Origin of the sequence: Streptomyces sp. NPDC017890 (assembly GCF_044328675.1) — a bacterium.
In the GTDB taxonomy this organism is placed as follows: Bacteria; Actinomycetota; Actinomycetes; order Streptomycetales; family Streptomycetaceae; genus Streptomyces.
In genome coordinates, this window is record NZ_JBIRHU010000007.1 from 112,621 (window position 1) to 167,708 (window position 55,088).

Genomic DNA, 55,088 nt, shown 5'->3' on the forward strand with positions numbered 1-55,088 from the left:
TCTGGTCCTGGGCGGCCGGCTGCACCCGGGCCCGACCGGCAACGCCGGGCACATCGGCCACATCAGCGTGGACCTGGACGGTGATCCGTGCCCGTGCGGCGCACGCGGCTGCGTGGAGCGCATAGCGAGCGGCCCCAACATCGCTCGGCGTGCCCTCGACGCCGGCTGGCGACCCGGCCCCGACGGTGACACGTCCGCCGCCGCGGTCGCCGCCGCCGCCCGCCTGGGCGACCCCGTCGCCGTGGCGTCGTTCGAACGGGCCGCGCAGGCACTGGCCGCCGGCATCGCCGCCACCGCGACCCTCGTCGAGATCGACATCGCCGTGGTCGGAGGGGGAGTCGGCAAGGCGGGCGACGTGCTCTTCGCCCCCCTGCGCAAGGCCCTGACCGACTACGCGACGCTGTCCTTCGTGCAGCGCCTGGCGGTCGTCCCCGCCCAGATGGGAACCGACGCGGGGCTGGTCGGCGCGGCCGCGGCGGCGCTCACGAGGACGGCGGGCGCGGCCCCGGCGCGAGTCTGAGCACACGCGGGACGTTCCCGGCGGCCGCGATACCCTGCGGGCGTTTCAGCAGGTCAGCCGGTCCTCCACTCAGTCGGGCGTGGTCCGGGTCGGCGTCGAGCCCCCGTCGCCGCTGATCTCGTCGGCGGTCAGCCACAGGCGCCCGAGACCGCCCGCCCCATCGCCAGGGACTGTTCCCACCCACTCGCGGATGCCGTGGACGATCGGCCGGCCGGTCGCCCGGGAGGCGCGTCGGGTCCGCCGCGGCCCTGCCGGGCGATCACGGGCCTGCCCGGGTGATGGTGATCCGGCACCCGGGGACGCCGCATGAACGGCCGGCCGTGACCACCACCCGGTTACGCAGTTGAACCAGGCATGAAGAAGCGCAGCATGCTCGCCCTCGCGACCCTGGCCACCGGTTTCGTCGTCGCGGCCGTCACGCCCTCCCACGCCGCTCCGGGCGAACTCCCGCTCGGCCTCGGCATGGAGGGCACCATCGGCACCATCGAGGACACGGTCGCCCCCGACAGCCCGGCCCCGGACGACGACGCCCGCGGGCAGTCGGGCTGACGTACGCCGCCGGCGAGCAACCACCCGGACCACACGGCGCCGGTGCCCCCTCCAGGGGCGCCGGCGCCGCTGTCGTACGCCCTCAACTGCGCCTGGTTTCCGTGGCAGGGTGAAGCGGGCAAGCCTCAGGGGGCCAACGGAAGAGGGGGACCTGTGACCGTCGTCTGGATCAACGGCGCGTTCGGTGCGGGGAAGACCACCACCGCACGGGAACTGATCGATCTGATCCCGAACTGCACACTCTTCGACCCCGAGGTCATCGGCGGAGCGCTCGCGCACCTGTTGCCGCCCAAACGCCTCGCTGAGGTCGGCGACTTCCAGGACCTGCCGATCTGGCGCCGCCTGGTCATCGACACGGCGGCCGCGATGCTCGCCGAGCTCGGCGGAACCCTCGTGGTCCCCATGACGCTGTTGCGCCAGGAGTACCGGGATGAGATCTTCGGTGGTCTCGCCGCCCGCCGGATCGCGGTCCGGCACATCCTCCTAGCCCCGGCTGAAACGATCCTGCGCGAGCGGATGGCGGGCCGTGAGATACCGGAGGGGCTGCCCGACGGCCAGATACGCGTGCGGCAGTGGTCGTACGACCACATCAAGCCGTACCGGGCCGCCCTCGCCTCCTGGCTGACCGCCGACGCCCATCCGGTCGACACCGGCGCCCTCACGCCCTGCGAGGCCGCCGCCCGAATCGCCGAAGCCGTGGGTACCGGCTCCGTGCCCGCCTGCGACATCGTGCAGACGCCCGAACCCACCGCCGAGACCCTGGCGGCCGGCGTCCTGCTCTTCGACGAACAGGACCGCTTCCTGCTCGTCGACCCCACCTACAAGCCCGGCTGGGAGTTCCCCGGCGGCGTCGTCGAACCCGGCGAGGCGCCCGCCCGGGCGGGGATGCGCGAGGTCGCCGAGGAGACCGGCATCCACCTCGACGACGTACCCGCCCTGCTGGTCGTCGACTGGGAACGCCCAGTGCCCCCCGGCTACGGCGGTCTGCGCCTGCTCTTCGACGGCGGCCGGCTCGACTCCGCGGACGCCGGCCGGGTCCTGCTGCCCGGCCCCGAACTGCGCGGCTGGCGCTTCGTCACCGAGGACGAGGCCGCCGGACTGCTGCCCCCGGTCCGCTACGAGCGGCTGCGCTGGGCCCTGCGGGCCCGGGAACGAGGGAGGGCCCTGTACCTGGAGGCGGGCACCCCGGTCGGCTGACCTCAGCCGACCGCTCCGCAGGCGCGCACCGATACCCGCAGCGCCTGGGCCGCCCCGCCGGTCACGGGATCTCCGTGCCCGAAACAGGCCACCTCCGCGTCGAGGTCCGCCAGCCGCCGGAAGGAATCGACGGCCCGGTCCCGTTCGACGTTGAACACGCCGAGCATCACACTGCCGTCGGCCGGTGACGCGGCAACGGCGTCCCCCGTGAACAGCACGCCGTGCCGGGGGAGGTGGAGCGCGATGCTGCCGTCCGTGTGGCCGGGGACGTGGACGACGCGCGCCCCGCCGCCGAAGTCGAGGACGTCGCCGTCGGACACCTCGGTCACCCGGGCCGGCCGGTCGAAGCCGCCCTGCGGAAGCCGCCGGACGGCGTCGGCGTGCAGAGGGCGCTCCCACTCCTCGAACACGGGCGGCGGCCCCTGGACTTCGCCCCGCACCACCGGCGCCTCCAGGGTGTGGGCCACCACCTCCGCCCCCGTGAGCGCGGCGACCTCGCCCGCCCCACCCACATGGTCCTCGTGGAAGTGGGTGAGGACGACACGCCGTACGCGTCCGGCGGCGCCCGCCAGCGCGGCGATGCGCGCCCCGGACCCGGCCGGTCCGGCGTCGATCAGCGTCAGGTCGTCCCCGTCGCGCCACAGGTAGGCCTGGCCGACCGGGAAACGCAGGAGGTGGAGGCGGGGGAGGAGCTCGATCACGTCCATGGCACGACCGTAGGCAGGGCCCCGCCCGGTGGCGAGGCCCCTCTGCCGACGGCAGAACCCGGGTCGGCCGGGCTCAGCTCGCCGCGTAGTTGCGCAGGAACAGCGCCTCCGCGACCGAAAGCCGCTCCAGCTCCTCGGGGGAGACGCTCTCGTTCACGGCGTGGATCTGGGCCTCCGGCTCGCTCAGGCCGATCAGCAGGATCTCCGCCTGCGGGTAGAGCGCCGCCAGGGTGTTGCACAGCGGGATGGAGCCGCCCTGACCGGCGTACTGCATCTCCTGCCCCGGGTACGCCACCGCCATCGCGTCCGCCATGGCCTGGTACGCCGGGCTGGTGGTGTCGGCGCGGAACGCCTGGCCCTGGCCGATCTGCTCGACGGAGACCCGGGCGCCCCACGGCGTACGCGCCTCCAGGTGGGCCTGGAGCAGCTTGGTCGCCTCGGCGGCGTCCACGCCCGGCGGCACCCGCAGGCTCACCAGCGCGCGGGCACCCGCCTGCACCGACGGGGTGGCGCCGACGACCGGCGGGCAGTCGATGCCGAGCACCGTGACGGCCGGCCGCGCCCAGATCCGGTCGGCGATCGACCCGGACCCGATCAGCTCCACGCCGTCCAGCACCCGGGCGTCCCGGCGGAACTGCTCCTCCTCGTACGCCAGACCCTCCCACTCGCTGTCCGCGGCCAGTCCGTCGACGGTCGTCGAACCGTCCTCGGCGCGCAGCGAGTCCAGTACGCGGATCAGGGCGGCCAGCGCGTCGGGCGCCGCGCCGCCGAACTGGCCGGAGTGCAGGTTGCCTTCGAGCGTGTCGACCCGGACACGGACGAGGGTCATGCCGCGCAGCGTCGAGGTGACCGTCGGCAGACCGACCCGGAAGTTGCCCGCGTCGCCGATGACGATGGTGTCGGCGGCCAGCAGTTCGGGGTGCTGCTCGGCGTACCGCTCCAGACCGCCCGTGCCCTGCTCCTCCGAACCTTCGGCGATCACCTTGACGTGCACCGGCACGCCGCCGTTCGCCTTCAGCGCGCGCAGCGCGAGCAGGTGCATGAGCACGCCGCCCTTGCAGTCGGCGGCGCCGCGCCCGTACCAGCGGCCGTCCCGCTCGGTCAGCTCGAACGGCGGGGTGGCCCAGCCGGCCTCGTCCAGCGGCGGCTGCACGTCGTAATGGGCGTAGAGCAGCACGGTCCTGGCGCCCTCGGGCCCGGGGAGGTACCCGTACACCGATTGCGTGCCGTCCGGCGTGTCGAGCAGGTCCACGTCCTGGAAGCCCTCGGCGCGCAGCGCCGCCGCGATCCAGTTGGCGGCGCCCACGCTCTCGCTGCGCGGGAACTGGTCGAAGTCCGCCACCGATTTGAAGGCCACCAGTGCGGTGAGTTCCTCCTTCGCCCTGGGCATCAGGGAGGAGACGGTCTCGGCGACCGGATTCGACGACATGGGCACGCTCCTTGTGGGTGCGACGTTGTACCGGTGAGTACCGGGATTGGCAGGCCGATCCTCCCACAGTGGCCTGCGGCGATGGCCGCCGTAGGATGCGGGGGTCAGGTGCGGCATGCGGTTTGTTGGGAGCGGTAGACCATCGTGAGCAGCGAGAACTCTTCGGCGGACGACGCGCGTCAGGTCTGGGACGTGGTCGTGGTGGGCGCGGGACCCGCGGGGGCCTCGGCCGCCTATGCGGCGGCGGTCGCGGGGCGGCGCGTGCTGTTGCTGGAGAAGGCGGAACTGCCCCGCTACAAAACGTGCGGCGGCGGCATCATCGGCCCCTCGCGCGACACCCTCCCGCCCGGCTTCGAGCTGCCCTTCCGGGACCGCGTGCACGCGGTGACGTTCTCGAACAACGGGCGGTTCACCCGGACCCGGCGCTCCCGGCAGATGCTGTTCGGGCTGATCAACCGGCCCGAGTTCGACCAGCAGCTCGTCGAGCACGCGCAGAAGGCGGGTGCCGAACTGCGCACCGGGGCGACGGTGACACGGGTGGAGCAGCACGGGTCGGCGGTGCCGGACCGGCGCACGGTCGCCGTCGTCCTGCAGGGCGGCGAGACCGTGCTGGCCCGCGCGGTCGTCGGCGCGGACGGCAGCGCCAGCCGCATAGGGGCGCACGTCGGAGTGAAGCTCGACCAGGTCGACCTCGGTCTGGAGGCGGAGATCCCGGTACCGCAGACGGTCGCCGAGGACTGGAAGGGACGGGTCCTCATCGACTGGGGGCCGCTGCCCGGCAGTTACGGCTGGGTCTTCCCCAAGGGCGACACGCTCACCGTCGGTGTGATCTCGGCGCGCGGCGAGGGCGCGGCGACCAAGCGATACCTGGAGGACTTCGTCGGCCGGCTCGGCCTCGCCGGTTTCGAACCGACCATCTCCTCCGGCCATCTGACGCGCTGCCGTGCCGACGACTCGCCGCTGTCCCGCGGCCGGGTCCTGGTCTGCGGGGACGCGGCGGGGCTCCTGGAACCGTGGACGCGCGAGGGGATCTCCTTCGCACTGCGGTCCGGACGGCTCGCGGGCGAGTGGGCGGTGCGGATCTCCGAGGCGCACGACGCGGTGGACGCGCGCAGGCAGGCCCTGAACTACGCCTTCGCCATCAAGGCCGGACTCGGCGTCGAGATGAGTGTCGGCAAGCGGATGCTGGCGGTGTTCGAGCGCCGGCCGGGCCTCTTCCATGCGGCCCTGACCGGTTTCCGCCCCGCGTGGAAGGCGTTCAAGGACATCACGCAGGGCGCGACGTCGCTGGGTGAGCTGGTCCGCGGCCACCCGCTGGCACAGCGGGCGCTGGCGGCGATCGACCGCCGGCCCACGGGTGGGACGGGAGCGGCGGGCGCCGCAGGCGCTTCGGAGAGCCCGGACAGCGCGGATGCGGCGGGCACGCGGGGTACCACGGGCACCGCGGGCGACGGGGTCAGTTCCTGAACTCGATCCGGAAGACCGGGTGGTCGGGCGCGATGCGGCGCAGCTCCGTGTCCGACGAGCCGGGGCCCACGCCGTTGAAGAAGATCCCGACCTCCGCCTTCCAGCGCTTGAGGTAGGCGCGCAGGAGCGGCGGCTTGTCGTCGTCGGCGACCTCCGTGGCCGCGAACACGTCCACGTGCTTGCCGAGGCGCAGTTCGCCGCCGCCCGCCGCGCGCATGTTGTGGGTCCACTGGACGTGGCCGCGAGGGGCGATCAGGTACTGCTGTCCGTCGACGGTCAGCAGGTTGACCGGGGTGGTCCGCCACTGGCCGCTCTTACGACCGCGCACGGCCAGGACGCGGGAGCCCCAGACACTGAGGCCGCGACGGGTCAGCCAGGCAACGGTGCGGTTGAAGACGTTGACGGTGAGCCAGCCGGGCTTCTGGACGTGTGTGTGCGTGGACATGGGGCCCCCAGGGCTGCTTGAGCCAGACAAGATTGGGGAGCAGTGCTCGCTTACGTGAGCACTGCTCTCGCTTTCGCTTGCTCGACAGTCTGCAGGAGAGTGGCACTTGAAAGCAAGAGCAGTGCTCACACTTGCGGGCATCGCTCACGCTTGCGAGCAGTGCTCTCGTTCGGGTGTGGCGCGCTTGTTCGCGTCCACTGCACTCGCTGTGCGTAGGCCGCTCTCGACCCGCGCGCGCCCCTCCAAGCTGTGAGCAGGATCTGTCCTGTGCGGACCGCTCCGTTCTGCGTGCACTGCTCCGATTTGCGTGCACCGCTCTCCTTCGCGTGCCACACTGATCGCATGAGCACCGCACAAGGAGCCATGGGTGCCCGCGCCCGCGCCCGGATCGAGGTCACCGCCGCCATCAAGGACGAGGCGCGCGGGCAGCTCGCGGCGGAAGGCGCCGCCAAGCTCTCGCTGCGGGCCGTGGCCCGCGAGCTGGGCATGACATCCTCCGCCCTCTACCGCTACTTCCCCAGCCGCGACGACCTCCTGACCGCCCTCATCATCGACGCCTACAACTCGCTCGGTCACGCCGCCGAGGTGGCGTACGAGGCGGCGGCCGACACCGGGCCCGCCCGCCGCTGGACCGTGGTGTGCGAGGCGGTACGCGACTGGGCGCTGGCGCATCCCCATGAGTACGCGCTGATCTACGGATCGCCGGTGCCCGGCTACACCGCGCCCCAGGACACCGTTCCCGCCGCCGCCCGGGTGGCCTACGTGTTCGTCGGCATCCTGCGCGACGCGCACCGGGGCGCGGGCCTCGCCAAGCCGGCGCTGCCCGCCGACCTGCGGCCCGAGGCGCACCGGATGGCCGCGGACCTCGCGCCCGACCTGCCGCCGGAGGCGGTGACGGCGCTCGTGGCCGCCTGGGCCGAGCTGTTCGGGCTGGTCGGGTTCGAGGTGTTCGGGCAGTTCAACCGGGTCGTGGAGGACCGTGAGGCGTTCTTCCGGCACGCGGCGGAACGGCTCGCCCATGCGGCGGGCCTGGTCTTTTCGTAGGGGGTGAGGTCCCCGAAGTCTGCGAGCCGCGAAGCGCCCGAGCCTCGGAGACACCACCCGCTCGTGGACGTGACCTCCGCGGCGCCCCTCACCTCGCCGGAACCCTGGGTGGAGGCGGCAGCGCCGGGTCCTGCCGCAGGATGCGCGTGTGCAGGGAGCGTACTCAGGGTCCCGGGTCGGAGCCCAGTGCCTCGGCGAGCCGCTGCCGTACCGCGTCGTAGGCGGTGAGCGCGTCGGCCGGGCGGCCCGCGCGGTACAGCGCGAGCATCAGAAGCTCGCACAGGCGCTCCCGCAAGGGGTGCGCCACGACGAGCCGGACGAGTTCGTGGACGTACTCGAAGAAATGCCCGAGGTCGATCTGGCCGGCCAGCCGGCCTTCCAGGACGGTGAGCCGTTTCTCGGCCCAGCGCAGCAGTTGCGCAGCCAGGCAGGGGGCATGAAGGCCCTCGGCGAACTCGCCGCGCCACAGTTCCTCAGCCTGCCGGGCCAGTTCAGTGGCCCGGCGCAACTCGCCGGTGGCGCGGGCGGCCAGCGCCTGCGCCACCAGTTGCCGACGCTGCCGCAGATTGTCGGCGTGGACCCCCGCGCGCGGGGTGACGCCGCCGCGGCGGCGCCCAAGGTTCAGCAGTCCCCGAACCGACCGGAGCCCCGACCGCAGAAGCCGGCGTCGGGTCACTCGCCTTCGGCGTTCGCACGGGTCTCCTGCTCGTGTCACCAGCCGTGGACCGCTGGTGCGACGCCCGGCCGCCCGCGCCTACGGGTGCGTGTCCGTGATCGCGATGACCTCGTCGAGGCGGTCCAGGGCAGCCTGCAGGTCGTCGACCTTGGCCTGGATCCGGTCGCGTTCGGCGCGCAGCATGGCTCGTTGCTCGGCGTCGGTGTGCCCGGAGTCCCAGCACGGAAGGAGTTCCGTGATCCTTCGGCTGGTCAGACCGGCGGCGAACATCTGCTGGAAGAAGCGGACCAGGGCGATGGCGTCCCGCCGGTAGAGGCGCTGGCCGGATGGGCTGCGCTCCGCGACGAGCAGCCCCTGCTGCTCGTAGTAGCGCACGGCGCGTACCGAGACGCCAGCGCCCCGTGCCACCTCGCCGATGCGGATCGGCCGCTCGGCCGCGGCCTCTGTGACGGTCATGGCGAATCCTCTCCCCCCGGTCCTGATGACCAATGCTTGCCTCTGACGTCAACGTCAGGTTTTAGCGTACCGGGCATGGACATCAACAACTCAGTTGCCCTTGTCACCGGAGCCAACCGCGGCCTGGGCCGCGCCTTCGCCCAGCGCCTGCTCGAACGGGGTGCCCGCAAGGTCTACGCGACGGCCCGCCGGCCGGAGACCGTGGACCTGCCGGGGGTCGAGGTGCTGCCCCTCGACATCGCCGATCCCGCGTCCGTGAGGGCCGCAGCCGAGGCCGCCCCGGACGTCTCGCTGCTCATCAACAACGCGGGGATCCAGACGGGGACCGACCTGGTGACCGGTTCGCTGGACGCGGTACGGCGCGAACTGGAGACGAACCTGTTCGGCCACCTGGGAATGGTCCGGGAGTTCGCGCCGGCGCTCGGCGGGAACGGCGGGGGCGCGATCGTCAACGTCCTCTCCGCCATGTCATGGTTCGGGGGCAAGGGCGCCAACGCCTACCACCTGACCAAGGCCGCCGCCTGGGCCATGACCAACGGCGTCCGCCTGGAACTCGCCGAGCAGGGCACGCTCGTGACGGCGGTGCACCTCGGTCTGGCCGACACCGACATGGCCGCGGGCTGGCCCGTGGACAAGATCGCGCCGTCGGACCTGGCCGACGCGGCGCTCGACGGTGTCGAGGCGGGCTCCGCCGAGGTCCTCGCCGACCAGTGGAGCCGGGACGTCAAGTCCCGGCTGCCGCTGACGCCGGAAGAGTTCAACGCCGCGATGGACCGCGCTCTGGCGGCGCTGACGGCGGCCTGAGGGGCATCTCGGGACGCAGCGACTTCGGCCGGTTGCTCCTGAGGTCAGTCAATCAGTACTCCGTCCGCAGTTGCGGAGCTTCATGTTGTGGCCTCGCGTCGGCGGCAGTGGCAGTGGCAGTGGCAGTGGCAGTGGCAGTGGCAGTCGCGGACGCGGGCCTGGTGCAGACGACGCCATGGGGACCAGCGCAGGCGATGGCCACGTTGGCCGTTCGGGGACGCGGCGGACAGGGCGAACAGTCGCGGCGCGGCCCCACCGGCCCACTCCGCAGCGGGCCGAGCCTTGGCCCCCCGGCACACGGTCGCGGGCGAGACGCCGAACAGTGGGGTCCGCGTCCGGGCCCCACTGGTGTCCCTGGCCTACGAGCCGGGGCCGGTGCGGCCGGACCGGCTGGGCTGATCGCCGCGCGCGAACCGGACCAGCACGCTCACCACGCGGACGAAGAACACCACGGCGGCCAGCACCGCACCCGAGCCGACGAGCACGTCCCGTACACCGCCCGGCAGCCCGAAGAGGTACGCCGGTCCCGCCAGGGCCCCGAACAGCACGGCCGCCGCGAACGCCGCGCTGCACAGCGCGTACCCGATCTCGACGGTGATCGCGTCCCGCTCGCCCTGCGTACGCCGTCCCCCGTAGGTGTTCATGCCGACAAGTCTTCCAGACCTGCGCCGGTTCGGCGGCGCGGTGTCCGCCGCGGCCGCTCTGCTACGGTGCGCCCATGGCGGCGAAGAAGGCCGAACAGGCGCTCGTGACCCGGTGGCGCGGCATCCTGGCCCTGCACGCTCGCACCCAGTGTGAACTCGACCGTGCGCTGCACCGACACGGCCTGTGCGGAAGCGACTTCGAGGTGCTCGACGTCCTGGCAGGCACGCTGGACGAGGACGGTTCCGGCTCCTGCGGATACCGCGTCCAGCAGATCTCCGAGCGGGTCCACCTGAGCCAGAGCGCGTTGTCGCGGCTGGTCGCCAGGCTGGAGGAGGACGGCCTCGTCGAACGCTCCATGTGCCCGGAGGACCGGCGGGGCGTGCGGGTGGCTCTCACCTCGAAGGGGCGGGTCATGTACGGCCAGGTGCTTCCGGTGCAGCGGGCAGTGCTGCACCGGATGCTGGCCGACTGACCGACGACACCGCCCGGTGCGGCTCAGTTCCAGGTGACGCCCGACTTCTCACGCCACAGCGCGGCGAGCGATGCGTCGCCGGTCACCTCCGGGAACGGCCGGCGGTTCCACAGCGCCGGATAGAGCTGTGCGGCGGGTCCGTTCAGCTCGCAGTCGGCGTCCCCGGCATCGTCCCGCTCGGTCACGGGAGGCTGTGCGGACAGCCGTACGGTCCACACGGCGCCCGGTACGTCCGTGGCACGCACCCGCAGCGTGCGGGGCTCCGCGGTGCGCACCGCGCTCTTCGGGCGGGCATGGAAGGCGCACAGCAACTCGTCGATGCCGTCCACCGCGAAGTCCGCGCCGATGCCGGTGGGGTCGCCGCCCCGGGCCGACTCGGCGTCGATCCGGTGCATGGTCGTCTCGTGCGCCTGCCGTCGGGCCCAGAAGGCCAGGGGCGACGGCGCGGGCAGGAAGTGCCAGCAGCGCACGCCGGGCGAGGCGCCGGCGAGGGTGTCGACGAGCTGCCCGTGTCCTTCCCGGAACCAGGCCAGCAGCGCGGCGCCGTCGAGGTCGGGCAGGCCGCCGTCGGGCCGGGGGCCGGTGTGCCCCTCGGCGACGAACGCAGCCGCCCAGCGGTGCACCATCCCCGTGTGACGCAGCAGGTCCCGGACCTGCCACCCGGGGCAAGTGGGCACCTCGGCGTCGGTGCCCGCCGCTTCGGCGGCCGCGGTCAGCAACGCACCCTCACGGTGCAGGGTTTCGACGAACGTGGCGCTCTCCATGGCGGTGAGTGTGCCGCATGGAGAGGGCTTCAGGCGAAGCCTCCGAAGGTCCGGCGCTTCCCCTGGAGCAGGCTTCCCGTCGCCCGGGCGGTCCGCCGCCGGGCACGGCAGTCGGCCGGCGTGAGGACGGGGCTGCGCGGTCATGGTCGGCCGGTCGTTCCCAACTGGACTGTTAACGTTGCCCGTTGCCCGTTGCCCGTCGAGCGGGGGAGGGAAGGAAGCACGTGACATCGACTGAGTTCTGTATCAGCGGCGATCTGAGAGTGCGGCGGTTGGGGTTCGGTGCCATGCACTTGCCCACGGAACCGGGTCCGGCCCGCGAGACCTCTCTCGCGGTCGCCCGGCGGGCCGTCGAGCTGGGCGTCACGCTGATCGACACCGCCTACATGTATGGCGGTGGGGCCAACGAGGAACTCCTGGCCGAGGCCCTGCACCCTTATGCGGACGGACTGCTGATCACCACCAAGGTCGGCGTCGCCCGATCGGGCCCCTCCGGCGAGTGGAAGCTCGACGGGCGGCCGGCCGTGCTGCGCGATCAGGTCGAGCAGGCCCTGCGCCGACTGCGCGTCGAGCGGATCGAGCTGCTTCAGCTGCATCGCATCGACCCCGACACACCGCTCGCCGACCAGGTGGGCACGCTGCGGGACCTGCGGGCGGAGGGCAAGATCGGTCGGATCGGGCTGTCCGAGGTCAGCGTCGACGAACTCGACCAGGCACGAGAGATCGTCGACGTCGCGAGCGTGCAGAACCGGTACAACCTCCTCGACCGCGAGCACGAGCCCGTGCTCGCGGCCTGCGAAGCGGCAGGGATCGCGTTCCTGCCGTGGCGCCCGGTCGCCTGGGGCAAGTCGGGGGCGGAGGCCGAGATCGCCTCCGTGGCGGCCGAGCTCGACGCCACCCCCACGCAGATCGCGCTCGCCTGGCTCCTCGGCCATTCACCTGTCGTCCTCCCGATTCCCGGCACCGGCCGGATCGGTCACCTGGAGGAGAACCTCGCCGCGGGACGTCTCGGAATGACCCCCGCGCACCGTGTCCGTCTCGACCGGCTCACCGAGGTGGCGCCAGGTCCGTCTCCTCGGGCATGACCGAGGAGACGGACAGACGGACCAGGAGCGGGGGCGAGGTGACGGTGCCTCTGGAAGACGTGTCCGCGCTTGCCGTGACGGGTTGCCGGGGCACTGCCGGCGTGGGCCGCCGGACAGCGCCCCGAGGTTCAGCCCGCCACTCCCGCGCGCCGGGTCGCGACCGCGACGAGCACCGCGACCGCCGCCAGTAGCGCCACGCTGGTGAGCGCGGCCGGCAGGGAGAACCAGTCGGCCATGAAGCCGATCGCGGGCGGCCCGAGCAGCATGCCGCCGTAGCCCAGGGTGGACGCCGCCGCGACGCCGCTGGGACCGCCCAGCGCCCCGGCCCGTTCGACCGCGACCGGGAAGATGTTGGCGAGCCCGAGCCCGGTGATCGCGAAGCCGAACAACGCCGCCCACACGGACGGGGCGAGCGAGCCGAGCAGCATGCCCGCCACGGCGATCGTGCCGCCGGCCACCACCGTGGTCGTCCGGCCGAGGCGTTCCAGCAACGTCGTGCCGGTCAGGCGGCCGACGGTCATGGCGAGAGCGAAGCAGGAGTATCCCGCGGCCGCCAGGCCCGGCGAGGCGTCGAGGTCCTGCTCCAGGTGCAGGGCGCCCCAGTCGGCCATGGCGCCCTCGCCGTACGCCGTGCACAGGGCGATCAGACCGAAGGTGATGACGAGGCGGCGGGTACGGCGGTCGGGTGGCCGCGGTGCGCTGTCGCCCCGGTCGGGACGGTCGCCCCGGTCGGGTCGGTCGCCCTGGTCGGGACGGGCGGTACGGTCCGGCGGCGCGGCGGGTTCGCAGCGCAGCAGGGCCCGGCCCGCGACCAGGGTGACAAGGAGGCCGATCACGGTGAGGCCGAGCAGGTGCCGCACCGGCGACAGCGACCCTGCGACGAGCCCGCCGAGTCCGGCGCCGATCATGCCGCCCAGGCTGAACGCCGCGTGGAAGCTGGGCATGATCGGGCGCCGCAGGACGGCCACCAGGTCGACGGCGGCGCTGTTGAAGGCGACGTTGATCCCGCCGTAGGCGCTGCCGAAGACCAGCAGTACGGCGCCGAGGGCGAGCGCGGAGTGGGTGAGCGGGGGCAGGGCGATGCTGAGGCAGAGCAGGACCGCGCAGGCGACGGTGACGGGGTGGCTGCCGTAGCGGCGGACCAGCCGTCCGGTGAGCGTCATGGTGACGACGGCGCCCGCGGAGACCCCGAGCAGCGCCAGCCCCAGGTCGCTGGCGGAGGCGCCGGTCTGCTCCTTGATGGCGGGGATCCGTACGACCCAGCCGGCGAATATGAAGCCGTCGAGGGCGAAGAAGGCGGTCAGGGCGATGCGGAGGCGGACGAGGTCGGTACTGGGGCCCGGCACGGCGTTGTGCGATCGGGCTTTGTTTATTTGCGGCACAAAATCAGGCTAGGGGTGACGCAGGGGAGGGGCAAGGGCGTCCCGGCCTGCCCCGGGGGCGGGGGTGGCGCCCCCGGCGTCGCATACGCTCGACACCACCATGAAGAACAACCTCACCCCCCTGGGGCCGAAGGCCGACAAGGCCACGGTCAGACGGCACAACCTCAGCCTGGTCCTGAGGGCCGTGCACGACGCGGGGGAGTCGACCAGGGCGGGTATCGCCACTCACGTCGGACTGACCCGCGCCGCGGTGTCGTCCCTCGTCGAGCAGTTGCTGGAGTACGGCTTCGTCTCAGAATGGGGAAAGACCAGCAGCGGTCAGGCGGGGCGGCCCGGCACCGTCCTGAAGGTCTCCCGGTCGGGCCCGGCGGGCCTCGGGGTCGAGATCAACATCGACTACGTCACCGTGTGCGTCGTCGACCTCGCCGGCACCGACCGGGTCCGGCTCGTGGAGCACTTCGACAACCGCAGGGTCCAGCCCTCCGAGGTACTGGCGCGCGCGGCGCGGCTGGCGGCGCGCGCCATCGGTTCGGCGGCCGAACAGGACCTCGTTCCGGCCGGCGTCCATGTCGCGCTGCCGGGCCTGGTGACCGGCGGCACCGTGCGCCAGGCCCCCAACCTGGGCTGGCAGCGCGTCGCGGTCGAAGGGCTGTTCGCGCAGGCGCTCCTCGCCCTGCGCCCGGCCCACCGCCCCCTGCCGGTCAGCTCCGACAACGAGGCCAACGCCGCCGCCCTCGCCGAGCTGTGGTTCGGCGCGGGCACCGAGGGCGTGCGCAGCTTCCTGTACCTGACCGGCGAGATCGGCATCGGTGGCGCCCTGGTGCTGGGAGGCGAGCTGCTGCGCGGTGCGCACGGCTTCGCCGGGGAGATCGGGCACATGGTCGTCGATCCGGACGGACCGCTGTGCCGGTGCGGGGCCCGCGGCTGCCTGGAGCAGTACGCCGGACAGGCCGCGCTGCTGAAGGCCGCCGGCATCGACGCGGACGCGGGCGTGCAGGGCGTCGCCGAACTCGAACGCCGCGCCCGGCGGGGTGACGCGGCCGCCCTGTCGGCGATCGAGCGCGCCGGACGGCAGCTGGGCGTCGTCGTGTCGGGCGCGGTGAACCTCTTCGACCCGGACGCGGTGATGCTCGGCGGTGTCTACCGCGAGCTGATGGACTGGCTGGCCCCCGCCGTCGACCGCGAGCTCGCCCTCCGCGTCGTCTCCGGGCTGTGGAGCGAGGACGGGAAGCGGCTGCGGCCCGCGTCCTCCCTCGGGGACGCGGGCCGGGGCGCGGCCGGCGTGATCGTCCGCGAGGTGCTCGCCGACCCGGCGGCGTATGCCGAGCGGGAGCAGAGCTGACGCGGGGGCCGCCCGGCCGAGGCCTGCCAGGCGTCCCGCGCTCCAGGCCCCCGCGCTCCAGGCCCCCGCGCTCCAGGCGTCCCGCGCCCCAGGCCCCGCCCCCAGGCGTCCCGCGCCCCAGGACGCCCCCGCGCCCCAGGTCCCACCCGCCCCAAGCCGGCCCCGCGCCCCCGGGTCAGCCCCGGTTCGCGGCGATCATCTCCCGGTACCAGCGGTAGCTGTCCTTCGGTGTGCGCTCCTGCGTGTCGTAGTCGACCCGGACGATGCCGAACCGCTTGTCGTAGCCGTACGCCCACTCGAAGTTGTCCAGCAGCGACCACACGTAGTACCCGCGTACGTCCACTCCCGCGTCCATCGCCGCCCGCAGCGCCGTGAGGTGGTCGCGCAGGTAGGCGACGCGGTCGGCGTCGTGCACCGTGCCGTCGGGGGCGGGCGTGTCGTCCTCCGCCGAGCCGTTCTCGGTGATGTGGACCGGAGGCAGCGCGTCACCGTACTGCTTCTTCAGCTGGACGAGCAGGTCGGTGAAGCCGGCCGGGACGACCGGCCAGTTCATCGCGGTGTGCCGGACTCCCGGGTGCCGGACCTCCTCGTAGCGGTTGTCCGTGGCCACCCGCCGCGCCGGGTCGCTCTCGCGGTGCGGGGCGTCGGCGACCACGATCGGCCGGTAGTAGTTGACGCCGAGGAAGTCCAGCGGCTGGGAGATCAGCTCCAGGTCGCCGTCCCGCCGGAAGTCCTCCCCGGTGATCAGCTCGCCCCAGGTCTCCTCCTCGGTGGCCGGGTAGCGGCCCGCGAGGATGGGCTCGGTCCACACCAGGTTGTGCTGGGTGTCGGCGCGGACCACGGCCGCGAGGTCGGCGGGGGAGTCGGTGGCGGGCAGGTTGCGGTCCAGGTTGAGCGTGATACCGGCCTCGCGCACCCCGGCCGCGCGCAGCGCCGACATCGCCAGACCATGGCCGACCAGCAGGTGGTGGGCGGCGGCCAGCGCGCCCCGGCCCTCCTTGGCGCCGGGAGCGTGCCGGCCGATGGAGTAGCCCAGGAAGGAGCTGCACCACGGCTCGTTGAGCGTGATCCAGCGCGGTACCCGGTCGCCCAGGTGCTCCGCGACCACGGCCGTGTACTCGGCGAACCGCTCGGCCGTCTCCCGCACTCGCCAGCCGCCCCGGTCTTCCAGGGCTTGCGGCAGGTCCCAGTGGTAGAGGGTGGCGGCCGGCTCGATGCCCGCCGCGAGCAGCTCGTCGACCAGGCGGGAGTAGAAGTCCAGCCCCTTCCGGTTCACCGCGCCCGAGCCTTCCGGCACGATGCGCGGCCAGGCGATCGAGAAGCGGTACGAGTCCACACCCAGGTCGCGCAGCAGCGCCACGTCCTCGGGGTAGCGATGGTAGTGGTCGCAGGCCACGTCACCGGTGTCGCCGTTCACCACCAGGCCGGGGGTGTGGCTGTACGTGTCCCAGATCGACGGACCGCGGCCGTCCTCCCGTGCCGCGCCCTCGATCTGGTACGAGGCGGTCGCGGCGCCGAACACGAAGCCGGGCGGAAAACCGGGGAAGTCACTCATGCTGTGCAGCTCATCTCCATGCTCACGGGGGTGCGTACGGCTTGCGGGAGCGCGTACGGGGGTCACTTGACGGAGCCGCCGGTGATCCCGGCGGCGATGTACTTCTGGGCGAGGACGAGCAGGATCGCCGCCGGCACCGCGGAGAGCACGGAGGCGGCCATCACCGAGCCCCAGTCGCCGACGTGCGCGCCGATGTACTGGTAGATACCCAGGGTGATGGGCTTGACGTCGTCGGTCGTGTTCAGGGTGAGCGCGAACATGAAGTCGCTCCACGAGAACAGGAACGCGAACAGCCCGGAGGTGATCAGCGAGTTGCGGCTCATCGGCAGCACGACCCGCACGAACGTCCGCACCGGTCCGGCGCCGTCGATCTGGGCGGCCTCGAGCACCTCGCCCGGGATCGACACCATGAAGGAGCGCATCAGCACGATGGAGAACGGGATGCCCAGGGAGGCGTCCGCGAGCATCAGGCCGAAGTAGGAGTTGACCAGGCCCAGGTCGACGTACGAGTTGTAGAGCGCGTTGGCGATGACGATGCCCGGCACCATCTGGGTGATCAGCGTGCCGAACACGATCGTGCGGGAGCCGCGCAGGCCGAACCGTGCGAGGCCGTACGCGGCCGGCGCGGAGATCAGCAGGCAGATGACGACCGCGCCGAGCGAGACGGCCAGCGAGGTCAGCAGGTGCCCGCCCTGGTCGCTGATCGCCTTGGAGAAGCCGGACAGGTCCAGGCTGCCCGGCACCGGGTCGACCTGGAGGAGCCCGGACTCGGGCTGGAGCGCGGTGTTGAGCATCCAGTACAGCGGGAACAGCATCACGCCGAGGACGAGAACGCCGGCGACGGTGGAACCCCAGCGGCGCCGGGAGGCTGTGGGCGTGTGGGAGGCCATGGACGTCACTTCCCCTCGGTGCGGTTGGCCCGCAGGTAGAACACCGCGAACACGGCGGAGATCAGGATGAGTACGTTGCCGACGACGGCACCCGCGCCGAAGTCCAGCTGGACGAACGAGTTCTGGTAGGTGAGCGTGCCCAGCGTCTGGGTGGCGTCGGCCGGACCGCCGTCGGTGAGGGCGAGGATCAGGTCGAGGATCTTGACCGTCGACATGAAACCGAGCACCAGAACGACGGTGATGACGGGCTTGAGGACCGGCAGGGTGACGGAGCGGAAGGTCCGCCACGCCGAGGCGCCGTCCAGGGCGGCCGCCTCGTGGAGTTCCTTCGGGATCTCCTGGAGACCGCCGTACAGGATGACCATGTTGAACGGGATGCCGATCCAGATGTTGACCAGGATGACCGACACGAGGGCCATCTCCGGGCTGGTCAGCCAGGGCGTGCTGCCGCCGATCCCGACGGTGTCCAGGAACGAGTTCAGGACGCCCGTGTCCTGGTCGAGGATGCGCCGCCAGACGATGCCGGACACCACCATGGGCACCAGCCAGGGCAGCAGGATCAGCGAGCGGAGCACCCCGTTCAGCGGGAACCGGCGGCTGAAGAACACCGCGAGCGCCATGCCGATGCAGAACTGCCCGAGGAGCGAGCCCGCGGTGAAGACGAGGGTGTGCCACAGAGCCTTGCCGAACAGGGCGTCCTGGAACACGTTGGACCAGTTGTCGGCGCCGTTGAAGGGCGCCTCACCGGTGAAGAAGGTCTTCGGCGTGTAGTGCTGGAAACTCATCACGACGTTGCGGACGAGCGGGTAGCCGAAGAACAGCAGCATGAAGACGACGGCGGGGGCGACGAACCCCCACTGGGCGAGCCGGCGCCGGCGCCTGAGCCGGTCCGGGTCCGGCGCGGTGGCCGTCTTGGACGCCTTGTCGGGCGTCTGTGCGGTGACGGTGGACGTGGTCATGGGCGCGTTTCCTCAGTTCCCGCTCGTGGCCCGCTGCTGGGCGCGCTTCAGGGCGGCCTCGCTGGACTGGCCGGTCAGGGCGGACTGGAAGGCGCTCTGCAGGGCGAGCGAGACGCTCGACCAGCCGGCGCCGAGCTTCGCCGTCCGGGACCGGGCGACGGCCACCTGGTCGGCGAGGGAGTCCAGCTCGGGCACCCGTTCGCGCCAGACGGCGGCGGCCTTCGCGTTGGCCGGGACCATCCAGCTGTTGAGCGCGTAGGTCAGCTGCTCCTTCTCGCTCGCCAGACAGGCCACGATCTTCGCGGCGGTCTTCTCCCGCGCGTCGTCACCGGTGTTGGGCACGGTGAGCACGGCGCCGCCGAGCGGACCGACCGAGTCGTCGCCGGCCTCGGGCACGGGGATCGGCGCGATGCCCCAGTTCAGCGACTTGTCGGTGTTCAGGGTCTCCACCTGCCACGGCCCGTTGATCATCATCGCCGCGTTGCCGGCCATGAACTGGTCGTTGACGTCGGCCTGCGTCCAGTTGACCGTGGACTTCGACAGCGAGCCGTCCTGCAGCAGGCCCTTCCAGTAGTCGAGCGCCTCGACGACCTGCGGGCCGGCCAGGTCGGTCTCGTCACCGCCGTTGGACCACATGAAGGGCGTGAACTGGAAGACGCCGTCCTCCGCGCCGCCCGCGCTGAGCGCCAGCCCGTACTGCTTGCCCTGGGTGAGCTTCTTCGCGCTCTCCCGCAGCTGCTCCCACGTGGTGGGCACCTCGACGCCCGCCTTGTCGAGGACGTCCTTGTTGTAGAAGAGCGCGAGCGTGTTCACGGAGCGGGCCGCGCCGTAGTACGTCCCCTCGTACGAGCCGAAGTCGACGATGCCCTCGGGGATGCCGTCGGTGCTCAGCCCGAGGGATTCGAGGTCGACCAGTCCACCCGCGTCGGCGAACGTCGGCATCTCGGACGCGTCGAACTGCACGATGTCGGGCAGCGACTTGGACGACGCCATGCGCAGTGCCTTCGTCATCACCTGTGCGGCCGGGACGCTCTGCTGCTCGATGGTGACGCCCAGCTGCTTGCCGCAGCGGGCCATCGCCTCCGCGTCCCAGCGGTGGTACGACTCGTCGGTCGAGGAGTTCATCACGGTGTACACGTCGGCGTCGCGCTGTTGTCCGCAGCCTGCGAGCGCCGCCCCGGCGACCAGGACGGAGACGGCGGCGAACGGGGCGACGGATCGGCGTGAGCGTCCTCGCCCGCGGTGCGTGGCAGCCGGAGGGTGTGCTGTCAAGGCGAGCGAGGTGAAGCGCTTCGACATGGTGCGGGGCCCTTGCTGTCGTACCGTCCGGCTTCATTGCCGGACCGTTTTGTTTGATGTGATGACTAATACGTCAAGGACATGCCGTCGCGCTAGAGCAAAGTGGCCTCGGTCTCGCCACTTCGTGGGGTGAGTGGCCTGTTGTGATGGGTAATCACGCCTGTTCAGCGCGGTGAAGTCGCAGTGAAGGCCTCTGCGGCCGGATTTGTTTTGTGTACGATCAAAACGCTGTGAGACGGCCCCCGTGCTCCCATCCGACCAGCTCCCGCCGCACCCAAGGAAGATCATGAAGTTCACCGACGGCTTCTGGCTCATCCGTGACGGCGTGCATCTCTCGTACGCCACCGAGGTACGCGATGTGCGCCCCGAATCGAAGCGCTTCACCGCGCATGCCGCCGTGAAGAAGGTGACGCGGAGGGGAGACACGCTCAACGCGCCGCTCCTCACGGTCGAATGCTTCTCTCCCGCCGAGGGCGTCATCGGCGTCCGTGTCACCCACCACGCCGGCAAGCGCCGGCCGGGCCCCGACTTCGCCCTCGCGGGCGCGGCGGACGGCGCCGGCACGGTGCACCAGGACGGCACGGTCACCGAGCTGACCAGCGGCCCGCTGACCCTCCGCCTGGACCGCGAGGGGCCCTGGGGCCTCAGCTTCCACGACGCGGACGGACGCGAGCTCACGCAGGCGGGCGCGAAGAGCACCGCGTTCGCCACCACGGGCGACGGCGCGCACCACATGCTGAGCCGGCTCGCCCTCGGCGTCGGCGAGCAGATCTACGGCCTCGGCGAGCGCTTCACCCCGTTCGTCAAGAACGGCCAGGTCGTCGACATGTGGCAGGCCGACGGCGGCACCAGCAGCGAGCAGGCCTACAAGAACATCCCGTTCTACCTCTCCTCCCGCGGCTACGGCGTCTTCGTCAACCACCCCGGCGCCGTATCCTTCGAGGTCGGCTCCGAGTCCGTCGGCCAGGTGCAGTTCAGCGTCGAGGACCAGACGCTGGAGTACTACGTCGTCGCCGGCCCCACCCCCAAGGACGTCCTCACCCGCTACACCGCCCTCACCGGCCGCCCCGCCCTGCCGCCCGCCTGGTCCTTCGGCCTGTGGCTCACCACGTCCTTCACCACCTCCTACGACGAGGAGACGGTGACGAGGTTCGTGGACGGCATGGCCGAGCGGGGCATCCCGCTGACCGTGTTCCACTTCGACTGCTTCTGGATGCGCGAGTACCAGTGGTGCGACTTCCAGTGGGACCCCGACGTCTTCCCCGACCCGGACGGCATGCTCGCCCGCCTCAAGGCCAAGGGGCTGAGGGTCAGCGCCTGGATCAACCCCTACATCGCCCAGAAGTCCCCCCTCTTCGACGAGGCCGCCGCCCTCGGGCACCTGGTGCGCAGGCCGGACGGCGACATCTGGCAGTGGGACCTGTGGCAGGCGGGCATGGGCCTGGTCGACTTCACCAGCCCCGCCGCCCGCGACTGGTTCGCCGGGAAGCTCAAGCCGCTGCTCGACCAGGGCGTGGACTGCTTCAAGACCGACTTCGGCGAGCGCGTCCCCACCGACGTCGTCTGGCACGACGGCTCCGACCCGGAGCGGATGCACAACTACTACACCCACCTCTTCAACCGGACCGTCTTCGAACTCCTCGAGAAGGAGCGCGGCCAGGGCGAGGCCGTCCTCTTCGCCCGCTCCGCGACCGCGGGCGGCCAGCAGTACCCGGTCCACTGGGGCGGCGACTGCTGGTCGTCCTTCGAGGCGATGGCCGAGTCGCTCCGGGGCGGCCTGTCCCTGTCCCTGAGCGGCTTCGGCTTCTGGAGCCACGACATCGGCGGCTTCGAGGGCACGCCCGACCCCGCGGTCTTCAAGCGCTGGCTGGCCTTCGGCCTGCTCTCCTCGCACAGCCGGCTGCACGGCTCCTCGTCGTACCGGGTGCCGTGGGAGTTCGGCGAGGAGGCGGTCGACGTCGCCCGGCGCTTCACCCTCCTCAAGCACCGTCTGATGCCCTACCTGTACGGCGTCGCCGCTGAGGCCCACCGCACCGGCGTGCCGATGATGCGTCCGATGCTGCTGGAGTACCCGCACGACCCGGGCTGCCGCCCACTGGACCGCCAGTACATGCTCGGCCCGGACCTCCTGGTCGCCCCGGTCTTCACCGAGGACGGCGAGGTCGAGGTCTATCTCCCCGAGGGCACCTGGACGCACCTCCTGACCGGCGAGCGCGTCACCGGTCCCGCCTGGCGCACCGAACGGCACGGCTACGACAGCCTGCCGCTGTACGTCCGTGAGGGCGCCGTCCTGCCGCTGGCCTCCGACGACCAGCGCCCCGACGGCGACTGGCTGGACGCCCCGACCCTGCTGGTCCACCCGACCGCCGCACCCGACTACGCCGCCGAGGTCACCGTGCCCGACCTGCTGGGCATGCCCGCCGCGACGTTCGGCGTGCGGCGTGACGGGGACGTCCTGCGGGTCACCGCGAGCGGCAGTGACCGTCCGTTCACCGTGCGGGTCGCGGGCGGGGCGAGCGCGGAGGGCGTCGGGGAGGTGAGCGTTCCGCTGGGGTGAGGCCCGCCGGCCCGTGCCCGTCAGCGGTCGAGGCCGGCCAGCGCCGTCAGCAGCCGGTCCACGTCGTCCGCGCTGCTGTACGGCGCGAGCCCGACCCGCACGCCGCCCTCGTCGCCGAGCCCCAGCCGGCGTGAGGCCTCCACGGCGTAGAAGGAGCCGGCGGGCGCGTCCACCGCCCGCTCGGCCAGTCGCCGGTAGACGTCGGCCGGGCGCAGGCCCGCCACGGTGAACAGCAGGGTCGGCGTGCGCCGGGCGGCCCGCGAGTACACGGTGATCCCGCCGAGGTCCGCCAGCCCTCGCTCGATCCGCTCGCGCAGCGTGTCCTCATGGGCCTCCAGGGCCGCGAAGGAGGCGACGAGCCGGTCCCGGCGGCTGCCCCGCGCGTCCGGCTCCAGACCCGCGAGGAAGTCGACCGCGGCACGGGCGCCGGCCAGCAGCTCGTACGGCAGCGTCCCCAGCTCGAAACGCTCGGGGACGGCGTCGCTGGAGGGCAGCAGTTTGTCCGGGCGCAGCGTCTCCAGGAACTCGGGCCGGGCCGCCAGCACCCCCAGATGCGGACCGAGGAACTTGTACGGCGAGCACACCAGAGTGTCCGCGCCGAGCGCGGCCGGGTCGACGACGGCGTGCGAGGCGTAGTGCACGGCGTCGACGTGGAGCAGTGCGCCCACGCCGTGCACCAGGCGAGCGATGGCCGCAAGGTCGGGCATGGTGCCGATGAGGTTGGACGCGGCCGTCACCGCGACCAGCCGGGTGCGCGGCGAGAGCACCGCCTCGATGTGCTCGGGAAGCAGTTCCCCGGTGGCCGGGTCGAAGTCCGCCCAGCGCACGCTCGCGCCGGCCGCGTCCGCCGCCTGCGTCCAGGGCCGGATGTTGGAGTCGTGGTCGAGGCGGGTGACGACCACCTCGTCACCCGGCCCCCACGTCTTGGCGAGTGTCCGGGACAGGTCGTAGGCGAGCTGTGTGGCGCTGCGGCCGAGGACCACGCCCCGCGGCTCGGCGCCCAGCAGGTCGGCCAGCGCGCCCCTGGCGTCCGCGACGATGCCGTCCGCGTTGCGCTCGCCCTCCGTTGTCCGGCCCCGGTTGGCCAGCGGGCCGGCCAGCGCCTCGCCGATGGCGTCGATGACGGGCTGCGGGGTCTGGGTGCCGCCCGGCGCGTCGAAGCGGGCGGAGCCGGATTTCAGGGCGGGTATCTGCGCGCGGATCGCGTCGACGTCGAGGGCCATGTGCACTCCAACCGAAGGCGGGGACTCCCGCCTCATGATCTCAGCAGGGCGGCGATCGGAACAGCCGCGGGGGACGGACGGGTTCGGACCGCACGCGCGTGACGGACGGGTTTTGGAACGTACGCGTGACGTACGGCTTCGGACGTACGAGCGTCATGTACGGCTTCGCACCGCACGCGAGTGACGCAACGGCTTCGCACCGCACGCGCGTGACGGACGGGTCAGGAGTCCGCGGCGTGCGCCGGCTGCTTCTCGCGGCCGCCGGGATGGCGGTGCCGCCAGATCCAGAAGACCGCGCAGGACAGCAGCGCCCACCCGCCGAGCACCAGGAACGGGAAAGCGTGCTGGTGGCCCTGGAAGTACACCGCCGTGTGCTGCGCGTTGACCGAGGCCCCGGGCGGCAGCCACTGGCCGATCGCCCCCAGCGGGGACGGCAGCAGCGGCCAGGACACCGCACCGCCGGACGAGGGGTTGCCGAGGAGCACCATCAGCCCCCACGTCGGCAGCATCGCCCACCGTCCGAACAGGGTGTTGAACATGGTGAAGACCATGCCGGACGCGAACATGGTGAGCGCCAGGATCAGCCACGACTCGACGAACGGCAGGTCGAGCGCCCCCAGCAGCCAGTCCACCGTCGCGGCGATCGCGAACCCGCCGAGCAGCGCGTAGGCAGCCGTGAAGAGGATGCGTTCGAACGGGGTCAGGGAGCGCGCGTGCACACTCAGCTGGATCGCCCCCACGAAGCCGATGATCACCGCGGCCAGGGAGATGTAGAAGATCGCCAGACCGCGCGGGTCGCCCTCCTGCAAGGGGTTGATGTCCCGGACGGTGACCTCGACGCCGGTCTTCTTCCCCACGACCGGTGCCGTGTCGGCCAGTACCTGCGCGACCGAGGCGCCCGACGCGCTGGACAGGTCGAGCACGGCGGTCCGGCCGTCGTCGCGCAGCTCGAAGATCGCGAAGACCTCCTGGTCCTGCATCGCCCGACGGGCCTCGGCCTCGCTGCCGTAGGGATGCACCTTGACCGAGGCGTTCAGCGCCTTCTCCAGGCCGTCCAGAAAGGCCCGGCCACGGGCCTCTTCGTACGAGCCGACCACAGCGGTGGGGATCGAGTGCGGCGTCGGGTCCGCCATCGAGTAGGTGTACGAACCCGCGAAGAGACCCGCGGCCGCCGCGAGGATCAGCACCAGCACGGTGGCCGGCCAGAACGGCGACTGCCGGAACGCGGACCACCGCTGTCCGCGCGTCGGAGGCTGGGCGTGGGCGCCGTGGGACATGTGGGCCATGTCCCGGACGCTTTCACGGCCGGGGCGAAAGGGCATCAAGAGCGCCGTCGCCCGGGGGAGCACGGAGCGTGACGGCGGCCCCCGGCGAGGCCGCGGAGGTCGCGTCGTACGGGATCAGGCGTGCACCAGCGGTGTGTCCACCAGGTGCTCCGCCACGAACCACGCCTGCAGTTCGTTGGTGCGCACGACCTCGGAGACGAGCAGGTCGTTGGTGCCGTCGTCACCGAGGTCCTGGGTGCGGCCGGCGGCGTCGTGGCAGTCGGTCAGGATCAGCTCGTGCGCCTCCAGCAGCCGTGACAGCATGGACGGGACCTCCTCCACCCCGTCCGGCGGGCGCGGCACGGTGGTGATCTCGGCGACGTGCCGGGGATCGCCGATCGCGACGCCGCCGAGCGTCTGGACGCGCTCGGCGATGGTGTCGATCAGCTCCAGCTGCTCGCCCGCGTGCTTGTCCAGCAGCAGGTGCAGTTGGTAGAACGTCGCCCCGCGCATGAGCCAGTGGTACTTCTTGTACAGGTCGTGCAGGATCCGGGTGTCCGCCAGGACCTTGTTGAGCCGCTGGCAGGAGTAGAGGCGGGTCTCCATGGTCAGCGCCACGGGGAACTGCTTGACGGTGCCGAACTCCTGGATGATCCGGCCCTTCTGGTGCAGCCAGGGCTGGCTGCCGTCGGACCGGTGCTCCACGGACGACGACTTCGGGTTGCTCACGCCTGGACTCCTTCGGGACGAGGACGGAAGACTGCGCCGGCGCGGTACGACCGGCTCCGGTCCCCCCGGGCGACAGTCGACCAGCCGCGTGCCGAGCCCGCAAACGCTGGGGGGTTGTCCAGACATTCACTCCCCGCCTATGGTCTGCCGGAGTGAAAGCGCTTTCTAGCGGTGCGCGTGACTGCCGTGCGCCGGCGTCCGAGGAGGACCGCATGTCCCCACGCCCAGCCCGCCGCCGGGTCGCCGTGGTCGGTACCGGTGCCATCGTCACCGGCGGCCACCTGCCCGCCCTCCGGGCCCACGCCGACCGGACGGAACTGGTCGCCGCCGTCGACGTGGACCAGGACCGGCTCGACGCCTTCCGGGCCGAGGCGGGCGGGGACGTCGCCGGGTACACGTCGATGGGTGCCATGCTGGACGCCGTACGCCCCGACCTCGTCCTGATCGGCACGCCGCCGTCCCTGCACCGGGAGCAGACGGTGGCCGCCCTCAAGGCCGGCGCCTGGGTGCTGTGCGAGAAGCCGCTGTGCCTCTCCCTCGCCGAGTACGACGACATCGCGGCGGCCGAGGAGGCCTCCGGGGCGCACGCGTCCGTGATCTTCCAGCACCGGTACGGCTCGGGCGCAGCGCACGCCCGTGACCTGATCGCGAGCGGTGAGCTGGGTGCCCCGCTGGTCGCGCACTGCCAGACGACCTGGCACCGCGACGCCGGCTACTACGCGGTGCCCTGGCGCGGACGCTGGGCCACCGAGGGCGGCGGTCCGACCATGGGCCACGGCATCCACCAGTACGACCTGCTGCTGCATCTGCTGGGCCCCTGGGCGGAGGTGCGGGCCATGGCGTCACGGCTGGTCCACCACACCGAGAGCGAGGACGTCTCCACCGCCCTGGTGCGGTTCGAGAACGGCGCCCTGGCCACCGTCGTCAACAGCGTGCTCTCGCCGGACGAGGTGAGCCGCGTCCGCGTCGACTGCGCCGACGCGACGGTCGAGTTGACCCACCTGTACGGGCACCGCAACGACGACTGGACCTACACCCCGGCCCGGCACGTCGCCCCCGAACGCGCCGCCGCCTGGCGCACCCCGGCGGCGGACGTGCCCAGTTCGCACACCGCGCAGCTCGGCGCCGTGCTGGACGCCTGGGACGCCGGCGCGAGGCCGCCGGGCAGCGGTGCGGACGCCCGCGCCACGCTGGAGTTCGCCGCCGCCCTGTACAAGGCGGCGTTCACCGGACAGCCGGTCCTCGCGGGCGAGATCGCACCCGGCGACCCCTTCCACTCGGCCATGCACGGCGGCCACCCCGACTGGGCCCCCGAGGAGCACGCGTGAGTACCCTGAGCGTCAGCCACACCCACGGCGACCACCTCGCGGTCACCGCGGCGAACGGCACGGAGATCCTCCGCTACGTCTACCGCCCCGACCCGGAGCCCTTCGAGTCCCGCAAGCCCTACGCCCACCCGGTGCGCACCCTCACCGGACGCACGGTGACCGGCTACCGGCCGAACGACCACCGCTGGCACAAGGGCCTGCAGATGACGGCCAGTCATCTCTCCGGCCAGAACTTCTGGGGCGGCAACTCCTACGTCCACGGCGAGGGTTACCTGCCCCTGCCCGAGCGCATCGGTTCGATGCGGCACGACGGCTTCCCCGGCTGCACCGTCGAGGACGACCGGTTCGCGATCACCGAGAGCCTCACCTGGATCGAGAACGGCGGCGCCGAGTGGGCCCGGGAGGAGCGCGGCCTGACCGTCCACTCGGTCGACGAGGAGGCCGGTGCGTGGGCCCTGGACTGGTCGATCCGGCTCACCAACATCCGTGCGCAACCACTGGTGTTCGGCTCCCCGACCACGGCGGGCCGCGAGATGGCCGGTTACACCGGCCTCCAGTGGCGCGGCCCCCGCGACTTCACCGGCGGTACCGCCTTCGCCCCGGACGGTGCGGCGGGCGCCGGCACACTGATGGGTACCCAGGGGCCGTGGCTCGCGTTCACCGCCGAGCACGACGACGTCGACGTCCACTCCACACTCGTCTTCGCGCACGCGCCCGAGAACCTCGACGAGAAGACCGCCATCCACCCCTCCCACTGGTTCGTGCGCGCCGAACCGATCCCGACCGTGGCGTTCTCCTGGGCGTTCTTCGAGGAGTTCGAGCTGCCACCGGGCGAGTCCTTCGCCTACCGCTACCGCGTGGTGGTCGCCGACGGCGCCTGGGACGGCGACCGGATCGGGGCGTACCTGGAGAGCCTGCCGTGGTGAGCGACTCCGGGCCCCTGCTGTCCCACCCCCTGCCCGGCGCGGTCGGCCTGTCCCACCTGAGCGCCTACGACTGGGCGGCCGCCGACGGCGTCCGCGGTGGCAGCCCGCACCTGCACCTGGTGTGCACGGAGGCGTACGTCGTCACCGGCGGGCGCGGCGCGGTGCAGACGCTGAGCCCCGACGGCTACCGGGACATCCCGCTGGAGCCCGGCACCGTCGCCTGGTTCACGCCGGGCACGGTGCACCGCATGGTGCAGGGCGGCGACCTGCGCATCACCGTGCTGATGCAGAACAGCGGCCTGCCCGAGGCCGGGGACGCCGTCTTCACCTTCCCACCCGAGGTGCTGGCCGACCCGGAGGCGTACGCCGCCGCGGCCACGCTGCCACCCGGTGGCGGCCCGGAGACGGAGGCGGCGGCCCGGCGCCGCAGGGACCTCGCCGTCGTGGGCTACCTGGCCCTGCGCGAGGCACTCGTCGCCGGGGACGCCGGCCCGTACCGGGAGTTCCAGCGGGCCGCCGCCCGCCTGGTGCGCGACAGGGTGCCCGGCTGGCGTGAGCTGTGGCGGTCCGGGGCGCTGGCCACCGCCGAGCGCACCGGCGCCCAACTCGACGCGCTCACCGACGGCGACCCGGCGTACCTCGCCGCGGCCACCGCGTACGAGGCGGCGCCCACCCGGCTCGGCGGCTACGGCATGTGCGGCCGCCGCGACGAGTACGCGCTGGCGGGCACCACGCTGCCGTACCAGGGGGAGCAGCCCGTGGGCCAGGCACTGCCCGCGGTGGCCGACGTGCCGCGGGCGCCCGGAAGTTGACGGCCGCTCAGGTCGGGACGGGCGGTGTTCAGGTTCTGATCTCCTGCCGGGCCGAAGAGTTAATGGGTCATTAGGGCGGCAGATGTGTGAAGGGATGGCCGAGATGCGCATCATCTTGACATGAACCTGCGACCCGAGGGGCGGGTCGCACCCTCATGGAGGTGTGGAATGCACCGCAGACTCGCCACCGGACTCGCCGCCTCGGCCCTGGCCATGACCACCGTCCTCGCCACCGCCGCGACCGCCGACGCCGCTCCCGCCGACAAACCGCAGGTACTCGCGAGCTGGACCCAGACCAGCGCGTCCAGCCACAACGCCTGGACCGCCGCGCGCGCGAACCAGTCCGCCTGGGCCGCCTACGGGTTCGACTGGACCACCGACTACTGCTCCTCCTCGCCGGACAACCCGTTCGGCTTCCCGTTCAGCACCTCCTGCGCACGACACGACTTCGGATACCGCAACTACAAGGACGCGGGCTCCTTCAGCGCCAACAAGTCCCGCCTCGACAGCGCCTTCTACGAGGACCTCAAGCGAGTCTGCGCCCGCTACGGCGGCGCCACCAAGACCGCCTGCGACGGCACGGCGTGGACGTACTACCAAGCCGTGAAGGCTTTCGGCTGACGGCCCGCGCCGCGTCCGTCTACCCGGGCCCGGGCGGCGTCGCCGAGTAGACCGACCGCAGGCCCGGCACCGGAGCGGCCGCCGCCATCGCCAGCGCGGCGGCCGCACTGGCGATGCCCAGGACGGCGCCGGCGGCCACGTCACCCGGATAGTGCACGCCGGTGTGCACCCGGGAGTAGCCGACGGCACTCGCCAGCGCGCCGAGCGGGACGGCGGCGGCGGGCAGCACGACGCCGACCGCCGTGGCGAACGCGACCGCCGAGGCCGTGTGCCCGGACGGGAACGAGGCCGACGCGGGCATGGGCACATAGCGGTCCACCGTCACCCGCGCCGCCTCCCGGTCCGGCCGCGCCCTGCGCACCAGCCGCTTGCCCAGCAGATTCGAGGACGCCGACGCCACGGCGACCGCCCCCACCCCGACGAGGGCCGCCCGGCGCGGACGCGCACCGCTCACCGCGAGCGCGGCGGCGATCCCGAGCGAGACCTTCGAGTGGTCGGCGGCGTGGGACAGCCGGCGCAGCGCCCGGTCGAGCACGGGCGTGGACGTGGCGGCCACCGCCGCGTACAAGGCGCCGTCCACGGCACGCAGATCACCGAGTACGGCGGTGAGGGCGGCCCGCCTGCGCGGACGCGCCGGGCCGGGGTCCGGCGCGAGCGGGCCGCTGGTGTCCCCGTCGGCATCGGTCGGTTCGGTCATGGGGCTCCTGCTCCGCGGGCGATGGGACCGGGCGGCACCCGGGGGCGCCGTGGGCCCGCCGGCGCACCGAGTGCGGTCGTCGCCGCACCAGCCTGGTCCGTCTCAGGGCGCGCGGCGCGCCGGCGGGGCCCGTCCGGGGGACGACGCTGCGGACCTCGCCCCCGGCGACTCACCCGGAGGCCGACACCAGGCCCGTCTCGTAGGCGAGGATGACCAGCTGGACCCGGTCCCGGGCATCCAGCTTCGCCAGCAGACGGGTCAGATAGGTCTTGGCGGTGGCGATGCTGAGGCAGAGGGTGTCGGCGATCTCGGCGTTGGACAGACCCCGGCCGACCAGGGTGAGCACCTCGCGCTCGCGGTCGGTGATGCGGCCCAGCTCGGCACGCCGGGGCGGGGTTGCCCGGGAGCGGCCGGTGACCTCCTTGATCAGGCGCCGGGTGACACTCGGCGCGATCAGCGCGTCCCCGGCGGCGACGATCCGTACGGCGGCGAGGATGTCGTCCAGCGCCATGTCCTTGACGAGGAACCCGGACGCGCCGGCGTGCAGCGCTCCGTAGACGTCCTCGTCGTCGTCGAAGGTCGTCAGGACCAGGACGCGTGCGGCGTCGGGGCCGGAGGTGATCTGCCGGGTGGCCTCGATACCGTCCGTGCCGGGCATCCGCAGGTCCATCACGACGACGTCGGGGGCGAGCTCGCCGGTCAGCCGCACCGCCTCGGCGCCGTCCGCCGCCTCGCCCACGACCTCCAGGTCGGTGGTCTCGGCGATGACCAGCTGCAAGGCGGTGCGGATCAGGGGCTGGTCGTCCGCGAGTACTACACGAATGGTCATCCGGCCGTCGCCCTCGTTTCCGTTTCGGTGTGCGCGTCCACCGGCAGAGGCAGCCGGGCCGTCACCAGGAATCCGCCGCCGGGGCACGGGCCGGCCCGGAAGTCGCCGCCCAGCAGTGCGGCCCGCTCCCGCATGCCGGCCAGTCCGTAGCCCGTCTCCGTGCCCGCCGCGCCGCCGCTGCCGCGGTCACGGACCTCGACGGCGAGTTCGTCCTCGCGGTGCTCGACGCTCACCCGGCAGGAGCCGGCCCCGGAGTGGCGTACGACATTGGTCACCGCCTCCTGCACGATCCGGAACGCCGCCAGGTCGATCTCCGCGGGCAGTGGGCGGGGCGTGCCCCGCCACCGCACCTCCACGCTCACACCGGCGGCCGTCGTGGTGGCGGCGAGCCGGTCCAGGTCCGCGAGGCCCGCCGCCGGCCGCAGGGCGGACCAGCCCGGGCCGGGCTGCCGCGCACGGTCCCGTTCCTGGCCCGGGTCCCGGTCCTGGTCGGCCTGGCGCAGCGCGCCGAGCAGCCGCCGCAGTCCGGACAGCGTTTCACGGCCCGTCCGCTCGACCGTGCGCATCGCCTCCTTGGCCGCTTCCGGCCGGGAGTCGACGATCCGGGCGGCGGCACCGGCCTGCAGCGCGATGATGCCGATGCTGTGGGCGACCGTGTCGTGCATCTCCCGGGCGATGCGCAGCCGTTCGGCCGTGACGGCCTGCGCGGCGGCCCGCGCGTAGAGCTCCTCCGTGTGGGCGCGGGCCTGGTGCACGGAGTGGCCGACGAGCCAGGCGACGGCGAGTGTCAGAGCCACGAACGGCTCGGGCGCGGTACCGGAGTCCGGCCCCGGGACCCACCGCAGGACCGGGTAGCAGGCCAGCACGGCCAGCGTGCCGCCGGCCGCCGCGAGCGAGGTGCGCCGGGGCCGGCCGGCCGCCACATGACCGAGGGCGACGGACACGCCGAGGAACTGGAGCGGCGGAATCTCGTCCTGCCGCCAGGCCAGCGTCGACACGACCGTCCCCGCGACCACCAGCGCGTACGCCAGGGTCGTCCGGCGCCGCAGCAGCGCACAGCCGGCCAGCACGAGGCCGAAGGCCAGGAGCAGCAGCAGCCTGGCCCCCAGCGGCTCCAGGCCGTCGCGCGGATAGCTGAGGGAGTAGCCGGCCCGGGGCGGCATGAGGACGTACTCCACGACGGGTGACACCGCCGCCGCGCACCACACCAGCGCGGTCCATAGGCCCGGAGGCACCCGTTTGAGCAGCGGCAGCGGCGGTGAGACGGACATACGAAGATCGTAGGCGCGCGCCCGCGGCCGGTCATCCGCCTCTGGCTGTACAACCCTGGTCGACACCCCGGGCCGCCGGCTGTCGGCCACGGTCCGACGACGGGGGGCCACCCCGGCGGGCATCGTCGTGACCGTGATCGAAGTCAACGAGCTCACCAAGCGATACGGCGGCACGACGGCCGTCAAGGAGCTGACCTTCAGCGTTCGGCCCGGCCGGGTGACCGGGTTCCTCGGACCCAACGGCGCCGGAAAGAGCACGACACTGCGCCTGGTCCTGGGACTCCAGGAGCCCACGAGTGGCAGCGTCACCGTCGACGGCCGGCCGTTTCGGGCCCGCCGGCGAGGACTGCGCGACGTCGGCGCCCTGTTGGACGCGCACGACGTGCACGGCGGACGCAGCGCCCATGCGCATCTGTCGGCCCTGGCCCGCAGCAACCGCATCCCGCGCCACAGGGTGGCGGAGGTCCTGGGGCAGGCGGGTCTCGCCGATGTGGCGGGGCGCCGCATCGGCGGGTTCTCCCTCGGCATGAGACAACGGCTCGGTATCGCCGCCGCCCTGCTCGGCGACCCGCCGGTCCTGATCTTCGACGAACCGCTCAACGGCCTCGATCCCGAGGGCGTGAAGTGGGTGCGGGAGCTGTTCCGGCGGCTGGCCGCGGAGGGCCGCACCGTGTTCGTCTCCAGCCACCTGATGTCCGAAATGGAGCACACCGCCGACCAGTTGGTCGTCATCGGCCGGGGCGAGCTGATCGCGGCGGAGTCCCTCGCCGAGTTCGCGGCCCGCGGCACCCGGCCCGCCGTCACGGTGGGCACGCCCTCGGCGCCGGCCCTGGCGGACCTGCTGACGGCCGAGGGCGCGACCGTCCACGTGGAGGGCGACCTGCTGACCGTGACCGGCCTGTCCGCGGCCCGGGTCGGCGACATCGCCCAGCGGCACCGCGTCCCGTTGCACCACCTCGGTGCCAAGTCCGCCTCCCTGGAGGAGGCGTTCATGGAACTCACCGCCGACAGCGTCCAGTACCAGGCAGGAGAAGCCCGATGACCGCCACGGCGACATCCGTGCCCGCCACCGAGCCCCGCCCCCGTTTCAGGGACCTGGCCGCCGCCGAGTGGATCAAGCTCGCATCCCTGCGCTCCACCTGGATCGCGTACGGCGCCACCGCCCTGGCCGTCGTCGGCTTCAACGCGGGCACCGCCCACGACACCTACAGCCACTGGGGCGAACAGGGTGCCGAGGGGCGGGCCGGTTTCGTCCGGGACGGCATCCCCCTGCTGGACGCCTTCACCGCGAACGCGGCGATGATCATGGTGCTGGCCCTGGGTGTCCTCGGCGCACTGGTGATGGTCGGCGAGTACGCCTCGGGCACGCTGCGTACGACGTTCGCGGCCGTTCCGGACCGCCGCGCGGTGATGGCGGCCAAGGCGGTCGTCGTCGGCCTCGCCGCGACCGTGTTCGGCGGCGTCGTCGCCGCGGTCTCCTTCGCGCTGACCCAGGCGATCCTCGACGGCAGGGGCGTGGGGGTGCCGATCGACCACCCCGGCGCGCTGCGGGTCGTGGTCGCCTCCGCGCTGCTCGCCCCCGTGTGCGCCCTCACGGGACTGGCCCTCGGCACCCTCGTGCGGCAGACCGCGGCCACGATGACCGCGTGCGTGGCGGTCCTGTTCGTGCTGCCGCTCGTCGTCTCCGACGACCGGTACTGGTCGGCCCTCGTCGCGCACGCCCTGCCGTTCGAGGCGTGGAACCGGCTGGTCACCGTCACCCCCGCCCCGACCGGCTTCCCGTGGACCACGGCCGGCGCCTGGACCGTCTACGGGGCCTGGGCCGTGGGGGCCACCGCGCTGGCCGTCGTCGGCACCCACCGGCGTGACCAGTGAGCGGTCGAACGCCGGTGAGCCGTCGGCCGCCCGCACCGGGCGGCCGACGGCTCACCGGAGCGGAGACCGGTCAGCTCGCGGCCTTGAAGCCCCGCAGTCGCAGGGAGTTGCCGACCACGAAGACGGAGGAGAAGGCCATGGCCGCTCCGGCGATCATGGGGTTGAGGAGCCCGGTGGCGGCCAGCGGGAGTGCGGCGATGTTGTAGGCGAAGGCCCAGAAGAGGTTGGACCTGATCGTGCCGAGCGTCTTGCGGGCCAGGCGGATGGCGTCGGCGGCGGCGCGCAGGTCGCCGCGGACGAGGGTGAGGTCGCCTGCCTCGATGGCGGCGTCGGTGCCGGTGCCCATGGCCAGTCCCAGGTCGGCCTGGGCGAGCGCGGCGGCGTCGTTGACACCGTCACCGACCATCGCGACCGAACGGCCCTCGCCCTGGAGGCGCTTGACGACGTCGACCTTGTCCTCGGGCATGACCTCGGCGATGACCTGGTCGATACCGACGTGTGCGGCCACCGCCTCGGCGACGGCCCTGTTGTCGCCGGTGAGCAGGATCGGGGTCAGGCCCAGGGCGCGCAGCCGGGTGATCGCCTCGGGGCTGGTGTCCTTGACGGCGTCGGCGACTTCGAGGACGGCCCGTGCCTCGCCGTCCCAGGCGACGGCGATCGCGGTGCGGCCCGCGGCCTCGGCTTCCGCCTTGGCGTGTGCCAGGCCGACGGGCAGGCCCATGGCCCACTCGGCGAGCAGTTGCTCGCGGCCGACGAGGACGGCGTGCCCCTCGACGATCCCCTGCACGCCGAGTCCGGGGACGTTGGCGAAATCCTCCGGGACGGGCAGTACGCCGACGCGGTCGGCCGCCCCCGCCGCCACCGCCTGGGCGATCGGGTGCTCGGAGGAGTGCTCCAGGGCGCCGGCCAGTCGCAGGACGTCGGCCTCGTCGGTGCCGTCGGCGGTGTGCACGGCGAGCAGGGTCATGCGGCCGGTGGTGACGGTGCCGGTCTTGTCCAGGACGATGGTGTCGACCTTGCGGGTGGACTCCAGGACCTCGGGGCCCTTGATGAGGATGCCGAGCTGGGCGCCGCGCCCGGTGCCGACCATCAGCGCGGTCGGGGTGGCCAGGCCCAGGGCGCAGGGGCAGGCGATGATCAGGACGGCGACGGCGGCGGTGAACGCGGCGGTCAGTCCGGCGTCGTTGCCGATCCAGAAGCCGAGGGTGGCCAGGGCCAGGGCGATGACGACGGGGACGAAGACACCGGAGATGCGGTCGGCGAGCCGCTGGGCGGCGGCCTTGCCGTTCTGGGCGTCCTCGACGAGCTTCGCCATCCGCGCGAGCTGAGTGTCGGCGCCGACCCGAGTGGCCTCGACGACCAGCCGGCCGCCCGCGTTCAGCGTGGCGCCGGTGACCGCGTCGCCCACGCCGACCTCGACGGGCACCGACTCGCCGGTGAGCATGGAGGCGTCGACCGCGGAGGTGCCCTCGACGACCGTGCCGTCAGTGGCGATCTTCTCGCCGGGGCGGACCAGGAAGCGGTCGCCCACCGCCAGCTCGCCGGTGGGGATCGTGCGTTCAGTGCCGTCCGGGCCCAGCACGGTGACGTCCTTGGCGCCCAGCTGGAGCAGGGCCTTCAGCGCGGCACCGGCCTTGCGCTTGGAACGGGCCTCGAAGTAGCGGCCGGCGAGGATGAAGGCGGTCACCCCGGCGGCGGCCTCCAGGTAGATGTTCCCGGCGCCGTCGGTGCGGGCGATGGTCAGCTCGAAGGGGTGGGTCATGCCGGGAGTGCCGGCGGTGCCGAGGAACAGCGCCCACAGCGACCACAGGAACGCGGCCGACGTGCCGACCGAGATCAGCGTGTCCATGGTGGCCGCGCCGTGCCGGGCGTTGGTGAGGGCGGCCTTGTGGAAGGGCCATGCGGCGTAGGTCACCACGGGCGCCGTCAGGGTCAGCGACAGCCACTGCCAGTACTCGAACTGCAGCGCCGGCACCATGGCCATCGCGACCACCGGGACGGCCAGTGTCACCGCGGTGATCAGCCGCTCTCGCAGCGGCCGCAGATCGTCGGCGGGCTCGGTGCTTTCCGTGCCGGGTGCGGGCTCGGCACGTACCGGCTCGGGCTCGCGGGCGGTGTAGCCGGTCGCCTCGACCGTGGCGATCAGGTCCGGGACGGACACGTCACCGGCGTAGTGGACCTTGGCCTTCTCCGTCGCGTAGTTGACGGTGGCGGTGACCCCGTCCATCCGGTTGAGCTTCTTCTCGATCCGGGCGGCGCACGAGGCACAGGTCATGCCGCCGATGGCGAGTTCTACCTCGGCCGTTGCGCTGGTCGTGCTGGTGGTCATGGCTGCTCCTGATGCGGGGTCGTCGGCCGGGACCCGACGAGCGGGTCCCGGCGGTGGCGGGGCAGTGCGGGGCGGTCAGACGCGGCCGGTCAGCTCGTAGCCGGCCTCGTCGACGACCTCGGCGATCGCGGCGTCGTCCGGCTCGGCGGGTCCGGTGACGGTGACCCGGCCGGTGTCGACCTGGACGTCGACGCCGGTGACGCCGTCCAGCTCACCGATCACCCGAATGAGCGTCGCCCTGCAGTGCCCGCAGCTCATCCCGGCGACCGCGTAGGTGGTGCTGACGGGCTGGGTGACGGGGGTGGTGACAGTCGAAGCCATGGCTTCCTCCAGGATCTCGTCGCATACGGGGCCGGGGTATCCCCGCCGAGTCCATGTATACCCCTAGGGGGTACCAAGCGCAACTCTCCGACTCTCTTGACTCGGTACCCCTGGGGGGTATGGTGAGGTGCAGGAAGAGGCCTCCGCGCGAGCCGGAGACCCTGAATCGCAGGAGGACGACGTCATGCACACCGGACTGAGGATCACCGCGTTCGCCGCCGCACTGGCCGCCACCTTCGGCACCGCCTACGGCGTCGGCAGGGGACTGGACCCGGTCGTCGCGGAGAGCGCGCCCGCGCCCCACGACCAGCACAGCGGGCCATCGGTCCAACCGGGGGAGGCGGGGGTGGGCGGCGCCCGCGCGGAGCATGAGGCCACCCCGCCCGGCGGACTGCAGATCTCCGAGAACGGCTACACCCTCGACCTCGCCACTGCGCGCGTCACCGCCGGTCAGCGCAGCGAACTGCGTTTCACCGTCCGGGACGGCAACGGCGAGGCCGTCACCGCATACCAGCGCGAGCACGACAAGGAACTCCACCTCATCCTGGCCTCACGCGACCTGATCACCTACCGCCACCTGCACCCCACCCGCGCCGCCGACGGCACCTGGAGCACCCCCGTCGACCTGCCCCGCGCGGGCGGGTACCGCGTCTTCGCCGACTTCACCCCGGCGCAGAAGAACGCGGAGAACCTCACGCTCGGCGCCGACCTCGCCGCCGCCGGCCGCTACGAGCCCGCACGCCTGCCGGCCCCGAACGGCACCGCCCGCACCGACGGCTATCAGGTCGAACTCGCCGGTTCCCTGCGCCCCGGCAGGGCGAGCGAGCTGAAACTGAAGGTCTCCCGCGACGGCCAACCCGTCACCGACCTCCAGCCCTACCTCGGCGCCTACGGTCACCTGGTCGCCCTGCGCTCCGGCGACCTCGCCTACCTCCACGTCCACCCGAACGGCGAACCCGGCGACGGCAGCACGGAGCCCGGTCCGGAGATCTCCTTCACGGCCACCGCGCCCAGCGGCGGTACGTACCGCCTCTTCCTGGACTTCCAGCACCAAGGCAAGGTCCACACCGCGGCGTTCACCGTACGGGCCGGATCGGCGCCCGGCGTGGAGGAACCCGCCCCGACCGCCACGGCAGGGCACGGCGACGGTCACGGCCACTGACGGCCATGGACCGCCGGCCGGCCGCTCAGGCCGTGACGACCCGGACCCCCGCCTCCTCGAACTGCCGCACCAGGTCCGGGTCGGCCGCATCGTCCGTGACCAGTGTGTCCACCGATTCGGCCGCGCAGATCCGGGCGAACGCCCGTCGGCCCAGCTTGCTGGAGTCGGCCGCCACGACCACGCGCTCGGCGCGCTCGCACAGCAGCCGGTTGATCGCGGCCTCCGCCTCGTCGTGGGCCGCGGCACCGTGCGCGGCGTCGAAGGCGACGACGCCCAGCACCGCGACGTCGAGTGTCACCTGACCCAGCACCCCGTCCGCGAGCGGTCCGATCAGCTCGTACGACTGGGCCCGGGCCACCCCGCCCGTCACCACGATCTTGAACTGCGGCCGGACGGCCAGCTCGTTCGCGATGTTGAGCGCGTTGGTGACCACGGTCAGCGCGGGGGTGCCGGAGGCCAGGTCGGCGCGCACGGCCAGGGCACGCGCCACCTCGGTCGTGGTCGTGCCTCCGGTCAGCCCCACCGCCTCGCCGGGCGCCACCAGATCGGCGACCGCCCGAGCGACGCGCTGCTTCTGTGAGGCGCGGCGGGCCGTCTTGTAGCGCAGCGGCAGCTCGTACGAGACCCCGTGCACGACCGCGCCACCGCGCGTGCGCACGAGCATCTGCTGCTCGGCGAGCCGGTCGAAGTCACGGCGGATCGTCGCGGCCGAGACCTCCAGCTCGGTCGCCGCCTCCTCGACGTCCAGCCGGCCGCGCTCGACGAGCAGTTCCAGCAGCGCCTTCCAGCGGGCGTCGCGCGACATCCGCGCCTCCGTTCCTCGATCTCCCGCCGACCCTAGCGCACCCCCTCTTCACTCCGTGTTGCTTGATTGTGCTTGAAAGCTGGCTATATCTTGCAGGAACAATCAGAGCAGTGGAGGGCCGGTGGATCAATGGATCGACGGGTCACGGCTCAGTGATCGGGGAGTGTGCGGCATGACGTATGTCGAGGACGAGCTCAACAGCCAGCCCGAGTGCTGGACGCGGGCCGCCGAGGAGGCGGCACGGCACACGGCGGCACTGCCCGCGACGGGGGAGCGGGTGGCGATCGTCGGCTGCGGTACCTCGTACTTCATGGCCCAGTCGGCGGCGGCGCTGCGCGAGGACGCGGGCCGGGGCGAGACGGACGCGTTCACCGCCTCCGAGTTCCCGCGGGGCCGCTCGTACGACCGTGTCGTCGCCCTCACCCGCTCCGGCACCACCACCGAAGTACTGGAACTGCTCGCGGAGTTGAGGGGCCGCACCCGCACGGTCGCGGTCACCGCCGACCCGGACACGCCCGTCATGGCCACCACCGGCGACGTGGTGGTCCTCGACTTCGCGGACGAACGGTCGGTCGTGCAGACCCGGTTCGCGACCACCGCCCTCACCCTGTTCCGCGCCCACCTGGGCCTGCACACCGACGCGGTCGTCGCCGACGCCCGCGCCGCCCTCGCGGCCGAGCTGCCCGAGGGGCTCGTCGAGCGGAGCCAGTTCACCTTCCTCGGCCGGGGCTGGACCGTCGGACTCGCCAACGAGGCCGGGCTGAAGATGCGTGAGGCGTCCCTGTCCTGGACCGAGGCCTACCCGGCGATGGAGTACCGGCACGGCCCCATCAGCATCAGCACCGTCGGCACGGCGACCTGGATGTTCGGCGAGGCGCCCGAGGGACTGGCCGGCCAGGTCCGGGCCACCGGCGCGCTGTGGGTGCCCGGGGAGCTCGACCCGCTCGCCGAACTGGTCCGCGCCCAGCGGCTCGCGGTCGCCGTCGCCGCCGCCCGCGGCCTCGACCCGGACCGGCCCCGCCACCTCGCCCGCTCGGTGATCCTCGCTCCTTGAGGCCCCCCGGCCTCCGGCGCCCGCCCCGTGAGGCCCCTGAGGCCCCTGCCCCTGAGGCCTCCGGCCCTCGACCCCCGAGGCTCCCTGCCCTCGACCCCCGAGGCCCCTGCCCCCTGGCCCCTGCCCCCTGACTTCTGAGGCCCCTGGCCCCGATCCCTGACGCCCCCGGCCCTCGGGCTCCGACGCCCGGGAAGGGAGAGACCGTGCCCCTCGCCAGCACCGGCGACCTGGTCGGCCGTGCCGCGGCCGCGCGCACCGCCGTCGCCGCTTTCAACGTCATCACCCTGGAGCACATCGAGGCCGTCGTCACCGGCGCCGAGTCCGTACGTACGCCCGTCGTCCTCCAGGTCAGTGAGAACGCCGTGAAGTACCGCTACGGCCGCCTGCTGCCCCTGGCCCGCGCTGCCGCCGCGGCGGCCGAGGGTGCCGCCGTGCCCGTCGCCCTGCACCTCGACCACGTCCAGAGCGACGGCCTGCTGCGCCAGGCCGCGGACGCCGGCTTCAGCTCCGTGATGTACGACGCCTCCCGGCTGCCGTACGCGGAGAATCTCGCGGCGACCCGGGCCGCCGCCGACTGGGCACACGCCCAGGGCCTGTGGATCGAGGCCGAGTTGGGGGAGGTCGGCGGCAAGAACGGCGCACCGCCGCTCGACGCCCACGCGCCCGGAGCCCGCACCGACCCCGTCGAGGCGCGTGCCTTCGTCACCGACTCCGGCGTGGACGCCCTGGCCGTCGCCGTCGGCAGCTCCCACGCCATGACCACGCGCACCGCCACCCTCGACCACGACCTGCTCAAGGAGCTGTCGGGCGCGCTGGACGTGCCGCTCGTGCTGCACGGCTCCTCCGGAGTCCCGGACGGCGAACTCGCCGCGGCGGTCGCGGGCGGCATCTCCAAGGTCAACGTCGGCACCGCCCTCAATCTCGCCATGACCGAAGCGATCAGAGAGTTCCTCGCCGCGCATCCCGCAGCGGTCGACTCCCGCGGCTACCTCACCGCCGGGCGGGAGGCCATGGCCCGGACGGTGGCGACGATCGTCCAGGGGGTGGCCCGGACGGCCTCCTGACGGCGACTACTTCCTGACGGCCTTCAGCACCACGAACTTGCGGTCACTCGCCACCAGCTCGCTGTTCCCGAACAGGCGGCGCAGCCTGACGTGGTAGCCCAGGTGCCGGTTGCCGATCACCCACAGCTCGCCGCCGGGGCGCAGCACGCGCCGCGCCCCGGTGAACATCCGCCACGCCGTGGCGTCGGTCGTCGCCTGGTGGGAGTGGAACGGCGGGTTGTTGAGCACCAGGTCGACGCTGCCGTCCGGCACCCCGGCCAGCCCGTCACCGACCCGGAACTCCGCCTGCCCCGCCGCCCCGTTCGCCTTGTACGTCGCTTCCGCGGAGGCGACGGCCTGGAAGGACTCGTCGGTGAACAGCACCTCGGCCGCGGGGTCGGCCAACGCGACCGCCGTACCGACCACACCGTTGCCGCAGCCCAGGTCCACCACCCGCCGGGCGCCGCCGGTGTCCGGGAGGTGCTGGAGGAAGAACCGGGTGCCGATGTCGAGCCGGTCGGCGCAGAACACCCCGGCGTGGCTGACGACGGACCGTCCGGAGAGCGGTCCGGCGTCGTCGGGGAGCCGGTAGCCGAGCGGCCAGGGGTTGGCGGGCCGCTTCAGCGAGAGGTCGGGTGCGGCGAAGATGAGCCGGGCCTTCTTCTCGGCCAGTGAGGTCCGGGTCGGCCCGACGATCCGCTCGAACAGCCTGAGCGTGGAGGTGTGGATCTCCTTGACCATTCCCGTGCCGACGACGACCGTGCCCTCGTGCAGCGCGGGCGCCAGCCGCAGTAGCTGGTCCTCCAGCAGCGCCAGGCTCTTCGGAACCCGCACCAGCAGCACGTCGACGCGGTCCGGCGGCGGGTCCTGCGTCGTGAGCAGGCGTACGGAGCCCGGCTCCACGCCGCTCCGCTCCAGGTTCGCGCGCGTCGCCTCCCGGGTGAGGTGCGAATCGGTGATCTGCACCGGCCGGTGCGCCGCCAGCGCCGTCACCAGCGCGCCCCAGCGGTCACCGACGACCACGACCGTGCCCGTGAGCGGGACCTCCTGATCCGCGAGGTGCCCGAGCAGATACTCGTCGGAGGCGTCCCAGGCGCGGAGCCGGTCGCGCGGGTCCTCGGGAAAGCGGGCCAGCACGTGCTCGCCCCATGGAGTCGTCATACGGTCGTCGCGGTCGTTCATCGTGCGTCCAGGCTAGCCGAGCCGCAGCTCAGACCGTGCCGGACGGAGTGAAGGGGGGCGGGCGGGGCGCGAAAGGAGGGGGAGGCATGGGCGGGGCGCGAGGGGAGAGGGGCATGGGCAGGGCGCCAGGTGGAGGGGGACGCGGGCAGGATGGGAACATGGACGCCGAACTGTTCCCCAGGACTCGTACCGAGCCGGCGCCCGGCGCCGTCCACGTGCCGGACTGGCTGGACCCGGGACGGCAGCGCGAGCTGCTGCACGCCTGCCGCGAGTGGGCCCGCCCACCGGCGGGACTGCGTACGGTGCGCACTCCCGGCGGCGGCACGATGACCGCCCGGCAGGTCTGCCTCGGGTGGCACTGGTACCCGTACGCCTACGACCGCACCGTCGTCGACGGCGACGGCACCCCTGTGAAGCCCTTCCCGGACCGGCTCGGCGACCTCGGCCGCCGGGCGGTGAGCGACGCGCTGGGCGCCGGCGCGGTGGCGGACGCGCCGTACGACATCGCGCTGATCAACTTCTACGACTCCGACGCCCGCATGGGCATGCACCGCGACGCAGACGAGAGGTCCGACGCGCCCGTGGTGTCCCTGAGCCTCGGCGACACCTGCGTCTTCCGCTTCGGGAACCCGGCGACCCGGAGCCGCCCCCACACGGACGTCGAGCTGCGCAGCGGCGACCTGTTCGTCTTCGGCGGGCCGTCCCGGCTCGCGTACCACGGGGTACCGCGGGTGCACGCGGGCACCGCACCGCCCGAGTTGGGGCTCACCGGGCGGCTGAACATCACGCTCCGGGTCAGCGGCCTCTAGGCACCCCGCACCCGCGGATCATGGGAGACTCCCCCTCATGAGCGGCAAGGCGGACCCCCGGGCGGGGGAAGGGACCACCTCGAGGACGCGGCTGGACCGGGGGCGCGGCGCGCTCGGACCCGCGTTGGAGCTCGTGCACACCGGACGCGCCCCCACCCGGGCCGTCCTCACCGCCGAACTCGGCGTGACCCGGGCCACGGCCGGCGCGGTCGCCGCCGAACTGGAGGCGCTCGGCCTGATCCGGGTCGACGCCCGTCCAGCCGCGGCGGCCGGCTCTCAGGGCCGCCCCTCGCACCGCCTGGCGGTCGCCGAGGACGGGCCCGTCGCCCTCGCCGCCCAGATCCACGCCGACGGATTCCGCGCCGCCCTGGTCGGCCTCGGCGGCCGGATCGTCGCCACCGCGCCCGGCTGCGAGGTCGTCGACGCCGACCCGGCGAAGGTCCTCGGCTCCGTCGTCGAGGCGGGCGCGGAGCTCCTCCGGGAGACCGGGCGCCGCTGCGTCGGCGCGGGACTGGCCGTACCGTCCGCCGTCGCGGAACCGGAGGGGCTGGCCCTGAACCCGCTCCACCTGGCCTGGCCGGCGGGCGCGCCCGTGCGGCGGATCTTCGCCGAGCAGGTGCGCGCCGCCGGTATCGACGGCCCCGCGTTCGCCGCGAACGACGTCAACCTCGCCGCGCTCGCGGAGCATCGGCACGGCGCCGGACGCGGCGCCCGCGACCTGCTGTGCGTGGCCACCGGCCACCGCGGGGTAGGCGGCGCGCTGGTCCTCGACGGGCGCCTGCACATGGGCAGTTCGGGACTCGCCCTGGAGGTCGGCCACCTCACCGTCAACCCCGAGGGCCGCCCCTGCTACTGCGGCGGCCACGGCTGCCTGGACGTGGAGACCGACCCGCTGGCGTTCCTCACGGTGGCCGGCCGCGAGCCGGGCCCAGAGGTGTCACTGCTCCAGCAGTCCAACGACCTGATCCGCGGTCACTACGCCGACCCGGCCGTCCGCACCGCCACCGAGACCCTCATCGACCGCCTCGGCCAGGGCCTCGCCGGCCTGGTCAACATCCTCAACCCCGACCGCATCATCCTCGGCGGGCTCCACCGCGCGCTCCTCGACGCCGACCCCGAGCGCCTGCGCGCCGTCGTCGCCGACCGCAGCCTGTGGGGCCAGAGCGGCGGCGTGCCCATCCTGCCCTGCAGCCTGGACCACAACAGCCTGGTCGGCGCGGCCGAACTGGCCTGGCAGCCGGTCCTGGACGATCCGCTGGGCGCGTTGGACTAGCCTGGCGGTTTCCGGCCGGTCAGGGCGCCGGCCGGTCGCCGCCGCTCGGCGCGTGACTGAGGTCGACGACGCAGAAGATGTTGCCGTCCGGGTCGGCGAGGACCACGAAGTCGGGGTCGGGCGGGTACAGGTCCCACTCGACGGCCCGAGCACCGAGACCGATCAGCCGCCGCACCTCCGCCTGCTGCTCCTGCGCCGTGTCCGTGAACAGGTCCAGGTGGAGCCGCGGACGCGGTTCGGCAGGCGACTCGCTGCGCAGCAGGCCCAGGGCCCGGCCGGAGCCGTCGGCGTGACAGAGCGTGCGCCATGTCTCGCTCTGCCACTCCTCGGTGGTGACCAGGTTCAGAGCAGCCGTCCAGAACGCCACCGCGCGGGGCAGGTCCGTGACGCCGATGACAGGGATACCGAGTCTCAGCATGCGCCCGAGCCTACGTGCCGGGCGGCGCCGTGGCCCAGCGGGTACGGCCCCGTCGCGGCCACCGGATCCGGGAGGCGCGAGCGGACGGCGCGAGCCCTCCCCGCGGCGTACGCACGTGGCCGCAGACCTCAGACCGCAGACCTCGGACCGCAGACCGCAGACCTCAGACCGCCGACTGCCGACCGTCGGCCGAACTTCGACGAGCGCGGGCCGACTTCGGCGAGCGCGGGGTGCGGAAACGGCCGCGGGGAACGCCGCCCCCGCCCCCGAGCCCGTGGCCGAAATCGCCGCGCGCGGACCGGCGGGCGTGGCCGCGCTCCCCGCGCTCGGACCGCGACCGGCGTGAAGCGGCCACCGACGGAGGCGGCGCGCCGCTGGTCCGCGCCCGGTCGTCGCAGGGGGTGAAACTGCGGCTGTCGAGGCCTGCAGAGGGCCCAGGCCTCCGGGAGTCCGCACCCGACGACACTCCGCCGCACGGCCGGCAGCGGAGGGTCACCGCCCGGTCAGCCGGCAACGGCCGACCGGGCGGGAGCGGGTTGGGGTCTGCCCAGGTCGACCGCGTGCTCGACCTTCCCGAACGCGGCGGCCGGCACCTCCTCCACCAGGCGCCGCGGCGGGCGCGCGGAGACGCGTGGCGCGGCGGGCGGCGGGGCGGTGACGGCCGTCGGGAGCGTGAACCAGACGACCTTGCCGGACTCGCCGTCCGGCCGGGCGCCCCAGCTCTCGCTCATCGCGGCCACCATGGAGAGCCCCCGCCCGCAGGTCGCGAGCGGTTCGGCGTCGTCCACCACGGGCAGGCGCGGATCGTGGTCGCGCACGGAGACGGTGAGCCGGTCCAGGATCAGCTCTATCTCCACGGTGCACGTCTTGTCGGGCCGGGCATGCAGGTGGACGTTGGTCAACAACTCCGTCACGCCGAGCGCGGCCCGGTCGATCAGGGAATCCATATGCCAGTAGCGCAATTGCGCAGATACGATTCTGCGGACCTGGCCGATCCGCGACGGCAGGGCTTGGAGCTCCACCGTGCAGTGTCTGCTTGGGTGACTGATCACGGCTGCGACTCCCCGACATAGAGGTCCGGAAGAACACGGAGTTCGGATCCAGCAGGGCGCACGCGGCGCATCGCCGCCTGCTGTCATGGCCGGCGGGCTGGTTCGCAGCGTTATCGCCGGTAAACCCAGAGTGACGTGAGACCAGCGTGACGCAAGGGGTAGGGCACCGCAACTTACGGACATTTCAACCGCGGTGTCCGGCCGCCCTGCGCACCGCCTCGATGAAACGGCGGGCCGCGGGCGGACCCGGCTCGCCCGGCGCGGGGTCCCGCTCGCCGAGGGTCAGCAGGTATCGCTTGCCGTTGAGGTCGGCGAGGGCACGGTCCTGAGGGGCGAACCAGGGACGGGACGCGCGCACCGCCTGCACCGGAGCGCTGTCGATCTCACTGCCGTAGCTGGTGAGCAACTCCAGCCTGCCACCGCTGATCCGGACCGTTCCGGCCCGGGTGAGTGAGCGCAGTCGCTTGCCGATCCGCACCCCCGTGGCCCTGAACTCCGGCTCCGCCATGCCGTCGCCCCCTCGTGCGCGTCGGTTGCCGGACCGTGCACCTCGGTGCGCCCGGTACCGGCTCGTGTCGTGCTCCAGTGTGCGCCCGCGGCGGGAACCGGTCCCGCCCGCTGGCAGTCTGCCCGCACCGCGCGCCGAGCACCAGTACGCGCCGCCCCTTTCCGGAGGCGACCGGAGCACTCGCGTGAATGCGCCCCCACCGGGCCGGGCGTCGGCATCCAGGAGTGTCTTTGGGCCGCCCAAAGGTGTGTTTATGCAGGTGAGAAGCGTGTGGAAGGTGCTTATGATCGAGGCGCCGGCCGCCCGACGCGCCGTCGGCGCGCAGCGTAAGGAGCCCCGTCGTGAGTACCCCCCAGCAAACCCGCACCGGTGCCACCCTCGACGTCGACCACAGCGACACGACGTACCGCGCATGGCTGAAAGAAGCCGTGCGCAAGGTCCAGGCCGACGCCAACCGCTCGGCCGACACACACCTGCTCCTCTTCCCGCTGCCCGAGCCGTGGGGCATCGACCTGTATCTGAAGGACGAGTCGACCCACCCCACGGGCAGCCTGAAACACCGGCTCGCCCGTTCGCTCTTCCTCTACGGTCTGTGCAACGGCTGGATCCGGCCCGGCCGCCCGGTGATCGAGGCGTCCAGCGGCTCGACGGCCGTCTCCGAGGCGTACTTCGCGAAGCTGATCGGCGTGCCCTTCATCGCCGTCATGCCGCGCACGACCAGCGCCGAGAAGATCCGTCTGATCGAGTTCCACGGCGGGCGGTGCCACTTCGTGGACGACTCCCGCCGGATGTACGAGGAGTCCGCCCGCCTCGCGGTCGAGACCGGCGGCCACTACATGGACCAGTTCACCTACGCAGAACGTGCCACGGACTGGCGGGGCAACAACAACATCGCCGAGTCGATCTTCCGGCAGCTGCGGCTGGAGCGGTTCCCCGAACCGGCGTGGATCGTCGCCACGGCCGGCACCGGGGGCACCTCGGCGACCCTCGCGCGCTACGTCCACTACATGCAGTACGACACCCGCGTCTGCGTCGCCGACCCGGAGAACTCGTGCTTCTTCGAGGGCTGGACCACCGGCGATCCGGACGTCACCTGCGACTGCGGCTCCCGGATCGAGGGCATCGGCAGGCCTCGTATGGAACCGAGCTTCGTGCCCGGCGCGATCGACCGCATGATGAAGGTGCCGGACGCGGCGAGCGTGGCGGCCGTCCGGGCGCTGGAAGGGGCCGTCGGCCGCAAGGCGGGCGGCTCGACGGGCACCGGACTGTGGAGCGCGTTGAAGATCGTCGCCGAGATGGTGGCCGAGGGGCGCCGGGGCAGCGTGGTGACGCTGCTGTGCGACCCGGGGGACCGGTACCTCGACAAGTACTACTCGGACACCTGGGTCGCCGAACAGGGTCTGGACATCGGGCCGTACACGGCGGCGATCGAGTCCCTGCTGCGCACGGGCGCCTGGCCCGGCTGACCCCGGACGAAGCGTGGGCCGTGCGCTACGGGCGGGTGAGCCGCCGGTCCAGCGAGGTGACCGCGTCCCGGAAGGCCCGCCCCAGGCCCGGACGCGCGCGGCCCAGCACGAAACGGAACGGCGCCGTACCGTCCGCCGCGAACGTCCACCGCACGCGCGTGCCGGTCCCGGCCGGCGCGAGCCGCCACTCCTCGGCCATGGCCCGGGCGCCGGGCGCGTTGGTGACGTCCACGCGGTAGGCGTACACCTCGGGCCGCTCGGCCGTCAGCACCGTCTCCACGAAGTGCGTACCGCCCTTGAGCCGGATCTCGCGCCCCGCCCCCTCGCCGATGGGCCGGGCGAACGTCACCGCCGAGAACCAGGCGGTCCACCCCGGCACGTCCTCGGCGAGCGCGCGGAAGACCGCATCCGGAGCCGCGGAGACCTCCCGTGCGAAGGCCAGACGTACCGGAGCCGTCCCGACGAAGTCGAGACCCACCGGACGCAAACGGTGAGCCATGGGCACCACCCCCTCGAGACGAGGCATACGCGGACGATCGGCCGGGTGGCGTCACGGTAGCCGGGGTCGCGCCGGGTGTCAGCGGGGCCAGGGCCGGGCAGCGGCGTTTGCCGAGGTCAGTCGGACGTCTCCGGCTCGCCCGCCACGACCAGCCCCAGGTGCTCCGCGATGTCCGCGCGGGCGTCCGCCGGCAGGCCCGCATCGGTCACCAGCGTGTCGACCTGCTCCAGTGCGGCGAACGAACTCAGGCCGACCACACCCCACTTGGTGTGGTCTGCGACCACCACGACACGCCGGGCGGAGTGCACCAGCCGCCGGTTGGTCTCGGCCTCCGCGAGGTTCGGCGTCGACAGGCCGGCCTCGGCCGATATCCCGTGCACGCCGAGGAACAGCATGTCGAAGTGGAGCGTCGCGATCGCCTGGTCGGCGACCGGGCCCACCAGTGAGTCGGAGGGAGTGCGCACACCGCCGGTGAGCACCACCGTGGCCGCGCCCTGCCGGGCCCCCGAGGTGCGCTGCGCCACGTGGAACACGTCGGCCACCCGCACCGAGTTGGTGACCACCGTCAGATCCGGCACGTCCACCAGCCGGTGCGCCAGCGCGTACGTGGTCGTACCGCCCGAGAGGGCGATCGCCGCACCCGGCGCGACCAGTTCCGCCGCGGCCCGCGCGATGTCCTCCTTGGCGGTCGGCTCCAGGCCCGACTTGGCCTCGAATCCCGGCTCGTGCGTACTCGCCTCGACCACTGGGACCGCGCCGCCGTGCACCTTCTCCAGCACGCCCTGCCGGGCCAGCGCGTCGAGATCGCGACGGACCGTCATGTCCGACACACCGAGCTGCCGGGTCAGCTCGTTGACCCGGACTCCGCCCCGACGGCGTACCTCGTCGAGGATCAGGGCGCGCCGCTGCTCCGCGAGGAGGTTCGGATTCTCGCCCACGTACGCTTCGGTCCTTTCGCCGCAAAACCGCCCGACACGTCCGGCGCACTCGCTCCGACTGGAAACTCTCCCGGCTCCGGTGCGCGGACGTCCCATACTCCCACGCCCCGCCATGAGCCGCGCCACCACCCGCCCGTCGCGCTCATGTCACATCACGCCCGTCCCGGTGTCACCTGTGACACGGTTCGGGGAGATTCCGTGCCGGGGGGTGTACGGCGCTCGCTCAGCGGAGATCCTTGTGCCCGCACGGACAGAGCCGACGGGGCGTCACGGGGGAGTGCGGAGAGTGGAACAGGCACAGGATCGGACCGGGACGGGCGTCCAGGGCGCCCACGGACCGCGCGACGGAAGTGATCAGAAGGACCGGAGAGCCGGGAGTGACCGGAGCGACAGGGAAGACGGCGGAGACGGGGTAGACAGCCCAGACGGGAAAAGCGGGAGGACCGGTACCGCCCTGGAACTCCTGGTGCACGGAGTGGGCGGCACGACACCCGCTGAGATGCTGGACGACCCCCGGACCGTTCGGATCACCGGCGACCACGTCGCGGCCGTCTTCCGGCGCACCGAGGACGCCGACGCCGAAGCCCGGCCCGAGGACTACCGGGGACGGCCGGTGCCTGAGGCCTACGTCTGGTGCAACCTCACCTCCGGCAATGGCTCCCGCGCCCTGTGGCTGCTGCTCCTGCCGTTCATGGTGGTCAACCTCGCCCACTGGATGCGCCCCACCGCGCACGGCCGGATCCGGACGGTCCGCCTCTACGGGCTGCTGGTGCGGCTCGCGGGCCTGACCATGACGGTGCTGCTGGTCGCCGCGGCCTGCGAGGTAGCGCTCGACCTCGTGGCATGGCAGTGCGCGGGTACGCGCGCGTGTGCCGAGCGGCACTCCTGGCTGGGTTTCCTGTCACCCGAGATGTCGGACGGAGGCTGGTGGAGCACGCCCGGCCGCAGGCTCGCCCTGGCGGCCGCGGTGCCCGCCGCGCTCACCGGCCTGCTGTGGTACCTGTCGCTGCGCACCTGGCGGGCGTACGAGTCCCAGCAGCCGATGGACCGCGAGAGCGGACCCGAGGAGGACCTCGCCCGCACCGCCCTCGGACGGCCCGGGTTCTGGTACGGGCGCCGCCTGGTGGCCCGGCTGCGCGCCGCCCACACCGCCGCCGCCCTGCTGACCGTCGCCGCGGCCGTCGGCACGCCGGCCGCCGGCTTCGACCGCCGGCCGGGCGGACCGGCGCTGCTCGACACGCTCGGATGGATCCTGGAAGCCGCGCTGGTCACCGGGGCCGTCGCCGTGGTCGCGGTGGTCTGCCGCCGGGGCCGCAGCGAGAACCGTCTCGACCGGGAACTCGACGAGCGCCTCGTGCGGCGCCTGCCGCTCGCCGCCCTCGGCCTGTTCGTTCTCGCCCTGCTGTACGGCGGCTGGGCCCGCCCCCGGTGGTCGTCGGCCGGCCGGCTGCCGGGGGACATGACCTTCGGCGGCATCGTCACGGTGCAGGGCCTGCTGGTCATCGCCCTCGCCGTGGTCGCCCACCTGCTGTACCGCAGCCTCCCCGACGCCCGCGTCGCGATCCGCGGCCTCGGCGGCCCCGCCGTCGCCATGCTGGCGTGCGCGCTGGGCGGCGTGATGTCCGGCGGCGTCGCCCAGCGCGTGTCGGACTGGCTGGACGGCACCGGAACGTCCATCGACGGGCCGCCCGTCCTGCTGACCTGGCAGGCGTCCGTCATCCCGCCACTGCTCGTCGTCGTACTGCTGCTCTGCGCCGCGCTCGCCCGGCACACCTGGCGCCTCGCCCGCGCCGAACGGGATGCCGTGGAGGGCGACCACCCCGGCGAGGCCGGGGACCCGGGACGCACCCGGCGCATCGCGCTCTCCCGTGCCATGGCCACCCTCACCGACCGGGCGCCCCTCCTCATCGCCATCATCTCCGCCGCCACCCTGCTGCTGGGCGCCGGAGCCCTGGTGGGCGCCCTGACGACCGACCAGGTGCCCGGCGACGCCGCGCGCGGCACGTACGCCGTCGTGCACGGCGCCGCGCAGACCGCGCAGGCGCTGGGCTCCTGGCTCATCGGTCTCGGTTTCATACTGTTCGTCACCTGGGGCAGGCGGGCCTACAAGGACGCCTCCGCGCGGCGCACCATCGGCATCCTGTGGGACGTCGGCACCTTCTGGCCGCGCGCCGCCCACCCCTTCGCACCGCCCTGCTACGCCGAGCGCGCGGTGCCCGACCTCACCTGGCGGATGGCGACCTGGACCCGGGCCACCGGAGGGCGGCTGGTCATCTCCGGGCACTCGCAGGGCAGCGTCCTCGCCGCCTCGGCGGCCTGGCAACTGGAGCCGTCGGCCCGCAGACGGGTCGCCCTGCTCACCTACGGCTCCCCGCTGGAGCGGTTGTACGGCCGCTGGTTCCCGGCCCACTTCGGCCCGGCCGCACTCGGCTCGCTGCACGAGGAGGTCGACTGCTGGCGCAACCTGTACCGGCGCACCGACCCCATCGGCGGTCCGATGCGGCTGCCCGGCGACTCGGGCCCCGCGGTGGACCGCGCCCCCCTCAAGGACCCGCTGACGTACGGCCGCACCGAACTCCACCCGCTGCCCGCGCCGATCCTGGGCCACTCCGACTACCAGGCCGACCCGGCCTTCGCCGAGGAGCGGCAGCGTCTGCTGGCCCGGCTGCGCCCGGAAGTACCCGAGCCGCGCCACACCGCCGACGGTGAGCGGCCTGGTTCGAGGCGCACTTCGTGACCGGAGGTCGCGGATGGGCCGGGCCCACCGTGGCTGGGCCCCGCGACCTCAGCCACCGATGCGGCCCGTGGCACGCGTGAGGCCCTTCACCGCCGGTCGGCGTGTCTCTCCTTCGACGCGTCGTGGACGGGCTCCGGCTGCTCCGCGGCAGAACGGGGCGACGGGCGGTCGGGGTTCCTTGCGGCAGGCCCGCGGAGGGCCGGCTGCCGGCCCTCCGGCGCCCGCGACGCGCGGGTGCGCGCATGTGCTGCCTCCGGTGACAGGGACTCGCCCTGCGCGAAGGTGTCCGCGAACCTCGCCGCGCCCAGGACGGCCGACGCCGCGGCGGTGGCCCGGTCGACGTCCAGGCGCTCCGCGGCCGGGAGCGGGGCGCCCGTGGCGGCGCGGGCCGCGGAGGCGGAGCCGAGGAGGAGCGCCGCCGCTTCGGCCCGGCCCGCGAGGGCGAGGGCTGCGGCGAGGCCTTCCAGGGCGAGGGCGACGGCCCGGGGGTCGCCCGTGGTGAGTGCCGTTTCGTAGCCCTCGTCATGGAGGGCCAGCGCGTCCCGCGCGTCGCCGCGCAGCTCGGCGACGAACCCCAACTCGGCCAGAATCAGCGCGTTCGCGCCGTCGAGACCGACTTGGCGGTGCCAGTCCAGGACCGTACACAGCCGTGTCCCGGCCTCGTCGAGGAGCCCTTCGCGCCGCGCGCCGAGGCCGAGCCCCAGCTCCGCGTTGATCTCGCCCGCGCGGAAGCCGAGTTCGGTGGCGAGGCGCCGGGACCGCTCGTGGTAGTCGCGTGCCCCGCCGAAGTCTCCGACGAGCAGCGCCGTCCGTCCGAGCCCGGACAGCAGGTCCGCGGCCTGGGTGGAGAGACCGAACGCCTCGGCGGTGTCCAGGCCGTCCTGCCGCAGCCGGGCCGCCCGCGCGTAGTCGCCGTGGATCTCGGCCACAGCCGTCAGCGGGTACACCGACCACAACTGTCCGCAGGCGTCGCCGACTTCCCCGAAGAGCTCCACGCTGCGCCCCGCGTCGGCCTCCGCGCCGGCCAGGTCCCCGCGCAGGAGACGGTGCACGGACCGGTCGGCCAGGGCCGCCGCCTCGCCCCAGCGCTCACCCCTCGCCCGGAAACCGCCCAGCGCCGCCCGGGTGAGCGCCTCTCCCTCCAGGAGGCTCCCCGTCCCGCTCAGCGCGTGCGCCAGGAACCACTGGGCCCACGCCGTCACGACCGGATCAGCGAGCTGTTCGCATGCCTTGAGCGCCGTCTCGATCCGGGCCGCCCGGTCGGTGCCGTCGCCGGTCAGGACGGCCAGGCCGGTCTGCCACACGCCGGCCTTCACCCGCAGCGCCGCGTCCCCACCGGGCAGCGCCAGCGCGGCGGTCACCGAGCGCCGCGCCTCACCGAGCCGGCCCCGCAGGATCCAGTACCAGGACAACGCGTCCACGAGACGGAGCGCGTGCCCCGTCTCGCGCCGCTCGACCGCACCCTCCAGGGCCCAGCGAAGATTGGCACTCTCGTCGTCCAGCCGCGTCAGCCACACGTCCTGCCGGGGTCCGCGCAGTCCGGGATCGGCGGTCTCCGCGAGCCCTGTGTAGTGGTCGAGGTGCCGCCCGCGTACCGCCTCCAGCTCGTCCGCTTCCCGCATCCGCTCCACGCAGTACGCGGACACGGACTCCAGCAGCCGGTACCGGGGGCCGCGCGCCCCGTCGACGGCGACCACGAGCGACCGGTCCACCAGCCTCACCAGCAGGTCCAGGACGTCCACGCGGTCGACTCCGTCGTACGCGCATACGTCCTCGGCCGCCTCCAGCGTGCAGCCCTCGGCGTGCACGGCGAGCCGCCGCAGGACGGTCCGTTCGGGCCCGGTCAGCAGTTCCCAGCTCCAGTCGATCACCGCGCGCAGTGTCCGCTGGCGGGCGGGCACACCGCGACGGCCGACGTCGAGCAGCCGGAACCGGTCGTCCAGCCGCTGCTGCAGCCCGTGGACGCCGAGCGCGCGCACCCGGGTCGCGGCCAGTTCGAGGGCGAGGGGGATGCCGTCCAGTCGGCGGCAGATGGCGGCGACCGTGTCCGCGTTGGACGCGTCGAGCACGAAGCCAGGCGCAGCGGCCGCGGCACGCGCCGCGAACAGCTCGACCGCGTCCCGGGGGGCGAGTGGCGGAACGGGCCACAGGGTCTCTCCGGCCAGTGCCAACGGCTCCTGACTGGTGGTCAGTACGGTCAGCCCGGGGGCCGACCGCAACAGCAGTTCCACCAGTTCCGCGGCCTCGTCGATCACATGCTCGCAGTTGTCGAGGACGAGCAGCATCCGCTTGTCGCGCAGCACCTCGGCGAGCCGGTCCGCCACGCCGAGTGGCCGTCCACCCTCGGGCCGTACGCCCCAGGTCCCGTCGTCCCGCAGTTCCAGCGCGGCCGCGACGACCTCGGCGAGGTCGCCGGCGGATCCGGCGAGCTCGACCAGCCACTCACCGTCCGGGAACGTACCCTCCACCTGCTCGGCGACGGCGACGGCGACCGCGATGCGGGTCTTGCCGACGCCTCCGGGGCCGGTGACGGTGACCAGCCGTCGGATGGCGAGGAGTTCCCGTAGGTCGGTGACCTCGCCCTCCCGGCCGATCAGACCGCTGAACGGGGCGACGACGTTCGTCCGGGTACGGACGGGAGCAGGGCCGGGAGGTGCGGCATCGGCACCCAGCTCCGGGTCCTGCACGAGCATCGCCCGCTGCAGCCCGGCCAGTTCGGGGCTCGGGTCGAGACCGAGCTCGTCCGCGAGCCGGCCCCGCAGCTCCTCGTACCCGGCGAGCGCCTCGCTCTGCCGGCCGGACCGGTACAGGGCCCGCAGCTGCACGGACCGCAGCCGTTCCCGCAGGGGGTACCGCTCGACGAGCTCCGCCAGCTCACCGGCGAGCACGGCGTGCTCCCCGCTGTCGAGCCGTGCCTCGGCCCGGCCCTCGAGAACGGCGAGCCGGTCCTCCTCCAGCCGGTGCGCGGCGGCCCGGACGAAAGCCTCTTCGGCGAAGTCCGCGAACGCCGGCCCCCGCCAAAGGGCCAGCGCGTCGGCGAGGAGCCGGGCCCGCACGCGCGCGTCCCCCTCGGCCCTGGCACCGGCGGCCAGCCCCGCGAACCGGTCCGCGTCGAGTGCTCCCTCAGCCACGACCAGCTGGTAGCCGGGAGCCCGGGACACCACCAGGTCGCGACCGCCCGGCTCGGCCTCCTCGAGGACACGGCGCAGTTGGGAGACCTTCGCCTGGAGCGCCCTGGTCGGGTTGCCCGGCGGCTCGTCACCCCACAGGTCGTCGATCAGCCGGTGGGCCGCCACGGCCCGCCCGGGGTCCACGAGCAAGGAGGCGAGCAGGGCCCGCACCTTCAGCTCCGGCACCCGCACAAGCTGCCCGGCATCGGTCCATACAGCGGTCTCCCCCAGCACCCCGAATCGCATGACGCAACGGTAACCCGGGCCTCGGACACCGCTGTTGGAGACGGCGGTCGGGGAACGGCCGTACCGGTGCCTGCCGACCCCGGCTTCCCGCCACGACGGGCCGCGCCCAGCAGCCGTACGGGACGGCCGCTCCCGGTCGTCACCGGCCACCGGCACCCGCCCGGCCGCCACCGGCGACGTCAGGTCGTCACCGCCCGGCGGCACCAGCCCGCCAGCGGCTGCGAAACCCGCACCCGGCCTCGCGAGAGCACCGAAA

Annotated in this window: 51 protein-coding genes (1 of these 51 running past the window's edge); 23 read left to right on the plus strand and 28 right to left on the minus strand. The window is 73.1% G+C overall.

The genetic code is table 11. The annotated features are described in order from the left end of the window. The 3 genes from ACH4F2_RS11310 to ACH4F2_RS11320 all read left to right on the plus strand — a co-directional run. Positions 1–520 carry the 3' portion of an ROK family protein gene (locus ACH4F2_RS11310; protein WP_398132455.1) on the plus strand. Its footprint begins 434 nt before the window's first position, so the window shows 520 of its 954 coding nt (coding positions 435–954); its start codon lies beyond the left edge, outside the window; its stop codon occupies positions 518–520. Positions 521–874: 354 nt separating this feature from the next. Further along, complete coding sequence (locus ACH4F2_RS11315; RefSeq protein ID WP_398132456.1) at positions 875–1,069, plus strand: hypothetical protein; 195 nt, start codon at positions 875–877, stop codon at positions 1,067–1,069. Between the two features lie 153 nt (positions 1,070–1,222). Continuing rightward, positions 1,223–2,266 (plus strand): NUDIX domain-containing protein, encoded by a 1,044-nt coding sequence (locus ACH4F2_RS11320; protein ID WP_398132457.1) that lies wholly within the window; start codon positions 1,223–1,225, stop codon positions 2,264–2,266. 2 nt (positions 2,267–2,268) lie between these two features. Here ACH4F2_RS11320 and ACH4F2_RS11325 read toward each other — a convergent pair whose 3' ends face one another. Both ACH4F2_RS11325 and ACH4F2_RS11330 read right to left on the minus strand, forming a co-directional pair. Beyond that, on the minus strand, positions 2,269–2,973 hold the full coding sequence (locus ACH4F2_RS11325) for an MBL fold metallo-hydrolase (RefSeq protein ID WP_398132458.1): 705 nt from the start codon (positions 2,971–2,973) through the stop codon (positions 2,269–2,271). Between the two features lie 73 nt (positions 2,974–3,046). Further along, a complete protein-coding gene (locus ACH4F2_RS11330; RefSeq protein WP_398132459.1) occupies positions 3,047–4,402 on the minus strand; it encodes a dipeptidase in 1,356 nt (451 codons plus the stop codon). Positions 4,403–4,546: 144 nt separating this feature from the next. On the opposite strand from ACH4F2_RS11330, the gene ACH4F2_RS11335 reads away from it, so the two are divergent. After that, positions 4,547–5,869 carry a geranylgeranyl reductase family protein gene (locus ACH4F2_RS11335; protein WP_398132460.1) on the plus strand — a complete coding sequence of 441 codons (1,323 nt, stop codon included), beginning with the start codon at positions 4,547–4,549 and terminating at the stop codon, positions 5,867–5,869. Here the strand turns inward: ACH4F2_RS11335 and ACH4F2_RS11340 are convergent. Further along, positions 5,859–6,314, minus strand: coding sequence for a nitroreductase family deazaflavin-dependent oxidoreductase (locus ACH4F2_RS11340; RefSeq protein WP_398132461.1), 456 nt, complete (start codon positions 6,312–6,314; stop codon positions 5,859–5,861). The genes ACH4F2_RS11335 and ACH4F2_RS11340 overlap by 11 nt on opposite strands. A 342-nt stretch (positions 6,315–6,656) precedes the next feature. On the opposite strand from ACH4F2_RS11340, the gene ACH4F2_RS11345 reads away from it, so the two are divergent. Further along, complete coding sequence (locus ACH4F2_RS11345; protein WP_398132462.1) at positions 6,657–7,358, plus strand: TetR/AcrR family transcriptional regulator; 702 nt, start codon at positions 6,657–6,659, stop codon at positions 7,356–7,358. 163 nt (positions 7,359–7,521) lie between these two features. Here ACH4F2_RS11345 and ACH4F2_RS11350 read toward each other — a convergent pair whose 3' ends face one another. Both ACH4F2_RS11350 and ACH4F2_RS11355 read right to left on the minus strand, forming a co-directional pair. Further along, entirely contained in the window at positions 7,522–7,902 is a 381-nt protein-coding gene (locus ACH4F2_RS11350; protein ID WP_398132463.1) for a BTAD domain-containing putative transcriptional regulator, read from the minus strand. Between the two features lie 210 nt (positions 7,903–8,112). Then, the gene (locus ACH4F2_RS11355; protein ID WP_398132464.1) at positions 8,113–8,490 is read right to left on the minus strand and encodes a MerR family transcriptional regulator; all 378 of its coding nucleotides are present in this window, start codon (positions 8,488–8,490) and stop codon (positions 8,113–8,115) included. Positions 8,491–8,565: 75 nt separating this feature from the next. Between ACH4F2_RS11355 and ACH4F2_RS11360 the strand changes: the two genes are divergently transcribed. After that, complete coding sequence (locus ACH4F2_RS11360) at positions 8,566–9,294, plus strand: SDR family oxidoreductase (protein WP_398132465.1); 729 nt, start codon at positions 8,566–8,568, stop codon at positions 9,292–9,294. A gap of 359 nt (positions 9,295–9,653) precedes the next feature. On the opposite strand, the gene ACH4F2_RS11365 is transcribed toward ACH4F2_RS11360, so the two are convergent. Then, complete coding sequence (locus tag ACH4F2_RS11365; protein ID WP_398132466.1) at positions 9,654–9,938, minus strand: DUF6332 family protein; 285 nt, start codon at positions 9,936–9,938, stop codon at positions 9,654–9,656. Between the two features lie 74 nt (positions 9,939–10,012). Here ACH4F2_RS11365 and ACH4F2_RS11370 point away from each other — a divergent pair, with 74 nt between their 5' ends. Continuing rightward, positions 10,013–10,411 carry a MarR family winged helix-turn-helix transcriptional regulator gene (locus ACH4F2_RS11370; RefSeq protein WP_398132467.1) on the plus strand — a complete coding sequence of 133 codons (399 nt, stop codon included), beginning with the start codon at positions 10,013–10,015 and terminating at the stop codon, positions 10,409–10,411. A gap of 23 nt (positions 10,412–10,434) precedes the next feature. Here ACH4F2_RS11370 and ACH4F2_RS11375 read toward each other — a convergent pair whose 3' ends face one another. Continuing rightward, positions 10,435–11,175 (minus strand): maleylpyruvate isomerase family mycothiol-dependent enzyme, encoded by a 741-nt coding sequence (locus ACH4F2_RS11375; RefSeq protein WP_398132468.1) that lies wholly within the window; start codon positions 11,173–11,175, stop codon positions 10,435–10,437. Between the two features lie 224 nt (positions 11,176–11,399). Between ACH4F2_RS11375 and ACH4F2_RS11380 the strand changes: the two genes are divergently transcribed. Beyond that, entirely contained in the window at positions 11,400–12,260 is an 861-nt protein-coding gene (locus tag ACH4F2_RS11380) for an aldo/keto reductase (RefSeq protein WP_398132469.1), read from the plus strand. Between the two features lie 128 nt (positions 12,261–12,388). On the opposite strand, the gene ACH4F2_RS11385 is transcribed toward ACH4F2_RS11380, so the two are convergent. After that, complete coding sequence (locus ACH4F2_RS11385; protein WP_398132470.1) at positions 12,389–13,606, minus strand: MFS transporter; 1,218 nt, start codon at positions 13,604–13,606, stop codon at positions 12,389–12,391. Positions 13,607–13,742: 136 nt separating this feature from the next. Here ACH4F2_RS11385 and ACH4F2_RS11390 point away from each other — a divergent pair, with 136 nt between their 5' ends. Further along, complete coding sequence (locus tag ACH4F2_RS11390; RefSeq protein ID WP_398132471.1) at positions 13,743–14,984, plus strand: ROK family protein; 1,242 nt, start codon at positions 13,743–13,745, stop codon at positions 14,982–14,984. A gap of 175 nt (positions 14,985–15,159) precedes the next feature. Here ACH4F2_RS11390 and ACH4F2_RS11395 read toward each other — a convergent pair whose 3' ends face one another. The 4 genes from ACH4F2_RS11395 to ACH4F2_RS11410 form a co-directional block, all read right to left on the minus strand. Next, the gene (locus tag ACH4F2_RS11395) at positions 15,160–16,539 is read right to left on the minus strand and encodes a GH1 family beta-glucosidase (RefSeq protein ID WP_398132472.1); all 1,380 of its coding nucleotides are present in this window, start codon (positions 16,537–16,539) and stop codon (positions 15,160–15,162) included. A 62-nt stretch (positions 16,540–16,601) separates the two neighbouring features. Continuing rightward, positions 16,602–17,429: a carbohydrate ABC transporter permease gene (locus ACH4F2_RS11400; protein ID WP_398132473.1), complete on the minus strand. Its 828-nt coding sequence runs from the start codon at positions 17,427–17,429 to the stop codon at positions 16,602–16,604. A gap of 5 nt (positions 17,430–17,434) precedes the next feature. Further along, positions 17,435–18,388, minus strand: a complete 954-nt coding sequence (locus tag ACH4F2_RS11405) for a carbohydrate ABC transporter permease (RefSeq protein ID WP_398132474.1) — start codon at positions 18,386–18,388, stop codon at positions 17,435–17,437. 12 nt (positions 18,389–18,400) lie between these two features. After that, positions 18,401–19,687 (minus strand): ABC transporter substrate-binding protein, encoded by a 1,287-nt coding sequence (locus tag ACH4F2_RS11410; protein WP_398132475.1) that lies wholly within the window; start codon positions 19,685–19,687, stop codon positions 18,401–18,403. 286 nt (positions 19,688–19,973) lie between these two features. Between ACH4F2_RS11410 and yicI the strand changes: the two genes are divergently transcribed. Continuing rightward, positions 19,974–22,244: an alpha-xylosidase gene (gene yicI / locus ACH4F2_RS11415; RefSeq protein WP_398132476.1), complete on the plus strand. Its 2,271-nt coding sequence runs from the start codon at positions 19,974–19,976 to the stop codon at positions 22,242–22,244. Between the two features lie 20 nt (positions 22,245–22,264). Here the strand turns inward: yicI and ACH4F2_RS11420 are convergent, their stop codons facing one another. The 3 genes from ACH4F2_RS11420 to ACH4F2_RS11430 form a co-directional block, all read right to left on the minus strand. Continuing rightward, positions 22,265–23,467: a cysteine desulfurase-like protein gene (locus tag ACH4F2_RS11420; protein WP_398132477.1), complete on the minus strand. Its 1,203-nt coding sequence runs from the start codon at positions 23,465–23,467 to the stop codon at positions 22,265–22,267. A gap of 221 nt (positions 23,468–23,688) precedes the next feature. After that, complete coding sequence (locus ACH4F2_RS11425) at positions 23,689–24,753, minus strand: ABC transporter permease (protein WP_398132478.1); 1,065 nt, start codon at positions 24,751–24,753, stop codon at positions 23,689–23,691. Between the two features lie 114 nt (positions 24,754–24,867). Continuing rightward, complete coding sequence (locus ACH4F2_RS11430) at positions 24,868–25,461, minus strand: Dps family protein (protein WP_398132479.1); 594 nt, start codon at positions 25,459–25,461, stop codon at positions 24,868–24,870. Between the two features lie 212 nt (positions 25,462–25,673). On the opposite strand from ACH4F2_RS11430, the gene ACH4F2_RS11435 reads away from it, so the two are divergent. From ACH4F2_RS11435 to ACH4F2_RS11450, 4 genes are all read left to right on the plus strand, one after another. Further along, a complete protein-coding gene (locus ACH4F2_RS11435; RefSeq protein WP_398132480.1) occupies positions 25,674–26,789 on the plus strand; it encodes a Gfo/Idh/MocA family protein in 1,116 nt (371 codons plus the stop codon). Continuing rightward, positions 26,786–27,715, plus strand: a complete 930-nt coding sequence (locus tag ACH4F2_RS11440) for a PmoA family protein (RefSeq protein WP_398132481.1) — start codon at positions 26,786–26,788, stop codon at positions 27,713–27,715. Before ACH4F2_RS11435 ends, ACH4F2_RS11440 begins: the two co-directional genes overlap by 4 nt. After that, positions 27,709–28,527, plus strand: a complete 819-nt coding sequence (locus tag ACH4F2_RS11445; RefSeq protein WP_398132482.1) for a cupin — start codon at positions 27,709–27,711, stop codon at positions 28,525–28,527. The genes ACH4F2_RS11440 and ACH4F2_RS11445 overlap by 7 nt, the downstream gene beginning before the upstream one ends. Positions 28,528–28,695: 168 nt before the next feature. Then, positions 28,696–29,148, plus strand: coding sequence for a phospholipase (locus tag ACH4F2_RS11450; RefSeq protein ID WP_398132483.1), 453 nt, complete (start codon positions 28,696–28,698; stop codon positions 29,146–29,148). Between the two features lie 19 nt (positions 29,149–29,167). On the opposite strand, the gene ACH4F2_RS11455 is transcribed toward ACH4F2_RS11450, so the two are convergent. From ACH4F2_RS11455 to ACH4F2_RS11465, 3 genes are all read right to left on the minus strand, one after another. Next, positions 29,168–29,845 (minus strand): phosphatase PAP2 family protein, encoded by a 678-nt coding sequence (locus ACH4F2_RS11455; protein WP_398132484.1) that lies wholly within the window; start codon positions 29,843–29,845, stop codon positions 29,168–29,170. 169 nt (positions 29,846–30,014) lie between these two features. Continuing rightward, the gene (locus ACH4F2_RS11460) at positions 30,015–30,674 is read right to left on the minus strand and encodes a response regulator (protein WP_398132485.1); all 660 of its coding nucleotides are present in this window, start codon (positions 30,672–30,674) and stop codon (positions 30,015–30,017) included. After that, positions 30,671–31,945, minus strand: coding sequence for a sensor histidine kinase (locus ACH4F2_RS11465; protein WP_398132486.1), 1,275 nt, complete (start codon positions 31,943–31,945; stop codon positions 30,671–30,673). The genes ACH4F2_RS11460 and ACH4F2_RS11465 overlap by 4 nt, the downstream gene beginning before the upstream one ends. A 133-nt stretch (positions 31,946–32,078) precedes the next feature. On the opposite strand from ACH4F2_RS11465, the gene ACH4F2_RS11470 reads away from it, so the two are divergent. Together ACH4F2_RS11470 and ACH4F2_RS11475 are read left to right on the plus strand one after the other, a co-directional pair. Next, a complete protein-coding gene (locus ACH4F2_RS11470; RefSeq protein ID WP_398132487.1) occupies positions 32,079–32,987 on the plus strand; it encodes an ABC transporter ATP-binding protein in 909 nt (302 codons plus the stop codon). Beyond that, a complete protein-coding gene (locus tag ACH4F2_RS11475) occupies positions 32,984–33,820 on the plus strand; it encodes an ABC transporter permease subunit (protein WP_398132488.1) in 837 nt (278 codons plus the stop codon). The genes ACH4F2_RS11470 and ACH4F2_RS11475 overlap by 4 nt, the downstream gene beginning before the upstream one ends. 70 nt (positions 33,821–33,890) lie before the next feature. Here the strand turns inward: ACH4F2_RS11475 and ACH4F2_RS11480 are convergent, their stop codons facing one another. Both ACH4F2_RS11480 and ACH4F2_RS11485 read right to left on the minus strand, forming a co-directional pair. After that, positions 33,891–36,149 (minus strand): heavy metal translocating P-type ATPase, encoded by a 2,259-nt coding sequence (locus ACH4F2_RS11480; protein ID WP_398132489.1) that lies wholly within the window; start codon positions 36,147–36,149, stop codon positions 33,891–33,893. A gap of 75 nt (positions 36,150–36,224) precedes the next feature. After that, complete coding sequence (locus ACH4F2_RS11485; RefSeq protein WP_398132490.1) at positions 36,225–36,470, minus strand: heavy-metal-associated domain-containing protein; 246 nt, start codon at positions 36,468–36,470, stop codon at positions 36,225–36,227. Positions 36,471–36,654: 184 nt separating this feature from the next. Between ACH4F2_RS11485 and ACH4F2_RS11490 the strand changes: the two genes are divergently transcribed. Next, on the plus strand, positions 36,655–37,632 hold the full coding sequence (locus ACH4F2_RS11490) for a hypothetical protein (RefSeq protein ID WP_398132491.1): 978 nt from the start codon (positions 36,655–36,657) through the stop codon (positions 37,630–37,632). Positions 37,633–37,657: 25 nt separating this feature from the next. Here ACH4F2_RS11490 and ACH4F2_RS11495 read toward each other — a convergent pair whose 3' ends face one another. Continuing rightward, the gene (locus ACH4F2_RS11495; RefSeq protein WP_398132492.1) at positions 37,658–38,437 is read right to left on the minus strand and encodes a DeoR/GlpR family DNA-binding transcription regulator; all 780 of its coding nucleotides are present in this window, start codon (positions 38,435–38,437) and stop codon (positions 37,658–37,660) included. Positions 38,438–38,609: 172 nt separating this feature from the next. Between ACH4F2_RS11495 and ACH4F2_RS11500 the strand changes: the two genes are divergently transcribed. Both ACH4F2_RS11500 and ACH4F2_RS11505 read left to right on the plus strand, forming a co-directional pair. Next, positions 38,610–39,491 carry an SIS domain-containing protein gene (locus ACH4F2_RS11500; protein ID WP_398132493.1) on the plus strand — a complete coding sequence of 294 codons (882 nt, stop codon included), beginning with the start codon at positions 38,610–38,612 and terminating at the stop codon, positions 39,489–39,491. Positions 39,492–39,694: 203 nt separating this feature from the next. After that, positions 39,695–40,555 carry a ketose-bisphosphate aldolase gene (locus ACH4F2_RS11505; protein WP_398132494.1) on the plus strand — a complete coding sequence of 287 codons (861 nt, stop codon included), beginning with the start codon at positions 39,695–39,697 and terminating at the stop codon, positions 40,553–40,555. Positions 40,556–40,561: 6 nt separating this feature from the next. Here ACH4F2_RS11505 and ACH4F2_RS11510 read toward each other — a convergent pair whose 3' ends face one another. Next, positions 40,562–41,695 carry a methyltransferase gene (locus tag ACH4F2_RS11510; protein WP_398132601.1) on the minus strand — a complete coding sequence of 378 codons (1,134 nt, stop codon included), beginning with the start codon at positions 41,693–41,695 and terminating at the stop codon, positions 40,562–40,564. Between the two features lie 179 nt (positions 41,696–41,874). Here ACH4F2_RS11510 and ACH4F2_RS11515 point away from each other — a divergent pair, with 179 nt between their 5' ends. Together ACH4F2_RS11515 and ACH4F2_RS11520 are read left to right on the plus strand one after the other, a co-directional pair. Then, positions 41,875–42,525: an alpha-ketoglutarate-dependent dioxygenase AlkB family protein gene (locus tag ACH4F2_RS11515; RefSeq protein ID WP_398132495.1), complete on the plus strand. Its 651-nt coding sequence runs from the start codon at positions 41,875–41,877 to the stop codon at positions 42,523–42,525. 37 nt (positions 42,526–42,562) lie between these two features. Then, a complete protein-coding gene (locus tag ACH4F2_RS11520) occupies positions 42,563–43,798 on the plus strand; it encodes an ROK family protein (RefSeq protein ID WP_398132496.1) in 1,236 nt (411 codons plus the stop codon). A gap of 19 nt (positions 43,799–43,817) precedes the next feature. Here ACH4F2_RS11520 and ACH4F2_RS11525 read toward each other — a convergent pair whose 3' ends face one another. The 3 genes from ACH4F2_RS11525 to ACH4F2_RS11535 form a co-directional block, all read right to left on the minus strand. Then, complete coding sequence (locus ACH4F2_RS11525; RefSeq protein WP_398132497.1) at positions 43,818–44,216, minus strand: VOC family protein; 399 nt, start codon at positions 44,214–44,216, stop codon at positions 43,818–43,820. A gap of 503 nt (positions 44,217–44,719) precedes the next feature. Next, entirely contained in the window at positions 44,720–45,268 is a 549-nt protein-coding gene (locus ACH4F2_RS11530) for an ATP-binding protein (protein ID WP_398132498.1), read from the minus strand. Positions 45,269–45,452: 184 nt separating this feature from the next. After that, positions 45,453–45,776 carry a hypothetical protein gene (locus ACH4F2_RS11535; RefSeq protein ID WP_398132499.1) on the minus strand — a complete coding sequence of 108 codons (324 nt, stop codon included), beginning with the start codon at positions 45,774–45,776 and terminating at the stop codon, positions 45,453–45,455. 341 nt (positions 45,777–46,117) lie between these two features. Here ACH4F2_RS11535 and ACH4F2_RS11540 point away from each other — a divergent pair, with 341 nt between their 5' ends. Beyond that, the gene (locus tag ACH4F2_RS11540) at positions 46,118–47,242 is read left to right on the plus strand and encodes a PLP-dependent cysteine synthase family protein (protein WP_398132500.1); all 1,125 of its coding nucleotides are present in this window, start codon (positions 46,118–46,120) and stop codon (positions 47,240–47,242) included. A gap of 25 nt (positions 47,243–47,267) precedes the next feature. Here ACH4F2_RS11540 and ACH4F2_RS11545 read toward each other — a convergent pair whose 3' ends face one another. Together ACH4F2_RS11545 and ACH4F2_RS11550 are read right to left on the minus strand one after the other, a co-directional pair. Next, positions 47,268–47,741 (minus strand): SRPBCC family protein, encoded by a 474-nt coding sequence (locus ACH4F2_RS11545; RefSeq protein WP_398132501.1) that lies wholly within the window; start codon positions 47,739–47,741, stop codon positions 47,268–47,270. 116 nt (positions 47,742–47,857) lie between these two features. Then, entirely contained in the window at positions 47,858–48,679 is an 822-nt protein-coding gene (locus ACH4F2_RS11550) for a DeoR/GlpR family DNA-binding transcription regulator (RefSeq protein ID WP_398132502.1), read from the minus strand. A 499-nt stretch (positions 48,680–49,178) separates the two neighbouring features. Here ACH4F2_RS11550 and ACH4F2_RS11555 point away from each other — a divergent pair, with 499 nt between their 5' ends. Next, positions 49,179–51,416: a hypothetical protein gene (locus tag ACH4F2_RS11555; protein WP_398132503.1), complete on the plus strand. Its 2,238-nt coding sequence runs from the start codon at positions 49,179–49,181 to the stop codon at positions 51,414–51,416. An 86-nt stretch (positions 51,417–51,502) separates the two neighbouring features. Here the strand turns inward: ACH4F2_RS11555 and ACH4F2_RS11560 are convergent, their stop codons facing one another. Further along, complete coding sequence (locus tag ACH4F2_RS11560; RefSeq protein WP_398132504.1) at positions 51,503–54,832, minus strand: BTAD domain-containing putative transcriptional regulator; 3,330 nt, start codon at positions 54,830–54,832, stop codon at positions 51,503–51,505. Positions 54,833–55,088: the final 256 nt, after the last annotated feature.

What these genes read in the sequence shown, in the direction of transcription:
- ACH4F2_RS11400 (WP_398132473.1), bottom strand. Translation starts at nt 17,429, where the DNA reads ATGGCCTCCCACACGCCCACAGCCTCCCGGCGCCGCTGGGGTTCCACC.
- ACH4F2_RS11355 (WP_398132464.1), bottom strand. Translation starts at nt 8,490, where the DNA reads ATGACCGTCACAGAGGCCGCGGCCGAGCGGCCGATCCGCATCGGCGAG.
- ACH4F2_RS11370 (WP_398132467.1), top strand. Translation starts at nt 10,013, where the DNA reads ATGGCGGCGAAGAAGGCCGAACAGGCGCTCGTGACCCGGTGGCGCGGC.
- ACH4F2_RS11490 (WP_398132491.1), top strand. Translation starts at nt 36,655, where the DNA reads ATGCACACCGGACTGAGGATCACCGCGTTCGCCGCCGCACTGGCCGCC.
- ACH4F2_RS11465 (WP_398132486.1), bottom strand. Translation starts at nt 31,945, where the DNA reads ATGTCCGTCTCACCGCCGCTGCCGCTGCTCAAACGGGTGCCTCCGGGC.
- ACH4F2_RS11515 (WP_398132495.1), top strand. Translation starts at nt 41,875, where the DNA reads ATGGACGCCGAACTGTTCCCCAGGACTCGTACCGAGCCGGCGCCCGGC.
- ACH4F2_RS11525 (WP_398132497.1), bottom strand. Translation starts at nt 44,216, where the DNA reads ATGCTGAGACTCGGTATCCCTGTCATCGGCGTCACGGACCTGCCCCGC.
- ACH4F2_RS11485 (WP_398132490.1), bottom strand. Translation starts at nt 36,470, where the DNA reads ATGGCTTCGACTGTCACCACCCCCGTCACCCAGCCCGTCAGCACCACC.
- ACH4F2_RS11345 (WP_398132462.1), top strand. Translation starts at nt 6,657, where the DNA reads ATGAGCACCGCACAAGGAGCCATGGGTGCCCGCGCCCGCGCCCGGATC.
- ACH4F2_RS11360 (WP_398132465.1), top strand. Translation starts at nt 8,566, where the DNA reads ATGGACATCAACAACTCAGTTGCCCTTGTCACCGGAGCCAACCGCGGC.
- ACH4F2_RS11480 (WP_398132489.1), bottom strand. Translation starts at nt 36,149, where the DNA reads ATGACCACCAGCACGACCAGCGCAACGGCCGAGGTAGAACTCGCCATC.
- ACH4F2_RS11315 (WP_398132456.1), top strand. Translation starts at nt 875, where the DNA reads ATGAAGAAGCGCAGCATGCTCGCCCTCGCGACCCTGGCCACCGGTTTC.
- ACH4F2_RS11450 (WP_398132483.1), top strand. Translation starts at nt 28,696, where the DNA reads ATGCACCGCAGACTCGCCACCGGACTCGCCGCCTCGGCCCTGGCCATG.
- yicI (WP_398132476.1), top strand. Translation starts at nt 19,974, where the DNA reads ATGAAGTTCACCGACGGCTTCTGGCTCATCCGTGACGGCGTGCATCTC.
- ACH4F2_RS11395 (WP_398132472.1), bottom strand. Translation starts at nt 16,539, where the DNA reads ATGAGTGACTTCCCCGGTTTTCCGCCCGGCTTCGTGTTCGGCGCCGCG.
- ACH4F2_RS11455 (WP_398132484.1), bottom strand. Translation starts at nt 29,845, where the DNA reads ATGACCGAACCGACCGATGCCGACGGGGACACCAGCGGCCCGCTCGCG.
- ACH4F2_RS11325 (WP_398132458.1), bottom strand. Translation starts at nt 2,973, where the DNA reads ATGGACGTGATCGAGCTCCTCCCCCGCCTCCACCTCCTGCGTTTCCCG.
- ACH4F2_RS11435 (WP_398132480.1), top strand. Translation starts at nt 25,674, where the DNA reads ATGTCCCCACGCCCAGCCCGCCGCCGGGTCGCCGTGGTCGGTACCGGT.
- ACH4F2_RS11420 (WP_398132477.1), bottom strand. Translation starts at nt 23,467, where the DNA reads ATGGCCCTCGACGTCGACGCGATCCGCGCGCAGATACCCGCCCTGAAA.
- ACH4F2_RS11330 (WP_398132459.1), bottom strand. Translation starts at nt 4,402, where the DNA reads ATGTCGTCGAATCCGGTCGCCGAGACCGTCTCCTCCCTGATGCCCAGG.
- ACH4F2_RS11405 (WP_398132474.1), bottom strand. Translation starts at nt 18,388, where the DNA reads ATGACCACGTCCACCGTCACCGCACAGACGCCCGACAAGGCGTCCAAG.
- ACH4F2_RS11510 (WP_398132601.1), bottom strand. Translation starts at nt 41,695, where the DNA reads ATGACGACTCCATGGGGCGAGCACGTGCTGGCCCGCTTTCCCGAGGAC.
- ACH4F2_RS11560 (WP_398132504.1), bottom strand. Translation starts at nt 54,832, where the DNA reads ATGCGATTCGGGGTGCTGGGGGAGACCGCTGTATGGACCGATGCCGGG.
- ACH4F2_RS11425 (WP_398132478.1), bottom strand. Translation starts at nt 24,753, where the DNA reads ATGGCCCACATGTCCCACGGCGCCCACGCCCAGCCTCCGACGCGCGGA.
- ACH4F2_RS11520 (WP_398132496.1), top strand. Translation starts at nt 42,563, where the DNA reads ATGAGCGGCAAGGCGGACCCCCGGGCGGGGGAAGGGACCACCTCGAGG.
- ACH4F2_RS11475 (WP_398132488.1), top strand. Translation starts at nt 32,984, where the DNA reads ATGACCGCCACGGCGACATCCGTGCCCGCCACCGAGCCCCGCCCCCGT.
- ACH4F2_RS11460 (WP_398132485.1), bottom strand. Translation starts at nt 30,674, where the DNA reads ATGACCATTCGTGTAGTACTCGCGGACGACCAGCCCCTGATCCGCACC.
- ACH4F2_RS11365 (WP_398132466.1), bottom strand. Translation starts at nt 9,938, where the DNA reads ATGAACACCTACGGGGGACGGCGTACGCAGGGCGAGCGGGACGCGATC.
- ACH4F2_RS11495 (WP_398132492.1), bottom strand. Translation starts at nt 38,437, where the DNA reads ATGTCGCGCGACGCCCGCTGGAAGGCGCTGCTGGAACTGCTCGTCGAG.
- ACH4F2_RS11500 (WP_398132493.1), top strand. Translation starts at nt 38,610, where the DNA reads ATGACGTATGTCGAGGACGAGCTCAACAGCCAGCCCGAGTGCTGGACG.
- ACH4F2_RS11545 (WP_398132501.1), bottom strand. Translation starts at nt 47,741, where the DNA reads ATGGCTCACCGTTTGCGTCCGGTGGGTCTCGACTTCGTCGGGACGGCT.
- ACH4F2_RS11390 (WP_398132471.1), top strand. Translation starts at nt 13,743, where the DNA reads ATGAAGAACAACCTCACCCCCCTGGGGCCGAAGGCCGACAAGGCCACG.
- ACH4F2_RS11555 (WP_398132503.1), top strand. Translation starts at nt 49,179, where the DNA reads ATGCTGGACGACCCCCGGACCGTTCGGATCACCGGCGACCACGTCGCG.
- ACH4F2_RS11375 (WP_398132468.1), bottom strand. Translation starts at nt 11,175, where the DNA reads ATGGAGAGCGCCACGTTCGTCGAAACCCTGCACCGTGAGGGTGCGTTG.
- ACH4F2_RS11340 (WP_398132461.1), bottom strand. Translation starts at nt 6,314, where the DNA reads ATGTCCACGCACACACACGTCCAGAAGCCCGGCTGGCTCACCGTCAAC.
- ACH4F2_RS11410 (WP_398132475.1), bottom strand. Translation starts at nt 19,687, where the DNA reads ATGTCGAAGCGCTTCACCTCGCTCGCCTTGACAGCACACCCTCCGGCT.
- ACH4F2_RS11535 (WP_398132499.1), bottom strand. Translation starts at nt 45,776, where the DNA reads ATGGCGGAGCCGGAGTTCAGGGCCACGGGGGTGCGGATCGGCAAGCGA.